Genomic DNA, 57,530 nt, shown 5'->3' with positions numbered 1-57,530 from the left:
ACATGGCCATAAATGTCGATGTCTCGCATCGAGACCCGGAAGGATGCTAAAGGCCTGTCGTCAATACTCATTCGATCACCCAAATTCGAAGGCGTGATCTAACCGGGAGTGTGTGGGGGATGCAATGCAATATCAGGCGGTCGTGCGAAAATTCGGGCCGGCTCAAGACGTCGTCGAGATCGAGCGGGCCGCACTGACGCCGCTGCGGCGCGACCAGGTCCGGGTGCGTCTGCTGGCGCGGTCGATCAATCCCTCCGATATCATCACCATATCAGGGGCCTATGCCGGACGCACGACATTGCCTTTCATTCCGGGCTTCGAGGCATTCGGGGTGGTCGAACAGTGCGGTGAAGAGGTTTACGGGCTTTCGCCCGGAACACGCGTGCTGCCGGTGCGCAGCGCCGGCGGATGGCAGGAATTCAAGGATACCGATCCCGGCTGGTGCCTTCGTGTTCCGGATGAACTCACCGATTTCGAAGCGGCGACCAGCTACGTCAACCCGATGACGGCCTGGCTGATGCTGCACGTCAAGATCGGGCTGAAGCCCGGCATGCGCATCGCCATCAATGCTGCCGCCTCTTCGATCGGATCGATCTTGATCGGGCTCGCCAATGCCGCGGGCGTGGAGCCGGTGGCGATCGTTCGCAGCGAAGCCTCGCTCTCGCGCCTGCGCGGCCGCCTCGAGACGGTCATCGTCGACAGGGCGGACAGCGACCTCGTTGCCGGTCTCACCGGTCGATACGGGCTCGACGCGGTGCTCGATTGCGTCGGCGGCGCGCGCGCCTCCCTCCTCGCCGATGCGCTGAGGCCGGGCGGGCATTTCGTGCATTACGGCCTGCTTTCGGGCCAGAGCATCCCAGCTTCCTTCTGGGCCTCCCATCCCGATATGGTCTTTTCCTATTGTCATCTGCGGGAATGGGTCCATTCCGAAGCGATGAGCGACGTCCAGCGCGCCTATTCCGAGATCGCGGCACAGATCGCCTCGAAGATCATCGCGACCGAGGTGCGGGAGGTGTTTCCTCTGGAAAAGGTCGGCCAGGCGCTGCAATCCGCCCTTCCGTTCCGGACCGGTGGCAAGGTTCTGCTCGCCTGACGGAGCAAGCGCGCGCCTCGTCCTTCGAGGTTCCTCAGTATGAGGCTTTCTTAAACGTTCGCGCTAAGGGGTTTCGTATCGCTGCCGCGCGCTCTTGATTGCCGTATGGTTCTGCTCAGCCCATCCGATCAGGGCTTTCATGGGGATGAGAAAGGATTGCCCCAGCTCCGTCAGCTCATATTCCACGCGCGGCGGCACCTCCGGATAGACGGTGCGCCTGATGAAGCCGTCCTGCTCCAGATGCCTCAACGTCTTGGAGAGCATCTGTTTCGAGATGTCCCCGATCTCATGCAGCAGCTGGTTGAAACGCTTCTTCTCGTCTTCCAACGCCTCGAGGGTGAGCAGGCTCCATTGATCGCCGATACGATCGAGCACGCCTCTGATCGGGCATCCCGCCCCAGGCCGCTGTTTCGGCTCGTCCGTTTCCCTGGGCATGCTGCCTCCTCGGTCACTATCGGCTGACCTTGCCACCAAAACCTGCCTCCTTGCTCGACATGTCGAGGTTTCATAGACCAGCTCTCATAGTCTGCTTTCTAGACCATATCGCCGATCCATACCAAGGAGCTTGATACATGACACTCGGGAAATCGCTTTTCGCACTCGTCATTCTGGCGGGCGTCGCCGCGCCGGCCGGCGCTTTTGCTGAATCGGCCTCGCGGGATTTGAAGGTCGAGGAAGCCAACCGGAAGCTGGTGGTGGAGTTCTACGACAGCTTCTTCAACAAACACGATCTGGAAGCCGCCTCGGTCGTCGCCGACGACTACCGGCAGCACAATCCGCAGGTTCCCGACGGCAAGAAACCTTTGATTTCCTTCTTCTCCGGCTTCTTCAAGGACAATGCCCAATCGAAGGCGGAGATCGTCCGCAGCGCCGCCGATGGCGATCTCGTCTGGCTGCATGTGCATGCGACGAACGGCGTCGACGACCGCGGCCAGGCCATCGTCGATATTTTCCGCGTCAAGGACGGCAAGATCGTCGAGCACTGGGACGTGATCCAGGCGGTTCCGAGCGAGGCTGCCAACAAGAACACGATGTTCTGAATTCTAGGGGGCCGGCTTGCGGCCGGCCCCGTCATTGGCGCCATGCGCCTGGTTCAGCCGTCTCATTGCTGCCGATTTCCGCTGCACTGCTGGGTCAACATTCGCCAATGGCCTAACGCCCATACGCCAAGATAACTGGCACCATCAATCGATCCCGATCAATCAATCCGGGGACGCTCCGATTTCGGCGTCGCCAGTCCGTGTTTGGCGAGTTCCAGTGTCAGGATACGTGTTTCGAGAAGGTTGAAGATGCGAAGCACCGCCTCGATCGCATCGAAGGGCTTCGTCAGAAAATCCTTCGCACCGAGCGAAAGCGCCCGTCTGCGCGTCGGCAGGGTCGCATCCGCAGTGAGCACCAGGATCGGCAGATAGCTGTTTTCGGGAATGAGCCTCGCAAAGGTCTCCAGCAGGGCGAAGCCGTCGAGATCGGGCATCATCAGATCGAGGAGAACGAGATCGACAGGATGTTCGCGGAAAAGCCGCAAGGCCTCGCGCGGTTCGGTGGTGCTGATCAGCGCGGTAAAGCCTTCGCGCTTGAGGATGCGCTCCAGCAGCGAGACATTGGCGGGCTCGTCGTCGACGATCAGGATTGTCGATCCTCGCACGATATCGGTGGAATCTGTCATGGACCCAATACTTCGTTGAAGCGATGCCGAACTGATATCAAGCAGCGCGACCAAATCAAAGGCGATACCATTAAGGTGGGCTTCGCATCGCAGCCTGCCTTGCCTCTACCGACGCCGGCACGCGCGGCAGATCGATATGGAACGTGGCGCCGCCTTCCCGGTTGCTGAAGCCGAGCGTTCCGCCCATGGCATCCGTCAGATGTTTCGACAACGCAAGTCCGAGACCGGTTCCCTCCTGGCTCATCCGTTCCGCTCCCAGCCGATCGAATGGCGTGAACAGCCGGGAGAGGCGTTCAGCCGGAATGCCGGGACCGGTATCGCTGACTTCGATGCGGATATGGCCGCCATCCATCGCGCGGTGGCTGACGGTCACGCTTCCTTGGGGGCGATTGTATTTCACCGCATTGGAGAGAAGGTTGAGGAACACCTGCAGCAGCCGCCGTCGGTCGGCGAGCACCGAAAGATCCGGCTCGGCCGGCTCGACGACCTCGATCGTGATCTGCTGCTTGCCGCAGAGCGGTCTTGCAAGCGACACGGCCTCATCGATCACCTCGGCGACGGGCTGTGCTTCGACCGCGAGATCCATGCGCCCGGCCTCGATCCTCGCCATGTCGAGAACCTCGTCGATGAGGCTGAGCAGATGCCGGCCGGCCCTCAAGATCTGCGCGACGCTTTCCCTGGACTCGGCATCGGTGACGTCCATTTCCAGAAGCTGCGCGAAACCGAGCACGGAATTCAGCGGCGTGCGCAGTTCGTGGCTCATGCGCGACAGGAATTCGCTCTTGGCATTGCTCGCGCGGATCGCATCCTCGCGCGCGGCAAGCAGGGCCTCTTCGATTTGCTTGCGCTCGGTAATGTCACGCGTGATCTTGGAAAAGCCGCGCAACCGGCCCGCCTCGTCATGGAGCGCGGTCACGACGACGTGCGACCAGAATTGCGCCCCGTCCTTGCGCACGCGCCAGCCTTCCGCTTCGGTGCGCCCATGACGGGTTGCTTTGGCAAGCTCTTCTGCCGGACATGTATCCCTGGTTTGAGAGGGATAGAAGCGGGAAAAATGCTGCCCGACGATCTCCTCGGCGCCATAACCGGTGATCCGCTCGGCGCCGGCATTCCAACTCACCACCCGCCCTGTCGTATCGAGCCCGAAGATGCCGTAGTCGCTGACACCTTCGACCAATTGCCGAAAGCGCTCCTCGCTCTCGGTCAGATCGGCCTCGCGTCTTTTCAGAAGGACGCTCGCATCTTCGAGCGCCTGTCCGAGGCTCCCCAGTTCATCGCGGAAGGGGTCCGCCACCGTCACGACCTCGCCTTGCGACAGCCGATGCGCCTCGGCTTTCAGCGCATGCACACGGCGCACGATGCTTGCCGAAAACAGGAAGACGGCGACGAGCGCGCCGGCAAAACCAAGAAAGCCGGCGGCGATCATCAGGCTTCGCGACAGAGTGCGAACCCGGTCCGCGGCCTCGGTTCTCGAGTGAAGCAGATCCGCCTCCCGCCGGCTCATCGCGTCGATCTCCTGTCTCAGCTCATCGAGGACCTGCTTGCCCTCGATGAGCTTGGCCGCAAGGTCCTCGCGTCCGCCGGCGCGCAGGGTATCGGCCTGTTTCAGGAGTTGGAGACGGTCGACTTTCGCGTCGACCAAGGCGCGGATGCGGTCGAGGCGCATCTTTTGCTCCCAATCCCGCAATCGGCGGCCGACCTCGTCGAGCACGACGGGCAGCCTATCCTCGGCGCGGTCGAAAGGATCGAGAAAATCACTTCTGCCGGTCAGCAGATAACCGCGCATCGCGGTGGCGGCTTCGGCGATCGAGGCGTGGATCTCCTGAATGCCCGATTGGATCTCCAGCGTCACCCGCACCTGATCCTCAGCAATCCGGCTTTGCCGGTCGGCCACGAAGACCGAGACAAGCGCCGCCAGCAGCAGCGCCAGCGGCACCGTGATGATGACGATGCCCTTTGCTCTGAGCGGAAGGTCGGCGAAGCGCCACGTCATCCCGTTCCCTGTCGTGGTCGCGGTCATTGCTGCTCTTTCGACGTTTCAACGAGCCCGCCGCGAACGGCCATGACCGCGGCCTGCGTTCGGTCCCCGGCATCCAGCTTGCTGATGATGCGCTCGACATGGATCTTCACGGTGCCAGGCGAAATCTTCAGCGCCCTGGCGATTTCCTTGTTGGTCAGGCCCTCGGCCACTTTCGCCAAGACTTCGCGCTCCCGGATCGTCAGCGTCTCCAGGGCGCTGCTGTTGGTCTGCGGCTTGGTGGCGGCGCGGCGCAGCAGCTTGGCGACCAGCGGACCGTCGAAGAAGGCGTCGCCCTGAAGGACGCGCCGGATCGTGCGGAGAATGTCTTCCCGGCTGGCATCCTTGAGCAGGTAGCCGGTGGCGCCGGCTTCGATCGCCGCTTCCAGATAATCCAGGCTGTCATGCATCGTGATGATCATGACGCGCGTGCCGGGCGACACGCGCCGGATCTCCCTCGTCGCGGCAAGGCCGTCCATACGCGGCATGCGGATGTCGAGGAGTGCCAGATCCGGCTTGTGCTGAGCTGCGGCCTCCACCGCCTCGACGCCGTCGCGCACGTCCCAGGCGACATGGAAATCGTCCTGGCCGCCGATCATGGCGATAAGGCCGGCGCGGGCGATGTCATGATCGTCGGCGACAAGGATCGATGCCGTCATTCTGATGGCGTCTCCTGCGCAAGAGGGGCTGCGGCGCGGAGATGCGTGCCGCCCGAAGATCCGGCCCCGATCTCGATGCGGCCGCCGAGCAGCGCCAGCCGTTCACGCATGCCGACGATGCCGAGCCGCCCGCCCCGCATCTGGGGATGGCGCAATTCGCCGATGCCTTTGCCATCGTCGATCACTTCGAGATGCGCTTCGCCCATGCCGTCCTCGAAGAGACGCACGACTAGCCGGCTTGCCTCGGCGTGCTTGATCACATTGGTGATCGCTTCCTGCGCGACGCGGTAGAAGATGATGCCGGTCGATGTCGGCCAGCGATCGGAGGCGGCATCGAGGTCGGCGATCACTTCGAGACCGTCGATCGCATCGAGACGCGTGCGCAGCGCCGCCGCGACACCGAGATCATCGAGTTCGGGCGGGCGAAGATCGGCTATAGCGGCCCTGAGATCGGCAACGGAATGGCGCGCCAATGCAGCGAGCTGGTCGATCTCCGGCTTCAGGGCATGCGCCTCGCCGATGCGGGCCGCAAGGTCTTGCAGGCGGTAGCTGAGGCCGGCGGCCAGTTGCGCCGAGCCGTCGTGAAGATCGAGCGCCACGCGCTGCCGCTCCTGTTCCTGCGCCTGGATCAACTGGGCCACAAGGGCCGCGAGTTCACTTCGCTGCCGCTGGAGATCGCCGAGAAGCGCCTGATTTTCCGCTGCCTGCCGATTGAGATTGTAGGCGTCGGCGAGCTGCCCGGCCACCACCTCCAATGTCTGCCGGTCGTCGGCATCGATGGCGCGGGCTTTCGACGAGCCGATGATCGTCAAACAGAGATCGGAGCCGTCCTGAGAGGCAAACAGGATGGTGTCGCTTTCCGGGCTCGTCGACTTACCCACCGTCAGCTGCACGGGCGCCTCTCCCTGCAATGAGGGGAAAACGAGCCTAGCGAGCGATGCTCCTGCGAAATCTGCAAGCCGGGACAGAACGTCCCGGGCAGCCGTTTCGAATGCCGCGGCATCGAGCAGGTTCTGCACTTCGATGATGAAACGCAGACGTGCCGCTCGCGCTTCCGCGGCCCGGTAAAGGGCTCGCAATTCCGCAACGTTTGGCGAATGCGTCGGACTTGTATCGTGCTCCATGCCCAACAGGACCGCTCCGAAGATGAATGACGCCGGCACGATAGTCATTCCGGCGGGAATGTCATCTATGCCGTTCGGCAGATCGGATCGAAGCCACCCGGCAGATGAGGCGGCAGCTCAGGATACTTAAATTGCTGGTCATGCGGTTGACCGATGCGATGTCCGCCGGAACCGCCACATAGGAAAGTCAAAATGCGTACCATCATTGCTGCCGCTCTCGTTCTCGGTTTCGTTCAGGTCCAGTCGGCCGCGGCGGCTGCCGAAACCGCAGCCTGTGCGCCGACAAGCGAGGCGGAAATCGCCAAGCTCTTCGATCGCTGGAATACCTCGCTTGCGACGCTGAGCCCTCAGGAGGTCGCCAAGAACTACAGCGAAGATTCCGTGCTTCTCGCGACGCTGTCGAACAAACCTCGCCTGACCCAGGCCGAACGGATCGATTATTTCGAACACTTCCTGGCGAATGAGCCCAAGGGCCATGTCGACAGTCGCGACATCAAGATCGGTTGCAACTGGGCCGTCGACCTCGGCACCTACACCTTCACCATGAAGGACGGCTCGAAGGTTCCCGCCCGCTACACCTATACCTATGAGTTCAAGGACGGGAACTGGCTGATCACCTCGCACCACTCCTCGATGATGCCGGAGAAGTAAGGCCTCATGGCTTGCCGGTCCGGCAGGGAGATACCCCATGCGGGGTCTCCTGAGCCTGGCCTGCCGGTCATCTCCCCCACAGCTGTGAGATCGGCCCGACGCACCAGTTTCCCCAAAACAATTGGCATCGCAGTGCGACGAAACGGCGGAGGGTGGCCACGGCACGCCCTCTCCTTATTCTTTGCAAAGCCTGAGTAATCCGCGCCCGAAGCTTTGACGGCTAAGCGGGATCGGGAGTAGCATCCACGCGGCAGCGGCAAGGTGGTCAAAGCGGCCGGCGGTGGAGATGCAATGATGAAACACAGACCTTTCCTCCTGACGTTCGCGGCGCTCGCATTTTGTTCCGCATGGCCGATTTCTGACGCCTTCGCTGCTGCGCAGCCTATCTTCTGGAGCGCTTTACGGCCGGCCGATCAGCCCAAGGCGACGGTGCCGCTGTCGGGTAAGCCGGTGAGCGGTCCGCAGGGCGAAACACTCGCCTGGCACGGCGAGGAACATCCGATCGAATTGACGGGCTTCGTTCTGCCGATCGACCAGGATGGCGATCTTGTCTACGAATTCATGCTGGTGCCTTGGGCCGGAGCCTGCAGCCACATGCCTTCCCCTCCGCCCAACCAACTGGTTCGGGTCGTTCCGCAAGCGCCTTTGCACCTTACAAGAATGTACGAGACCGTCACCGTGACGGGTGCCCTGCAGCCCGGCCTGGATGAGGCGCAATTCTTCATGATCGACGGTAACCGCGTCCTCACCTACGGTTACAGCATGAGCTATGCCCAGGTAGCGACGGCGACGGCCACGACCGATCCCGATCTGCTGTCACTCTCGCCTTTCGGCATTCTGCCTCGCTAAAACGCACATGTGGCGCCACCCCGCGTCTGCGCGGTGAATGACTCCAATCAAAGCAAGGACGTCTCGCGCGCCTAAGGACTTGGGCGCAGTGGATCTCCGTGACATCACTCGGGTCGAGCCCGAGCACAGAGATGAGGGAGAAGAAGGGCTGCAGTGGAAGCGCAAACCGACCCAAAAAAGAAATGCCTGGGCGCAGCCGAAACTGCGCCCGGGCAAAATGCTACCGATCAGACGAGGTCGAAGCGGTCGGCATTCATGACCTTGGTCCAAGCGGCGACGAAGTCCCTGACGAACTTCCCTTTGGCGTCGGCCTGGCCGTAGACTTCGGCGAAGGCGCGAAGCTGCGAGTGCGAGCCGAAGATCAGGTCGACGCGGGTGCCGGTCCACTTGGCAGCGCCGGTCTTGCGGTCGCGGCCTTCATAGACGCCTTCCTTGCCGGCGAGGGGAACCCACTGCGTGCCCATGTCGAGCAGGTTGACGAAGAAGTCGTTCGTCAGCGTCTCGGGACGCGAGGTGAAGACGCCGTGCTCGGGGCTGCCTGCCTTCAGGACGCGCAGACCGCCGACGAGGACGGTCATCTCAGGTCCGGTCAGCGTCAGGAGCTGGGCGCGGTCGACGAGTGCTTCTTCCGGCTTCATGAACTGATGGCGCTTGTCGTTCACGTAGTTGCGGAAGCCGTCGATACGCGGCTCGAGCGCTGCGAAGGAATGCGCGTCGGTCTGGGCTTCGGAGGCATCCATGCGGCCCGGCGTGAAGGGCACGCTGACGGCGTTGCCGCCGGCCGCTGCCGCCTTCTCGACACCTGCTGCACCGGCGAGAACGATCAGGTCGGCGAGCGAGATCTTCTTAGCCCCGGTCTGGGCGGCGTTGAAGTCCTTCTGGATGCCTTCGAGAACGCCGAGCACCTTGGCGAGCTGCGCCGGCTGGTTGGCGTCCCAGTCCTTCTGCGGGGCAAGGCGGATGCGCGCGCCATTGGCGCCGCCGCGCTTGTCGGAGCCGCGGAAGGTCGAGGCTGACGCCCAGGCGGTCGAGACCAGTTCCTGCACGGTGAGGCCGGTGGCGAGAACCTTTTCCTTGAGGTCGGCAATGTCCTTGTCGTCGACGAGCGGATGGTCGACGGCCGGGATCACATCCTGCCAGATCAGGTCTTCGGCCGGAACTTCCGGGCCGAGATAGCGTACCTTCGGTCCCATGTCGCGATGGGTCAGCTTGAACCAGGCGCGGGCGAAAGCGTCGGCAAACTGGTCTGGATTCTCGAGGAAGCGGCGCGAGATCTTCTCGTAGGCCGGATCGAAACGCAGTGCCAGATCGCTCGTCAGCATGGTCGGCAGGTGCCTCTTCGAGGCGTCGTAGGCATCCGGAATGGAGGCTTCGGCGTTCTTGGCCTGCCACTGCTTCGCGCCGGCCGGGCTCGTCGTCAGTTCCCATTCGAAGGCGAAGAGGTTTTCGAAGAAGTAGTTGCTCCACTTGGTTGGCGTCTGCGACCAGGTGACCTCGAGGCCGGCGGTGATGGCATCCTTGCCGACACCGGTGCCGAACGAGCTCTTCCAGCCGAGGCCCTGATCCTCGATCGCGCCGCCTTCCGGCTCGGGGCCGATCAGGGACGGGTCGCCGGCGCCATGCGTCTTGCCGAAGGTGTGGCCGCCGGCGATCAGCGCCACGGTCTCTTCGTCGTTCATCGCCATGCGGGCGAAGGTTTCGCGGATGTCGCGGGCGGAAGACAGCGGATCGGAATTGCCGCCCGGGCCTTCGGGGTTGACATAGATGAGGCCCATCTGCACGGCGCCGAGCGGTTCGGCCAGCTCGCGCTCGCCACTGTAGCGTTCGTCGCCGAGCCAGGTGCCTTCAGGACCCCAGTAGAGTTCTTCCGGCTCCCAGACGTCGGCGCGGCCGCCGGCGAAACCGAAGGTCTTGAAGCCCATGGATTCGAGCGCGACGTTGCCGGTGAGGATCAGAAGGTCGGCCCAGGAGATGCGGTTGCCGTATTTCTGCTTGATCGGCCAGAGCAGGCGGCGGGCCTTGTCGAGGTTGGCATTATCAGGCCAGCTGTTGAGCGGCGCGAAACGCTGCTGGCCCTGGCCGGCGCCACCGCGGCCGTCGGTGATGCGGTAGGTGCCCGCGCTGTGCCAGGCCATGCGGATGAAAAGACCGCCGTAGTGACCGAAATCAGCCGGCCACCAGTCCTGCGAATCCGTCATCAGTGCTTGAAGATCCTTCTTCAGGCCGTCGAGATCGAGCTTCTTGAACTCTTCGGCATAATCGAAGGCCTGGCCCAACGGATCGGCGCGGCCGGAATTGTGATGAAGAATCTGAACGTTCAGCTGGTTCGGCCACCAGTCACGATTCGTCCTGGCAGTCGGAGCCTTATGCGTATGTGCAACAGGACATTTGCCTGCGCTGTCAGTGGGGTTGTCCATGATCGTCTCCTTCATTGCTTGATTTGTCTGCCCGTCGAAAAAGATGAGCCGAGCCGGCGCCCGCTCTCTCCCCTGCAGTCTTCATATCGGAAGCGTTTAATAATTTTAAGTTGGATTTACTGATCGTTGCGATAAGCTGAGCTTATGAAGAATCTTACCCTGAAACAGCTGCGTTATTTTGAAGCCCTGGCAAGGGATGGCCGCTTCCGACGTGCTGCCGACGCCTGTGCCATCTCCCAGCCTGCGCTCTCAATGCAGATCAAAGAACTTGAGCAAGAGTTGGGCAACGAGCTCTTCGAGCGCAGTGCGCGCGAGGTGAAGCTCACTCCGTTCGGCCAGACCTTCGCGCTGCGGGTCCGCGATATCCTGCGCGCCGTCGACGAGCTTGGGGAGCTGGCGCGCGCCTCGCGCAATTCCTTCCTGACGCGGCTGCGCATCGGCATCATACCGACGATCGCACCTTATCTGCTGCCTGTCATCATCAACGACCTGAACAGGACCTTCGCCGGCATCCAGATCGAGGTGCGCGAGACGCAGACGGCGAAGCTGGTTCAGGAACTGGCGCAGGGTCAGCTGGATATGGCGATCGTTGCGCTGCCGGTGTCGGAACCCTCCCTCACGGAACTCGAGCTCTTCAAGGAAGAGTTCGTGCTGGTCAGGCGACATGAGGACGAGGGCAAACCGGTGCCGGAACGCGAGGCGCTGCGCGAAATGCGGTTGCTGCTGCTCGAGGAAGGCCACTGTTTCCGCGATCAGGCCCTGTCTTTCTGCAAGATAGGGGCGGCTCGGCCCCGCGAAGTCATGGAAGGCAGTTCGCTTTCCACTCTGGTGCAGATGGTCAGTGCCGGCATCGGCATCACCTTGATTCCGGAGATGGCCGTTCCGGTGGAAACACGCTCGGCGCGTGTGTCGATTTCCCGATTCCCGTCTCCGCAGCCGTCGCGCACGATTGGCATGGTCTGGCGCAATTCGACACCGATGGCCAAACAGCTGCTGCAGGTTTCCGAGGCGGTCCGCCGGTCGGCCGAGACGATGCGCGAACAGTCTATCGTCCGCTGATGGGCCGGGCGGCTCGCTTCAGGGCCGCCGCTTGAATGTATGCTCGGCTGCCGGAAACTGTCGCGACCGGACTTCGTCCGCATAAGCAGCGGCGGCCGCCGCGATCCTCTTGCCCAGTTCGTCGTAGCGCTTGACGAAACGCGGGGTGAAATCGTTGAAGAGCCCGAGAATGTCGTCGGAGACCAGAACCTGGCCGTCGCAGGCCGAAGAGGCGCCGATACCGATGCTCGGTATGTGCATGGCGGCCGTTACCTCGCGGGCGAGCGGCTCCACCGTGCCCTCGATGACGACTGCAAAGGCGCCCGAGCCGCCGATGGCGTGTGCGTCGCGCCGGATCTTCGACGTCTCGTGTTCGGAATGGCCGACGGAACGATAGCCACCTGCGGTCTGGACCTGCTGCGGCATCAGACCGATATGCCCCATGACCGGGACACCCCGCTTCGTCAGAAAGGCGATGGTCTCGGCCATCTCCTCGCCGCCCTCCAGCTTGACGGCATCGCAGCCGGTTTCCTGCAGGATTCGGACGGCATTGCGGAAGGCGACCTCTTTCGATTCCTGATAACTGCCGAACGGCATGTCGACGACGACGCAGGCCTTGCCGACGCCGCGCATCACCGCCTTGCCGTGCGCGATCATCATGTCGAGCGTGACGCCGATGGTGGTCTCCATGCCGTAGAGCACCATGCCGAGTGAATCCCCGACCAGCAGGAGATCGCAATGCTCATCGAGCAGCCGCGCCATCGGCGTCGTATAGGCGGTCAGGCAGACGATCGGCTTGCCGCCCTTCATCGCCAAGATCCGGGCTGGCGTAAGGCGCTTCTGAATTCCGGCGGCGCTCATCTGGCCACTCCCTTTCCCGGCAAGCTCCGCCCGCCGATAATGCGGTTGCCCCCGGCGACCCTGTTGCCCCCGGCAATCCTGTTGTCACCGATAACCCTGTTGTCGAGAAGCCGTGTCGAGCCGACCCGAACGAAGAGTGCGATGACGACGGGTTCCGCAATCGACGTGACCGGCTGCAGTGTCGAGGCATCCCTGACGGCGACGACCTCCGGCTTTGCCAGAGGCTCGCGATTGAGAAACGCCGTGAGCTTGGCCTCGAGCTTCCCCGGATCGGTAAGGCCGCCGGCGACCAGACGCTCCGCCTCGTCGAGGGTCTGAGGAACGATTACGGCGGCACGCCGCTCCGCTGCGCTGAGATAGACGTTGCGCGACGACAAGGCGAGGCCGTCGGCGTCCCTGACCGTCGGCACCGATATTACCCGCACCGGCACGGCCAGATCGTCCACCATGCGCTTGATGATGACGACTTGCTGGTAATCCTTCTCTCCGAAATAGGCGGTCTGCGGCTGCACGATGTTGAAAAGCTTGCAGACGACAGTGGCGACGCCGGCAAAATGCCCGGGGCGTACCGCCCCCTCGAGTTCGCAGCCGAGATCGGGAACGTCGACGACAGTCAGCATCGGGCGGGGATACATGTCCTCGACGCCAGGCGAAAAGAGGAAATTGACGCCGGCCTGTTTCAGCATGGCGGCATCGCGTTCCAGATCGCGCGGATATTTGCTGAGGTCTTCCGCCGGGGCGAACTGCAGTGGATTGACGAAAATCGAGACGACGACGATGTCGTTCTCAGCGCGCGCACGCGCGACGAGCTCCATATGACCGGCATGGAGATAGCCCATCGTCGGAACGAGGCCGACGGTTCGCCCCTGCCGCTTCAGTGCATCGAGCGTGTGGCGCAGCTCGTCAATACTCGAGAAAACCCGCATATATCCTCCCCGCGGCCGGTCACTCCATCTTGGGCGCGGATATGAAGTGTAATCGATGTGACAGGTCAATGCATATTTCTCGATAAAAACGATTAGATGCAACGGCAGCCGATGACACCAGGCGATATCGACCCCGGAAACGCCATTTCACCACACGGGCTCCCATACCGCTCCTCACCGGCTTGCAGTGGAACCGACGATGTGCGACTTCCGTTACTCGCCCTGTCCGTCAAGATACCATCACAGTCGGTCGCTATGGACGTTACATGGAGGACGCATGGACAAGCCCTGGAAGATCAGCCGCGGACCGATTGCGGCAACCGAGCTCGACGTGGAGAAGGCAAACGCGATCAACATGCTGTTGATCCGGCCGGTCGGCGTCCTTCCGGCCAAGTCGGGAGATCCGATCCGTCCCTTTGCCGTCGGTCTTTTCAACGAGCTCCGTCCGCTCCTGAAGCCCGATGCCGGCGTCACGACCCTGCGGCGAGCGACCGCGGCCTATGTCCACTGCCGGCGCTACTATTTCGCCAGCGCCCAGCCCGATTCCATGCGCCATAGCCTTGACGGCGAACCCGTCGAGCCACTGTCACCCGAAGACCGGCTGGTCGCGCAAAAACGTTTCCTGAGTCTCAAACAGATCAGCGGCAAAGCCGACGCACCAGAGCAGGCAGCACCGGTTCCCGCTCCCCTGTTGAGCAAAAGCGAACAGATCCGCGCGGCCCTCCTCGGCAAAAGGAACGCCGTCAGCTAGAGCACCCCATATCTGGCTGCAGTCATTGCGCGTTTTTGCGCAAGGCGATCCTACGAGATCGATAGAACAGTATCGTATTCCGCGGCGAATAATATCTGTGTGCGGCCGGCGGCCGCGGTTTCCTCCACCATCGCCGCGTTCTGTTGGGTTACCGAATTGGGCAGGGCGCAGGCCAACACGCGGACCTATCGCGACGCAGCTTGAGCGCATTCGGGGTCGGGGGCGCGGAAAACGCGCCCCCGACCGAAGCCCGGCCGAAGGGGAGGGGGCAATCGGCCGGGTCAGTTCAGCGCGGCTTCGCCTGACGTGATCCGCTGTTCGTCTGCGGCGAACAAGTGAACCGCATCGTGGATCGGCGCAATCCTCAGCACCTCGCCGGGTGCCGCCCTGATCCGTTCCCGGAAGACGCAGGTCAGCGTCTGCGTTCCCAGCCGGACGATGACCAGCGTCTCAGAACCCGTGGGCTCGACGACCACCGTCGTGACCGCGATCCCGCCAGGGTCCAACTGGATATGCTCGGGACGAATGCCGTAGGTCACGGCTGCGGGCGGACGTCGCTCGCTCGGCAGCAGCAGGCCGTCGGCAGTTCGAAACCCGTCTTCCGTCATCTTGCCCGCGATGAAATTCATCGCCGGGGAGCCGATGAAGCCGGCAACGAAAAGGTTGTTCGGACGATCGTACAATTCCAGCGGAGAGCCTGACTGCTCGATCAGCCCATCCTTCATGACGACGATCTTGTCGGCCATGGTCATGGCTTCGATCTGATCATGGGTGACATAGATGGTCGTCGTCTGCAGCCGTTGATGCAGTTCCTTGATCTCCGAGCGCATCTGCACCCTGAGTTTGGCGTCGAGGTTCGACAAAGGCTCGTCGAACAGGAAGACGGCCGGATCCCGCACGATTGCCCGCCCCATCGCCACCCGCTGCCTCTGGCCGCCGGACAGCTGTTTCGGATATCTTTCCAGAAGGCTCTCGAGACCGAGGATCTTGGCGGCATTGCCGACCCGCTGGTCGATCTCCGTCCTTGGCATTCGTTTCAGCCGCAACGAAAAGCCCATGTTCTTCGCGACGGTCATGTGCGGGTAGAGCGCGTAATTCTGGAACACCATGGCGATATCCCGATCCTTGGGCGCAAGCTCGTTGACGATATGCTTGCCGATCTGAATCTGCCCTGAAGTGATGCCCTCGAGACCTGCGATCATTCGCAGAAGCGTGGATTTGCCGCAGCCCGAGGGGCCGACCAGCACGACGAACTCGCCGTCGCCGATGTCGACCGATACGCCTTTGATGGCTTTGAACGCACCGTAGTCCTTGCGCGCATTGTTGACCGAAACATGGGCCATAACAGTCCTCCCGAAATTGCCGTCAAAGTCCGTTCAGGACATTTCTCAAATAATCGAGCCCGAAGCGCTCGCCCTCTTTTCGCGCGGCTAAGTCCTTGCCTGGCCAGCCATAGGCGGCATCCTCGTGTTCTATGGACAGCGTGCCATCGAAGCCGGAGCCACGCGCCTGGCGCAGGAACCTCGGCCAATCGATGAGGCCGAGCCCGGGCAGCTTGTATTGCCACCAGCCTTTGCCGTGATAGCCGACAGCCTGCAGTATCTCCGGATCGATGGCCGTGTCCTTGGCATGAAGGATGGCAATGCGATCCTTCACCGCCTCCATCGCCTGATAGGGATCGACGCCGATGCGGATGAGGTGCGAGGGATCGAATTCCAGGCCGAAGCGGGGATTGTCGATCCGCCGAAAAAGCTCCTGCCACCCTTTCGGTGTCGTGCCGATGAAATTGTCCTTCGGACCCGGCCAGTTCTCGATCGCGAAGGTGAGGCCGCTCGATTGCGTCTGCGCAATCAGCCGGTTTGCGAATTCGGCGAAGTCATCATAATTGGCTTCGTCGCTGGCCGTGTCGTCACGGCCCGGGAAGATCACGAAGATCGGAACGTCCGCTTCTCCAATCGCACTGGCAAATTCGGTGGTCTTTGCTCGAAGTTCCTGGCGTCTTGTCCGGTCGGCATCGAGCTGGTTGCCGAAATAGGTGATCGACGACACGAAGAGGCCGCGGCCGCGTGCAAGCGCGACGGCGCCCGTCACCTGGTCGGGTGTCTTGATATGGCCGCCGACATCGATCTCGATTGCGTCGAAACCGGCCGACGCGGCGAAATCCACGACTTCTTCCAGGGGACGATCACTGAATGTCGAGGTGTAAAAGCCGATCTTCACCAAAGTTCTCCGATCTTCACCAAAATCCCTGGGGCCTAGCTGGCCGTTTCAATTGTTCAGGCGATCCATATTCTTGAGTGGCGAACGTGTGCGTTGAGCAGCATCGGCCGATGCGAGCATCAGGGCCGCCGCCATCGGCATGACCGCCGCCCCCATGGCCGAAGCATCCTCTCCGAGCGAGGCACGGTGAAGCGAGGGAAGGTTGGTGTCCTCGGCGTCGAGATGCTCGTGCACATACCGCAGCAGCTCGTCGACGATACGGATCGGCAGCCGGCCGCCGACAAGGACGGCATCGGGATCGACGATCATGCCGATATGCTTGACGGCGACGGCCAGATGCGCGCTCATTTCCTTCAGCCACTGTGAAACCAGGCGCCTGCCCTGTGCATCCAGCGTCAGCAGATCGTGGGGAACGCTGACCTCGACGCCGTGCCGGGCAAGAAAATCATAGAGGAAAAACAGCGAGAATATCTCGCCGAGAAGCTGGACCTTGTGTGCCTTCTCGTCCCGGTCATCGGCAATTGGGAGCCAGCCGATCTCGCCGCTGAGGCCCATGGCGCCGCGATGACCGTTGCCGTCAAGCACCAGGCCTCCGCCCGGGCAGGCATTGATGGCGATGTAGAAGAAGCTGCTGCTTTCAGCACCCAATCCGTAATCGAGTTCGGCAAGGGCCGCGGCATTGGCTTCGTTTTCGATGAAGACAGGATGCTGCGTCAGGTTCTCCAAAGCAGCGCGCACATCGAATGAAGTCCATTCCTGATAGGTGTCGGGCTTGCCGAGGAGCGAAATCTCGCCGAGCCAATCCGGCATGGCGAGACCGATACCGGCCAGGCGCGCGTCGTCGATCAGGCGGCTGCGCTGGAAATGCGAAATCGCATCGGCGGTGAGCTGCAGGAATTCCGCCGGCAGGATGAAGCGCTTTTCGTGATGCACGCGGGCACGGACATTGCCGACGGCATCAACGGCCAAGATCGTCAGATGGTCGCGATCGATGTTGATGCCGATGGCAAAACAGGCATCCGGATTGATCTCGAGTTCGATTGCCGGCTGGCCGCGCAGGCCGTGTCGCCGGCGGGCTTCCATGATCAGGCCTTCGTCCAGCAGGCGATCGACGATCCGGGCGATCGCCGGTTTGGTAAAACCCGTCCGCCTGGCGATTTCGGCGCGCGAAATCGGCGCCTGGCGATGGATGCAGCGCAGGACGACCGCCCTGTTATGCTCGCCGGCATCTTCGACATTGGCGCCGGTCAGATCCGGGGACAGCCTGGCGCCGAGTGTCTGGTTCATCGGGTCAAATCCTTCATCGCGCATGGAGACAGAACCGACCCTCATCCCTTGACGGCGCCGCTGGTCATCGCGCCGAGGATCAGCCGCTGCAGCGACAGAAAGGCCACGATCGCCGGAACGACCGAGATCAGGCAGGCGGCGGCAAGCAGTTGAATGGACGAGTCGGTTTGCATGCCGCGGAAGTTAAAGATTCCGACGCCGATCGGCATCAGGTCATTTTTCGTGAGCAGCAGGAAAGGCACCAGGAATTGCGACCAGCCGGCAATTACCGTGATGATGAAGACCGAGGCGATGCCCGGCGCCGACAACGGCAGGATGATGCGCCAGAACACCGAAAACCTGTTGCAGCCGTCGATCATGGCGGCTTCGTCGAGGCTGCGCGGGATGCCGTCGACCGTGCTCTTCAAGAGCCATGTCGCCAGCGGAACGCCGAGCGCGATATAGACCATGACGACGGCAAAATGCGTATCCAGCAGGCCGAGCCGGTTCATGTAGCGGTAGAGTGGCACCATGATGACAAGCGGCGAGATCATCTGGAAGAGAAGCAGCGCCATCATCGACAGGCCTTTGCCGCGGAATTGAAACCGGGAAAAGGCGTAGGCTGCGGGCAATGCCACGATCAGCACGCCGAAGCCGCTCAAGGCTGCAAGCTTGAGGCCGTTCCAGAGATAGAGCGGAAAATAGCTGTTGTTCAGGACGGTGATGAAATTGTCGATGGTGGGATTGTTCGGAATATACCGCGCCACGCCGCGATAGATCTCGCGCTTGTCACGCATCGCCATCGACAAGAGATAGGTGAGGGGCCCGGCGAAGAATACGAACATCGCCAGCATGAACAGATAGCTGAAGAAATCGCCGAGCCGCGTTCCTGTCCGTCCGCTCATTGCTCTTCCTCCTTCGGCAGGAATGACGCGTAGACGAAGGCAAGTCCGAGGCTGATGATCAACATAAGCACGGAAAGCACGCTGCCGCCGGAGAGGTCGTAGTTTCTGAAGACGATATTGAAGACGTAGAGCGAGATCACCTCGGTCGCGCGCCCCGGTCCGCCGCCTGTCAGCGTGATGATCGCATCGAAAGTATTCACGGTCTGGATGGTGATGAGGATCATGTTGACGAGGATTGCGGCGCGCAGCTGCGGAAGCGTGACGAAGAAGAACTGCTGCGATGCGGTTGCGCCGTCCACCTCCGCCGCTTCGTAGAGCGAGGGATCGATCGCCTTCAGTGCCGCATACATGACGACCATCGAAAAGGCCGTGCCGCGCCAGATGTTCGATATCAGCGTCGACCATGGCGCCATGGCCGGATCGGAAAGCCAGGCGACAACAGGCAGATGCATCAGCCGCAATATGCTGTTCAGCGCGCCGTAAGGCGCTTCGGAAAAGAGCATCTGCCAGATGATGCCGCCGGCAATACCCGGCACGACCCAGGCGACGAGCGCTGTCGTCCTCAGGATGGTGGTGCCGAACAGGCCGCGCTTTTCGCCGCGAATGACCGTGACGGCGACCGCAAGGCCCAGGATCTGCTGGCCGATCACGCTGCCGCCGACGAAGATCAGGGTTGCCCAGAGAATGTCGGGCAGCTGCGGCGAGCTCAGCGCATTGGTGATCGACCCGAGCGTATATTCCTGATTGTCGCCGATCAGCGTCGCATTGGTGAAGGAGAGTCGGAAAACGTCGATGACGGGATAGAGGTAGAAGATGCCGATGACGACGATCACGGGCATGATCCAGGGCAGGGGCGCGCCGGCGAAACGACGCATGAACGTTCTGCTTTGAGGCGGGCTGTCAGCCTCGATGGCAATGGGGCTCATTGGGCCTCTCTGTCCGGGTTGGCAATGTCGACGGCGCCTGAGGGCAGGCGCCGTCGCGATTGGAAGCGTCACGGACGCCCGGCACTACAGCCGCTTGTAGGCCTCCAATGCGGCGTTGAAGGCGGCATTCAAAGCGTCTTCCGGCGTCTTGGTCCCCGAGAGCACGTCGCCCATCATGATCTGGATCTGGTTGGAGATCTCGGGATAGATCGGTACGCCGGGGCGCGCCTGGCCGTCGACCAGAGCCTTGGCGAAGGTCTTGTTGGCTTCGGTGGAGAAGACCTCATACTTGTCGAAGAGCGATTTTCTGGTCGGCAGCTGCTGCTGCAGCGCATTTGCCGGCCCCATATAGACCTCGCGTGCGAGGTTTGCGCACATCTCGATCTTGTCCTTGTCCTTGCTGAAGGAGGCGATCGTCCAGCCGCCCGTGCCGGTCGAGAGTTGATCGGCCGCGGGGCCGGGGATCGGTGAGAAGGTCCAATTCTTGAACTCGTCTTCTTCAAGCGTCGTCTTCAGCTGCGCATATTGCCAGTTGCCGCCGATGAAGAGCGCCGTCGTTCCCGCTGCCGCCGCAGCATTCATGTCGTCATAATTCGCGATCGTGGTGACGCGTTTGGGCGCGGCGCCGGAATCGACGAGATCCTTGAAATAATTCAGCGCCTTCAGGAATTTCTCCTTGTTCTCGCCTTCGCCGAACACAGGCTTGCCGCTATCGTCGACGAGCTTGCCGCCCAGCGCCCAATAGTTCGCCAGCCAGTCGAAGGTCGTACCTTCCCAGCGTCCGCCGTTGAAGAGAACGCCTTCCATGCCTTCCTTGGTGGAGGCGAGCGCAGCCTTTTTCAGGTCGTCCCAGGTCTGCGGCGCATCTGATACAATCGACTTGTTGCGGTAGAGCACACGAAGATCGGTATCCCACCACCATGCGCGGACCGTCTGGTCCTTATCGGTGATGCCGCTGCGGATGAAGGGGAAGAGGTCGTCCACTTCCTCCTTCGAAAAATACGGCGTGAAGTCCGCCAGCACGTGATTGACCATGAACTGCGAGAGCACGAAGGAGTCGACCGCGGCGCAGTCGGGCGCGTTGCCGGCCTTGGCCTGCTCCAGCATCTTGGCCTGTTCCGTGCCGATATCCGACGACATGAACTGCATCTGCAATTTCCAGTCGGGATGCTTCTTGATGAAATCGACGAAGAGCTTCTGATAGCCCTCGGCGATGGCCGGATCCGAATTGTTCGGACTATCGTTCGTCAGGCGGACGACGAGGGATTTTGGCGCATCGGCAAGGCCGATCCTGTCCTTGGTGGCAAGTTCCTGGGCAAATGACGTGGATGCTGAAAATAACATTGTGCTCAGCGCAAATGCGCTGACGGTGGCGCTCTTCATGATGGGTCTCCTCCCCATTTGAACGAATACAGCCTGGCGGTCGGTTGACCTCTCCTCAATTCCGTGCTGCATTAATTAGATTAAGTTACTTTGATTTGATGTCAAGCCACAGCTTGGAAGGCCAGAGCCTGGGAGGTTGAGATGCTGGCGACAATCAACAGCAGCTAGCGCATAATTTCCGAAAATCGAGATCGATTTCTGGAAAAGGATCCGCGCCATTAAAGCGATGGAGCGTGCTGTCGGGCGCATGGCGCATCGACCGAAATTTTCCTGAAGAAGAGGACGAGGCGATCGCGGATGGCCGCGATGGCAGGAGTGCGATTTTGCCCGGCCGCGCTGCCGGAATCAGCTCTGACACACCCGCGTCCGATAGGACGCGCCAAGGGAGGATAAGATGCGTTTACTCATTCTCGGTACCGGCGGCATGGCCAACCAGCATGCCGCCAACTTCAAGGCGATCGAAGGCGTCAGCGTCGTGGGCGGCGTCGACGTCGTCCCGGAAAGGCTCGCCGCCTTCTGCCCCGAACATGGCATCGCCAACCATTTCACGTCTCTCGAAGAGGCGCTCGCCTGGGGCGAGTTCGATGCGGTGGCGAACGTCACGCCTGATAGCATCCACCACCCGACGACGCTTGAGGCGATCGCCGCCGGCAAGCATGTCTTCTGCGAAAAGCCGCTCGCCACCGATGCGGTCAAGGCGATGGAGATGACCGAGGCGATCGAACGATCGGGCAAGGTCGGCATGGTCAATTTCACCTATCGCAACTCGCCCGCCCTCCAAAAAGGCCGGCAGATGGTGCTCGCCGGCGAAATAGGGGACGTGCGCCACGTCGAGGCGTCCCATCTGCAAAGCTGGCTGGTCGGCCGTCACTGGGGCGATTGGAAGAGCGAAAGCAAATGGCTGTGGCGGCTGAGCAAGAAGCATGGATCGAACGGCGCGCTCGGCGATATCGGCATCCATATCGTCGATTTCGCCTCCTACGGTTCCGGCCTCGACGTCGCCCATGTCTTCGCGCGACTGAAAACCTTCGACAAGGCGCCGGGGCACAAGATCGGCGAATATGATCTAGACGCCAATGATAGCTTCACGATGAATGTCGATTTCACCAATGGCGCGATCGGAACGATCCAGGCGACGCGCACGGCGGCCGGGCAGATGGATCAGCTGCGCCTCCGGGTCTATGGCGAAACCGGCTCGATCGAGATGATTTACGATACCGGAAAGTCGACGCTTCGCGCCTGCCTCGGCGAAGACGTGCACACGGCGACCTGGCGCGACGTGCCGTTCGATCCGGTCGAGACGAATTACCAGCGTTTCGTCCAAGCCGTGCGGGCGGGCAGGACGCAGGAACCGTCCTTCCGCCGCGCCGCCAATATCCAGAAAGTCCTGGATAAGGCGCTGGCCTCCGATCTTAGCCACACCGATGAAGCGCTCGGCTGAGCCGGCTCTCAAGCGGAAGCCGGCGGCAGCAGCAAAGTGTTGAGGAAGGGCAGGAGGGCAGCCCCCAGCGCAACGCCGCCGCCGCTGAAGCTCGCCGGTTTCATCGGCGAAATCCAGGGTGTCAGCAACGGTCTCGTGGAGGTGTCGCGGCGCTCGATCGAAAGCTGATGGATCAGCGCTTCGATCACGCCCTGCGGCAGATCGCTGCCGATCAAGACGACGCTCGGGGCAAGGAAGCCGGCCATGGCGATGATCGGATCGAGCAGATGGCCGGCGGCTTCCCGTATCCATTGCGACAGCGATGGCGAGGAGATTTCCTCGCCCTTCAGCAGGCGGGTGAAGTCCTGGTCGCCGATCCGCGATCGCAGTGACTCGAAACCGACGACGGTGTTCAGCTGAACATTGTCCGGGCCGGTCAACATTTCGCCGATGCTGCCCGCCCTGCCATGCACGCCGGAATAAGGAATGCCGCGAATGAGAAAACCGGCCTGAATGTCGTCATCGATGATGATCATCGCCAGTCCGCCTTCCCTGGCGGAGCTGCCGATCGTGCGTTCGGCGAGAAGGCTCGCCGTGCACTCGTTCTCGACATAGGGATGCGCGATCGTCGACATGGCGGCGATTTGATCGCTTTGTTCGTCCGTCCAGTCGTTGGCGGCGATGCCAAGGCCGATGATCGGCAATATCGCGTGGCGATCGACCATGTCCCTGACGGCCGCGTGCACCAGCTTGACCTTGTCTGCTGGATCCAGGCCGAAATAGACCCTGTCATGCACCTGGCCGCTAAGATCGATGAGGACGATCTCACCGCGCCTGTGGCGAAGCTTGACGCCGATCGAGAAAGCGCCTTCCGGGCGCAGGGCAAATTCGCTCGCAGTCGCTCCGCCGCCGGAACCGTGGCGGCGGTTGGAGGTGACCAGCTTCTCCTCGGCCAATCGGCGGAGAATATTGGTAATGCCCGGGCCGGTCAGGCCGCAATGCCGGCCAAGCTCCATCCGCGTCAGCGGACCATGGCGGCGGATGGCTTCCAGGATGACGCGAATGTTTCGATCGGCGATTTCACCGGATCGCAGACCGACTGTTTTGGCACGCGGGGCGCCCGTGTCCTGGGTTTGAAGCCGACGCGGCCCTGATCGAAGATACCGCATGGTCGCCGTCCTTAGAGCTACATGAAGCTTGTGTATCACTCCTGCGTCCACCGCAATGAATTTCTTACGGGCTTGACGGGAAATCAAAGTTACTTAATCTAAAGCTCTCGGAATTGCTTGGAGGAGGAGACCGGGCAAATCGCGATGCCGGTCGCACCATCTTCATCTCCCAAACTATGACCACGGATTGTCGCCGTCGATTTTCAACAGGATAAGCCATGCCTCTGACCATTGCCCAGCGTCTCGATCGCCTGAAAGTCCGCATTGCCGAGCTCGCTCATTGGCGGGATCGACACAGTGCTGCGATCGACGGCTGGACCTTCGAGGGCGAGCCGATCGCACATCACCAGGATTGGCCGCACCGCCAGGGGGTGGTGCATTTTGCTGCAACCGCCGAGGTACCCGAAGCGTGGCCTCTCGACGATATTCGCCTGCAGCTCGATCTCGGTGGCGAGAGCCTGATTACGCTGAGCTATCCCGACGGCGAGACGGAAACATTCGGTCTCGATCCCTATCATCAGGAATTCCCGCTGAAGGGCCGCCGCTTTTCAATCGCAACGGAAACCGTCGCCCGTTTTCCGTTCGGCGAGCCCAATCGCGCTCCGCGGCTCAACAAGGCCCGGTTTATTTGGCTCGACGGTCCCGCTCACCGTCTGCATCTTTTGTTGAAGCAGGTTGCCGAGGCGATCGAGGTGCTCGGCGAGCATGAAGTCGTGCCGCATCTGATGGATGCCGCCGAGGATGCGCTGCGCAGCCTCGACTGGCCGTCGGATACGGCGGCTTACATCTCCCGCACGTCAGGCGCGGTCATGCAGCAGAAAATCTGGGAACTGCCGGAGCTTGAAGCTAATCCGGCGGGCCTCACGGACGAGCAAAGCGCTTCGGCAGCCGTGGCCTTCGAGGCTCTGACGGCGCGGCTGAAGGAGCTGCAGAAGCGCTTTCCGCCGAATGGAGAACTGCTGCTCACGGGGCATGCGCATATCGATCTCGCCTGGCTCTGGCCCTATCGCGAGACGCGGCGGAAAATGCGACGCACTTTCAATACGGCGCTGTCGCTGATGGAGCGCTCCGATGATTTCCGTTTCAATCAATCGACCGCCCATTATTACGCGCAGATGGAAGAGGAAGACCCGGACCTTCTCGAGCGCATCAAGCAGAAGGTCGCCGAAGGTAAGTGGGAAACCGTCGGCGGCATGTGGGTGGAACCCGATACGAACATGCCGACCGGCGAAAGTCTCGCCCGTCAGGTTCTCTACGGCCAGCGTTATTTCGAGAAGACCTTCGGCACGCGCCATACGGTCTGCTGGCTGCCGGATTGCTTCGGCTTCTCCGGCGCCCTGCCGCAGATCCTGAGACAGGGCGGCATCGACAGCTTCTTCACGATCAAGGTCAATTGGAGCGAGACCAACCATATTCCCTCCGATCTCTTCTGGTGGAAGGGGCTCGACGGCAGCCGGGTGCTGACCCATACGTTCGACAATCCGATGCAGGGTTACAACGGCTTCGTTCAGCCCGATTGCTTCGTGCCGACATGGAAGAATTTCCGCGGCAAGACGCAGCACGATACGTCGCTTCTGGCCGTCGGCTACGGCGACGGCGGCGGCGGCGTCACGCCGGAAATGGTCGAGCGCGAAGTGCAGCTGCGCGATTTCCCAGCGATCCCGCAGGCACGCTGGGGCACCGTCAAAAGCTATTACGAGCAGGCGCACCGCACTGCCGGGGAAAAGACCCTTCCCGTGTGGGACGGTGAAATCTATCTCGAACTGCACCGCGCCACGCTGACGTCGCAAAGCGGCGTCAAGCGCAAGCATCGCCAGGCCGAACGTGCGCTGATCACCGCGGAAACCATCGCTTCACTGGCGCATATGCTCGGAGCAGGCCGGCCCCAAAGCCTCGAAGCCGATTGGCGCGTAGTGTTGAAGAACGAATTTCACGACATTCTGCCGGGCTCGAGCATCCGGGAAGTCTATCAGGATGCCGAGCAGGAACTGGGCGGGGTCATCGACCATGCCAAGGCCGAGCAGGCAAAGTCATTGCAGGCGCTGTCGGCCAATCTGCCGAAGGGCGGGGTTGGAGACGCCCTCGTCGTCGTCAATCCGTCTCTTGCGGCCAGGCCGCTCAGCACAACGCTCTCCGATGGCACGGTCGTCGCGGCCGCCGATCTCGTCGCCCCCTTGTCCGTCGCGGTCTTCGACAAGCGTGCGCTCAAGCCGGCGGGCGGGCTGAGGGCAGGCTCCGACCGTCTCGAAAACGACCACATCTCCGTCGCCATCGGCGGGGACGGCGCGGTTGTCAGTCTCATCCACAAGGCAACGGGCCGGGAAGCGATCGACGGCTCGGCAAATCAGCTCTGGGTCTATCCGGCCGACAAGCCGCGCAATTGGGACGCCTGGGACATCGATGCCGATTATGCCGAAAAGGCCATTCGCCTCGATGCGCCGGAGAGCATCGCCCTCGTCGAAGAAGGCCCGCACCGCGCAGCGATCCGCGTCATTTACCGCTACCGGAATTCAAGCGTCACGCAGACCTATGTGCTGACGGCCAACGCCCGGCGGCTCGATATCGAAATGACGATCGACTGGCACGACCGCCGCACCCTTCTGCGTACGCTGAACCCGGTCGCCGTCCAGGCCCGGAAGGCGACGTTCGAATGCGCTTTCGGCGTCGTCGAGCGGGCAACCCATACGAACACCTCCTGGGAACAGGCGATGTTCGAGGCTGTCGCCCATCGCTTCGTCGATATCAGCGAGCCGGGCTTCGGCGTCGCGCTGCTCAACAATGCCAAATATGGCCATAGCGCCCGCGGCAATGTGATCGGCATGAGCCTGGTGCGCGGGCCGATCTATCCGGATCCGCTGGCCGATGAAGGTGAGCAGAGCTTTACCTATGCGCTGATGCCGCATGAGGGTGCCTGGCATGAAGGCGGTGTTCTCGACGAGGCGATCGATCTCAATCAGCCGCTCGTCGCGGCCGAAGCCAGCGGCCTCTCCGCCGGCACTTTCGCGCCGCTTACCGTCAACGGCACACCCGTCGCTTTCTCGGGCCTGAAGCCGGCGGAAGAAGGCGATGGCCTCATCCTGCGCCTCTACGAACCGGCCGGCCGGCGCGGCCGGCTCTCCCTCGGCCTGCCTTCCGGATGGGCGGCATCGCAGCCGCTGAACATTCTCGAAGAGCCGATGGAGCGGATTGGACCTGCCGACATCATACCGTTCGAAGTCAGGACCTGGAGGCTGCAAAAAGCCTGACGCCGCTTGCCTGGGAGATCACGCTCCGCCGCTTCGTTTGCGGCGGAGCAGTTACCGGGCGCAGCCCGTACAACCGGGCTGGTCGCCAGCGATGTCCGCTTTCGGCATTCATTATCCCGATCGCGCAGACAAGTACCAAGCGCGGCGAAAATGGAACTTTTTATTAGTTTCTTATCGGCTGTTAGTCGGCTGTGGCCACGACAAAAAGACTCCCCTCGAAAGCGAAGGTGATCTCGGAACGTCGGTCGCATAGGTGGCGATCGAATGAAGTCGATCACCCATTCCGTAGCCGGCAGGGGATATGAGGACTCCTGTTTGCGCTAAGCAGGAACTGACACATGCCCGCAAGTATTTTTTCGCGCATCAGCACCAAACTGGCCATGCTTTCCGCCATCGGCATTTTGCTGGTTGCGGTTATGCTCCTTACCGTCTGGCAGGGAGGCCAGCATGTCGCTCAGCGCGCGAAATACCGGGACGAGCAGTTGATCGTCTCGCGCGATCTGGTCGATGCCAAGGCGTCGTTGCGCGGCCTGCAGGTCGGCGTGCGTGATCTGCGTCTCGCCACTTCCACGGATGAGATCGCCAAGGCAGCCGACTACATCGCCGCACGCCATCACTCCGTTATGAAATATCTGGACGATGCCATGGAGGGGTTGCGATTGCAGGTCAACAGGGACCGGATCGTGAAGCTCAAGGCGTTGGGCGACAGGCTTTATGCCGCCACCGACGATATGGCCGAAATCGTCAAGGCAAAGCTTGCCCTCAAGGCCGGCGATCCTTCGCTTAACGCAAAGGAGAAGGACGTTCAGGTAAAATTGTTGGCAATTTCAGACGAGACAGCCCAGCTGATCGATGAAGGGGTGGACGCCGCAAAGGCGATGGCGACAAAGGCTGAGGAAGAGGCGGATGCCGGCGCTCTTCTCGTTCTAAGCCTCAATCTTGGCATCGGCCTGCTGACCATCGCCACGCTGATCGGCGCTGCGGTCTTTGGCGCTCGCGTGATTGCAAAGCCGATCGGCCGGATTACCGCAAGCATGAGCAAGCTTGCAGAGGGCAATCTCGCTGCCGAAATCCCCTTCTCCAATCGGCGCGACGAAATCGGCCAGATGGCCCGCGCCGTCGAGATCTTCAAGCAAAACGGCATCAAGGTGCGTGAGTTGGACGCTGCCGGTGCGGATAAGCGGGCGAAGGTCATTGAAATGCAGATGAACATCGACGCGGTCATCACCGCAGCGGTTGCCGGAGACTTCACGCGTCGCGCCGTCGTGGAATATGGCTATCAGGACCTGAACCAATTCGCATCGGGCGTGAATGACCTCGTTGCGGCAGTCAACCGCGGAATCGCCGAGACCTGTCGCGTGGTTGCTGCGCTCGCCGACGGCGACCTGACCGAGAACATGAGGGGCGAATTCCAGGGCGCCTTTGGCGAGCTCAAGGAAAACGTCAACGCGACGATGGTCAGCCTGCGCTCCGTTCTCGGCGAGGTGCGCGCCGCTGTCGACATCATCAACGGCGGCGCCGGCGAAATGCGGATTGCCTCTGGAGATCTGTCGAAACGCACCGAGCAGCAGGCGGCGTCGCTGGAGGAAACCTCCTCTGCCCTGGAGGAGATCACCGTCGCAGTGAAGAACTCGACCGAGCGGGCACTGGAAGCCAGCCACATGGTGGATGAGGCGAAGAAAAACGCCGGGCAGTCGAGCGCCGTCGTGAGCCAGGCCGTTTCGGCCATGGGGCGGATCGAGCAGGCCTCCGGCGAAATCGTCCAGATTATCAACGTTATCGACGAGATCGCCTTCCAGACCAATCTTCTGGCGCTCAATGCGGGGGTCGAGGCGGCACGCGCCGGTGAGGCCGGCAAGGGCTTTGCCGTCGTCGCACAAGAGGTGCGCGAACTGGCGCAACGCTCGGCCAATGCGGCCAAGGACATCAAGGTGCTGATCAACCGCTCCAGCAGCGAAGTCCATTCCGGGGTGAAGCTGGTGACGGCGACGGGTGAGGCGCTTGGCGATATCCAGGGCCAGGTGGTCAAGATCGACGAGCATGTGCGCTCGATCGCCACGGCGGCAAGGGAGCAGTCGACCGGCCTCTCCGAGGTCAGTACTGCCGTCAATCAGATGGATCAGGTGACGCAACAGAATGCGGCGATGGTGGAGGAATCGACCGCAGCCACGAACCGGCTGGCGGACGAGGCGGCGAATCTCGCCCGATTGATCGCCCGCTTCAAACTGGATGCCGCTCAAGTAGCCCCACGCGCCGTCACGTCGGAAAGCAGACCGGCGATCTCTCCTGCGCGCGCGCTCGGTCAGAGGCTGGCAGGCGCATTTGGCAGATAAGTTGCCGTGGCGGCTGCCGTGATTGCCGCCGGTCGAAAAGCGTCAGGGCGGGCGGCAAAGTTCGCAACCACAAAATCCACGAAAGCGCGGACTTTTGGTGAAAGCTGACGATTGGATGGCCAGACGAGCGAGAGCGAACCGTACGGCACCATGAAGGAGGTGAGGACGGGGACCAAATTTCCGGTTCGCATATCGGGCTCTGCGACGTAGACGGGCAGATGCGCAAGGCCCAAACCGTCCCGTGCTGCTCGCAGACCTGCATCCGTGTTGTTGAATGTCAGGCTTCTCGGCAAAAGCAGCCGCTCGTATGGTGGGCGGAATGCCCACGGCGCGACACGACCGCTGGACGGGTATTTGAAGTGAATGCAGGCATGTCGGGAGAGATCATCCGGGGTCTCCGGTCGCCCATGGCGCTTGAGATAATCGGGACTTCCGCAAACGACGAAATGTTGATCGCCGAGATGGCGGGCAATCAATCGTGCATCGGCAAGCTCACCGCTGCGCACGACGACATCCAGGCCCTCTGCGACCAGGTCTATGACCCTGTCTTCGAAATCGATGTCCAGCTCGATCTCGGGAAATCGCTCGGCAAAGATCGGCAGGATCGGCATAAGAAGGTGATGTCCGACGATATGCGGCACGCTGACACGCAGGCGTCCCCTTGGGCGTTCCCGGCTTCGTGAGACTGTAGCCTCTGCGTCATCCATGTCGTCGAGGATGCGTTTGTAGCGCTCGTAGAGAACGGCTCCTTCCTCGGTCAGGCTGATACTGCGCGTCGTCCGGTTGAAGAGCCGCACGTCCAGCCGGCTTTCGAGGCGCGCCACGGCTTTTCCGATCGCCGACGGCGAAACTCCGGCAACCCTGGCGGCTGCGACATAGCTCTGTTGTTGTTCGGCGGCGTAAACGAAGGCGACAACGCCTGCGAGACTCTCCACATCAACACCCAATTGAAGACATTTTGTCCTTTATGTAAGTCCAGGAGCGGTAATTGATCAATATTGCATAGGAAATATCCTCTGTCTGAATGCGCGGCCAGCCAATATCAAAGGAGTGAGCGATATGCGGGACTATGCAAAAGAACGACCCGAGCACACGGAAAAATACATCGGAGAGAATGACTTATTTCTGGAAATATTTCATGGGCGCGGTGATTCAAGGCAGTCCGTTCGGCCGCCTTTGCTCTTCGTCCACGGCGCCTTTACCGGGAGCTGGATGTGGAGCAAGTACATTCCGCATTTCATATCGGCGGGATGGAACTCTTATTGCATCAACCTGCGAGGCCACTACAAAAGCAGGTCGGCGGATTTCACAAAAATCCTGTTTGAAGATTACCTGGAAGACATCCGGCTGGTGATCTCCGAAATCGTCGAAGAATGTGGAACTCCTCCCATCGTGATCGGATTCAGCATGGGAGGAATCCTGAGCCAAAAGCTGGCGGAAAGCGTGGGGATTGCCGGACTGGCGCTGATCGATTCCAGCATTTGCAGGGAAGTGCATGCCGAAGTTCCCTATCGCGATCTCGCGTTAAGAATGCCCGGCCTCGTGGTCTCCGCGCCCGCACGCGACGAGCAAATCAGTATCGATGAAACATTCGAGGATATCGCATTCCAGCGGAAGTACCTGTCCATGGAATCTGCAAAGGCATTCGGCGCATTTTCCTTTCATTTCGGCGCGGAGGGGATTTCCGTCGAAGGCGAGAGGATCACCTGTCCCAGCCTCGTCATTTGCGCCGTCAACGATGAATCCGATGATCATCGAGGCCGGGCGACGGCTCGCCACATCGGCGGCGAGTACCTGGGGCTCCGGGGTACGACACATACGGGTCTGCTTGTCGGACAGAGGTATTCCGAAGCGGTAAGCCGAATTATCGACTGGTTGGCGCGCTTTGATGGATGATAGATCTGCCGATCGGGCGTCATCCTCGATCGGCTCCCGAGCACAGAGCCGCAAGCCAAAGCTCAATCCTCCAGACCAAGGCTCGCCAGCAGGCGGCTGACATAGGCTTCCAACCCGCCGACCATATCGAAACGCGCGGGATCGCGCAGCCAGAGCATTTGCAGGCCATCCATCACCGCAATCAACTCGGCCGCTATCGCCTTGCCATCGATCCTGCCGTCTATCGAGCCATCGGCGACAGCCCGGTCGACGGTCGCGGCGATATCGTTCTGCAACTGGGTGGCGCGATTGAGAAACCATGCCTTGGCCGGGTGGTCCTTCATCAGGCTCTCGGCATTCAGGATAGCGAAGGCCCTGATGACCTCGACCATTTCGGCGTTACGGCGGAAGACCTCGACCATACCTTTGAGAAGGCCACGCAGGTCGGCACGATGGATGCCGATGAAGCTTTCGCTTTCGAGATCGCGCTTGTCCAGAATGGCGAGCAGCAGATCGACTTTGGTCGGGAAGTGGTGCAGCAGGCCGGGCAGCGACAGGCCGACGTCGCGGGCCACATCGCCGATGGCGGCATTCTGGTAGCCGTCTTCGGCGAAGCGCCGCATCGCGGCCGTCAGGATCTCCGCGCGGCGCGCCTCGCCCTTGCGGGATCTGCGTCGTCGCTTTTCCTCCTGTCCAGACTTCAATTCGGCAAACTCTGCCATCGTCTCTCCTCTTCGGCACTCTCAATCCATACATCAGGCTTAGGCGGTTGACATCTTAAAAATACCGAGTAATCGGTAGGTTTAAGAATTGCATGGCGCGGAGCAGTCGCGCACACCTGGCGCCGCCGCGCAGCGCCCGAATTCCAGTTCAAGGGGAGGTTTGCATGATCGATTCCATTCTCGACAAGATGACGCTCGAGGAGCAAGTCTCGCTGTTATCAGGCGCCGATTTCTGGACGACGGTTCCCGTCGAGCGTCTTGGTGTGCCGAAAATCAAGGTGACGGACGGACCGAATGGCGCGCGCGGCGCGGGTTCGCTGGTCGGCGGCGTCAAGGCGACCTGCTTTCCCACTGCCATCGCGCTCGGCGCCACCTGGAATCCCGATCTCGTCGGGCGCATGGGCGTGGCGCTTGCCCATCAGGCAAAGAGCAAGGGGGCCGCGGTGCTGCTAGCGCCCACGGTGAATATCCATCGTTCCGGTCTCAACGGGCGGAATTTCGAATGTTATTCCGAGGATCCGATGCTGACCGCGGAACTCGCCGTTGCCTACATCAAGGGCGTGCAGAGCCAGGGGATCGCGGCGACGATCAAGCACTTCGCCGGCAACGAATCCGAGATCGAGCGGCAGACCATGTCTTCCGATATCGACGAGCGGGCGCTGCGCGAAATCTACTTTCCGCCCTTCGAACAGGCTGTCAGGCGCGCCGGCGTGATGGCCGTCATGTCCTCCTATAACCGCCTCAACGGCACCTATACGAGTGAGCACGAGTGGCTGTTGACCAAGGTGCTGCGCCAGGAATGGGGCTTCGACGGTATCGTCATGTCCGACTGGTTCGGTTCGCATTCGACGGCCGAGACGATCAATGCCGGTCTTGATCTCGAAATGCCGGGTCCGGCGCGTGATCGCGGCGAGAAACTGGTTGCGGCCGTGCGCGAGGGGAAGGTCGAAGCGGCCACCGTGCGGGCGGCGGCGCGGCGTATCCTGCATCTGCTCGAGCGGGTGGGCGCCTTCGAGACGACGCCCGATCTCACGGAGCAGGCGGTTGACCTGCCGGAGGACCGGGCGCTGATCCGGCGCATCGGCGCAGAAGGCGCAGTCCTTCTGAAGAACGACGGCATCCTGCCACTTGCCAAGACTTCGCTCGACCGGCTTGCCGTCATCGGACCCAACGCTGCGAGCGCGCGCGTCATGGGCGGCGGCAGCGCGCAGATCGCGGCGCATTATACGATCAGTCCGCTCGAAGGAATCCGCGCGGCCCTTGCCAACGCCAATAGCGTCAGCCACGCCGTCGGTTGCCGCCATAACCGTCTGGTCGAAGTGTTCAAGGGAAAGATCACCGTCGAATATTTCAAGGGGCGCGGCTGCCAGGGCACGCCCATTCACGTCGAGACCGTCGACAAGGGCGAGTTCTTCTGGTTCGAGCTGCCTTCGGGCGAACTCGACCCCACCGATTTCTCGGCCCGGATGACGATGCAATTCGTGCCGGAGGAGAGTGGCGATCATGTCTTCGGCATGACCAATGCCGGACTGGCGCGGCTCTTCGTCGATGGCAGGCTGACGGTTGACGGCCATGACGGCTGGACCCGCGGCGAGAATTATTTCGGCACGGCCAATGACGAACAGCGCAGCATGGCTACGCTCGACGCGGGCCGAGCCCATGCCGTGACCGTCGAATATGACCCGCCGCTGGCGAACGGGCAGGGGATCAATCTCACGGCCATTCGGTTCGGCGTCGAAAAGCCCTTGGGTGAGGCCGATATCCAGGAAGCTGTCGAGATGGCGCTGAACGCCGATGTCGCGCTCCTCTTCGTCGGCCGCGACGGCGAATGGGATACCGAAGGTCTGGACCTGCCCGACATGCGGCTTCCGGGTCGGCAGGAGGAACTGATCGCGCGGGTTGCGGCTGCCAATGCCAACACCGTCGTCGTGCTGCAGACGGGCGGTCCGGTGGAAATGCCCTGGCTCGGCAAGGTCCGCGCCGTGCTGCAGATCTGGTATCCCGGTCAGGAGCTGGGCAACGCCGTCGCCGATGTCCTGTTCGGCGATGCCGAGCCCGGCGGACGCCTGCCGCAGACATTCCCCAGGGCGCTTGCCGACAATTCCGCAATCACAGGCGATCCAGCCGTCTATCCGGGTAAGGATGGCCACGTGCGCTACGCCGAAGGCGTCTTCGTCGGTTATCGTCATCATGATACACGCGCTGTCGAACCGCTCTTCCCCTTCGGTTTCGGCCTTGGCTATACCCGCTTCAACTGGGGCGAGCCGCGGCTCTCGGCCAACGAAATGGGTCCCGAAGGCCTGACTGTCAGCATCGATGTGACCAATGTCGGCGACCGCGCCGGATCGGAACTGATCCAAGTCTATGTGCGCTCGCCAAAGTCCAAGGTGGAGCGGCCGGACAAAGAGCTGCGCGCTTTCGCAAAGCTTTCGTTGCTCCCTGGTGAGACTGGCACGGCCGACCTGAAGATCCTGCCGCGCGACCTCGCCTATTTCGACGTCGAGGCCGGCGTCTTCCGCGCCGAAGCGGGCGGCTACCAACTGGTCGTGGCGGCGAATGCCGCGGATATTAGGTTCGTCATCGACCTGCCGTCACCACTCGAGTATCGGCTGCCGGCTTCGTATTAACGGCAGGCTGGCGGCCGATGTCGTATTTGAGCTGGGCCTAGCCGATACGGTCGATAGCGGTGGACGCCTCCGCGCCAGGCGTTGAGTGGCTGGAGCTGGATCAGGCCGCGTCGGGCTGAGTGCGCAGATTGGTGACGACGCGCCGGTTCTGCACCCTGCAGGAGCGCTCCGTGCAGTCGCGGACTTCGCGGTCGTTGCCGTAGCCCTTGGCCCACATGCGCCTGGCGTCCACGCCCTTCGAGACGAGATAGGCCATCGCCGCATCGGCGCGCTTCTGCGACAGCGTCTGCATTTTCGATGCGGAGCCGGAATCGTCGGCAAATCCCTGCAGCTTGAGCAGCCAGGTCGGGTTCTTGTTGAGCCAGATGGCCTGGTTATCCAACGTTGCCATGGCGACGGAATCGAGCGTGGCGGAATCTTGCGTGAAGTAGATCCGTCGGCCGACATTGAGGATGAAATCCTCCTCGCTGCCAGCCGCGACATTTTCGAAACCGGGCGCGGGATCGTTGGTCTGGCCGGTCATCGGCGCAGCCGTTGGTTCTTCCAGGGAGGCGATCTTGGTGGTGGAGCAGGCGGCAAGCGCCAGGAGCATGGCCGCGGCGAGAAGGCGCCTCGTATATCCGGTCATCGCAGACATCAGGGGATATTCCTTATTGGACCGGAGTTGCTTGACTGACCTGAGCTGCACTTTCAGCCTGATCGGCAATATGCGGCAGAACCTGTACAGCGGTGCCGATGGGGCAACGCTGGTAAAGATCGATGGCGTCTTCGTTGAACATGCGGATACATCCGCTGGAGGCATCCTTGCCGATGCTCCACGGCTCCAATGTGCCATGGAAGCGATAGCCGGTGTCAACGCCGTCGCGATGCAGGTACATGGCGCGGGGCCCAAGTGGGTTCTTTGGCGAGCCTCCGGCCACGAATTCCGGCAGTTCGGGATGGCGCTTGCGCATCTCCGGCGGCGGCGTCCAGCGCGGCCAAAGCGATTTAGCATCGATGGTGGCCCGGCCAAACCATTTGAAGCCCTCGCGGCCGACGCCGACGCCGTAGCGAATGGCGGTCTTGTTCTCCATGATGACGTAGAGAAAATGGTGCCGTGTATCGACGACGACGGTGCCGATCGGCTCGCTGCTGAAATATTTGACGACTTGGCGGTGCCACTTCCTGTCGATCTTGGCGAAGTTGGTCTTTTGGAAGGTCACGCCATTGTCGACGGCGGTGCCGGCAAAATTGGAAGACGCGACGGCAAAGGCGGGTTTCTGGATCGCACCCACGCCAAGTAACGCCAAACCACCAAGCAAAATATCCCTGCGGGTCCCCACCATCGGCAATATCCCCCTTAAAGCCAGCAGCGGAATATTAGTAAATCAGATTTTTCATTTGCGACAACAGAAAATTCTTCTCTTCCATAAAGACCGAGATCGCCTTTCCGGTTTCATGGGTCTGTATTGCTATGGTCGTTACCCCGGACGATCGTACGCCAGACAAACATACGGATCCCTCAAACGGACAGACAGTTGACAGTCGCCCGGGCCCCCCCCACTCCAGGCGCCCCGCACAACAGAACCGATTCCGATGGCAATTCACCTCTGCGCGAGCGTGCTGGCCCGATATCTGCGTGCAACCTCTTCGGGAGTGTCGAAGGCGTAGATTTTATCGATTAAAAGGTGACTAAAATAATCATCTTATGTTGACAAGGTCTCTTTCGCTCCATAGTTTCCGCCCGCATCCGAGAGGTAGGGACCAAGCAATGGCGCGTGTTTTTTTGAATGTTTCTAATAACGTATCGAGAATTTATAGAGATAGCCTATTTGTCACGACAGCGATCGTCCTGATCGGCATTGCAGCATCGCCGGCCGCAGCCCAGAGCGCCTCCACCGATGCCAATGCGACAGCGCTGGATCCGATCGTCATCGAAGGCGGCGCATCCTCTGATAGCAAGACCGACCGGACGTCCGTTGCTGCCAAGAACAGCTCGGCTGCGACCAAAATCAACACGCCGCTCATCGAAACGCCGCGTTCGGTCTCGGTGACCACCGAGAAGGAAATCGAGCAGCGCGGCGCGCAGAGCATCATCGAGGCCGTGCGTTATTCGGCCGGCGTGACGACCGGACCGAACGGCTTCGATCCGCGCTTCGATCAGATCTTCATTCGCGGCTTCAACATCACGACGGTCGGTGACTATCGCGACAGCTTGCGCCAGCCTTATATCAATTACGGTATGTTCCGCACCGATCCATATCAACTGCAGCGCGTCGAGGTGATCAAGGGGCCGGTATCCGTTCTCTACGGATCGGGATCGCCGGGCGGTTTGGTGAACAAGATATCGAAGCTTCCAACCGAAGAGCCGATCCACGAAGTCGGTATCTCCTACAGCACCAAGGATCGGGCTCAGGCGATGTTCGATTTCGGTGGGCCGATCAGCGAAGGGAACGACGATTTTCTCTATCGCATCGTCGGCCTTGCACGCCACGGCGACAACAATTTCGATATTGCCGACGACCGGTATTTCCTGGCGCCGTCCTTCACCTGGAAGCCCGACGAAGGCACGTCCTTCACGCTGTACGGCCTGGCGCAGTCCGACGAGACCGATGCCAATGTCGGCGCGATCACGACTGTCGACGGCAAGATTCTCGACATAAGGCAGAGCGATCCCGATTACGACTACCAGAAGGTCAAGCAGCAGCAGGTCGGTTATCAGTTCGAGCACGAATTCGACAACGGCCTGACGTTCCGCCAGAACCTGCGCTATTCGCATCTCGATCTTAGGGCTCGTTACCTCGGCGTTTCCAGCTGGACCGGTACTGTCGCCCATCGTAACGCCAGTTCGATCCGGGACGAGATGAACGTCTTCCAGGTCGACAACCAGCTCGAGGCAAAGTTCGATACGGGTCCCCTTGCGCATACGATGCTGTTCGGGCTCGACTACACCAATCTCCAGTCGAACTGGGGCTACGGCATCGGGGCGGTGAACTCGGCATTCGATTTCGATATTGCCAACCCGACCTATGGTGTTTCGGGCGCTACACCGGACTATAACTTCATTGTTGCCGATGCCGATATGCGCCAAGTCGGCATTTACGCCCTGGACCAGATCGAGGCTGGAAACTGGCGCTTCAACCTCGGCGGCCGCCAGACCTGGGTGAACCAGACGCGCGACACGACCTACCCCTCTTTCGGCTTGAACGACTCGGAAGACGTCAACAAGAATGCCTTCTCCTGGCAGGCCGGTGCGCTTTACCTCTTCGACAACGGCATTGCGCCCTTCGTTTCCTACGCGACCTCGTTCGATCCGGTGACCAACCGGTCGACATCCGGCAAGATCCTGGAGCCGACGGAGGGCGAACAGTACGAGGTCGGCGTGAAGTACCAGCCGCCCGGCACCGACATCCTGCTGTCGGCGGTCGCCTATCACATCGTCGAAAAAAACAAGCCTGTGCTGGTCAATCCGCTGACCCTTGCCTATGATTCGCTCGGCGAAGTGACGGGAAAAGGCATCGAGCTTGAAGCGCGTGCGGCAGTTGCCGACGGCCTCGACATCATTGCGGCCTACACCTACAACCATTCCGAGGTGACCGGAGGCGACAATGAGGGCAACACGCCGGCCTTCACGCCCGCGCATGTCGCAAGCCTCTGGGCCAACTATACTTTCCAGGAAACCAATCCCTTCAACGGCCTCTCGCTCGGCGCAGGTGTCCGCTACATCAGCAACAACTGGACGGACACGGCCAACACGTCCAAGAACCCGTCGAGCTTCTATGTCGATGCATCCGCCGCCTATGATTTCGGAGCGGTCGACAAGAAATACGAGGGCCTGACGGCTGCCTTCAATATCCGCAACATTGCCGACCACCGCGACACGGTCTGCAACGAGGGCTTCTGCTATCTCGGCCAGGGCCGCAACATGACAGCCACCTTGAAGTATCGGTGGTAGGCGTGGCGGCAGCGACGAACGGGGCATCTCGGCGCCGGAATTCGATCGCCGGTCATTCTGTCGCCCACCAGGCCGTCGACCTCGATGGCCTGGTGGGCGACAGTCCGTTCTCCTATTGCCGCGGTAAGTTGCTCAGCGCGCCACCGCAGACAGGCATCGTCGTTCCCTGCAGGGATCTTTGCGACCGGGCGATCTTTGACGAGGTCATTGGCCGTTATGCGCAAAAGTTTCTCGGCAGCGACCGCCGCGCGATCGTCTCCATGTGGACGCTCTACTATTTCAGCATGCTGACGATCGCTCCCAGCGTCCACATGTTCGTGCATCGGATCGGGCTGCCGCTGGAGATCGATCGGCTTTCCCTCGTCTGCAACGAACATACGGGCGAGCCGGAGGCATTCGTGATGTCCGAAAGGCCTGAGGCGACCACCGATCCGGCCGCTGAGCTTCACTGGCTGATGCGCGGCCATGTCGAGCCGGTAATCGCGGCGATCGCCGCCAATGCCGCCGTCGCTCCGAAGCTTCTCTGGAACAATGTTGCGGCTTATCTCTCCTGGATTCTCAAGGAGATCGCCCATCGCCACGAGCCCGGCCTCGTCGAAGGCGGGATGGCCCTGATGGAAGAGGCTACATGGCCGTGCGGTGGGCGCAATCCGATGTTCGGCATGATCCGCATCGCACGACAGCAATGCGGCCTCGAATTCGCCCGCCGGAAAGTCTGCTGCCTGCGCTATAACCTCCCGGGAGTCGGTGGCTGCGGTGAAGCCTGCCCGCTGCCGGACGGGCGCCATTAGAGCGCCGCGCGCACTTTTGGGCGCATAAAGGACGCTCTAACACTTTCAATCCTCCTATTGTGCTTGATCAGCCGCATCGGGGCTCCGACCAGGGCAGGCAGAAAAGCCTTTGCCTCCTTCGGCCGCCCTCGTCGTCTCAACGCATAGCCGCACCTTCCGGGACGTCGGCGAGCGGTTTGACCATGAACAGGCACGGATGGTCCTCGTGCCAGAGCTTTGCAAAGATCTCCGCGCGCACGAAGCCGTTCCGGTCATAGAAGCGCCGCGTCGCCTCGAATTGCGGCTCGTCGCCGCCGCGCGGGGCGAGCGTCTTGACCGTCAGCAGCCGGGCGCCCGATTCATGGCCGAAGCGTTCGGCCGCATCGATGAGATGACGCCCGGCGCCGCGACCGTGATGTTCGGGTCGTGTCGCAATCAGCGCGATCTCGACGGCGCCGGGCGGGTGCGGCTTAAGCGCCATCAACGCCGTCACGACATCTCCTTCGATATAGCCGAACACCGGCAGGTCTTCGACCGCCCGGGCGCTCGCTTCGATGACCTCCGGTTCTGAAAACCAGTCCGGCAAAGCCCCCATGATCGATCGGCAGAGCTCCGCCTTGCCCGTCAGGATCTCCACTGTCCTTCCCATTTTTTCTCGCTTTCATCAGGTCGATTTAAACTTGACTCTTGTTATCACCTTAAAATAGACACTGCAATCAAATCGTGTAGTTTCTCTCGAAGAGGCCCGCCAAGACCGCACCCGACCAGCAACGACAGAGCCTGATTTTCCATTTGTAAAAGGGTACAGGACAATGCAAGCATTGCATCGTGATGTGAACGGAAATGCCGTTGTCAACGCCATGATCGAAAACAAGGACAAGCTCCTTAAAACGATTGAAAGTGTTGTCAAATCAAAGTCATATTCGGAGGATATCTTTCAGGACGGAGTCATCAAAGCCTACGGGGTCAAGACCGACGGCATTCGCTGCCCGATCGGTTACGCCTTCCGGATGGTTTATAACCTTGCACTCGACGAGAGCCGCCGACGACGCCAGCAGATGAACAACTATAGGTCGATAGACCAGGTTCAGGAGATGACGGCTCCCATCCCCACTGTGCTCGACCAACTGGTCGCCGCCGAGACCTTGCGCTATGTGCTTGCCTCGCTCGAGGCGCTGCCGAAGCGAACCAATGACGCCTTCATTCGTCATCGCCTCAACGGCGTGCCGCAGAAGGACATCGCAGCCGAACTCGGCGTCTCAAGGACCCTCGTCAACTTCATGATCAAGGCGGCGGAGGAACATTGCCATCTGGCAATCATAGAACCTGCCTCCCGCCCTGATCATGCGAGCCGACAGGATCCTACCGTTTCGCTGCGTGCAGCGCCTGCTGCAAATCGCTCCACAGCAGTTCCGGCTCTTCCAGGCCAACGGCGAAACGAACCGTCTGCTCGCTCACGCCGAACCGGATAAAAGAAGTCATCCGGTCGGGGATCTGCAGCGCGACCTTGGCAGGGACCACCAGCGTTTCCGGTCCCCCCCAGCTGACGCCGAGGCGGATGTCGCGAAGGCTGTTTACGAAGCGTGCAACATCGATATCGGGATTGAGATCGAAGGCGAACAGCCCCGCATAACCCGTTAGCGTTGCCCGGCCGGGATGGTCCTGGAACACTGGATGACGAACGCGTGCGATCGCGGAATGCTCATTCAGCCGCCCGGCCAGCAAAAGCCCGCTGCGCTCGTGCTCTTTGAGACGCACGCGCAGCGTGCGCATGCCGCGCAGCAGCAGCCAGGCCTCGAACGGTGAAAGCTTGGCGCCGACATAGGGGTAGGACGTGGCATTGATCCTGGCGATGGCCTCCTTCGAGCCGACGACGACGCCGGCGACCGTATCGCTGTGACCGCCGAGATATTTCGAGGCGGCGTGAATGACGATGTCGACGCCATGCTGGATCGGTTTCTGAAACAGCGGCGTTGCCCAGGAATTGTCGATGACGGTGGTAACGCCGGCCTCCTTTGCCATGGCCGACAGCGCCGCAATGTCCTGAAGCTCGAAGACGAAGGATGTGGGGTTTTCGAGGTAGAGCAGCTTGGCGCCCGACAGCGCCTTGCGGACCTCGTCGTGGTCGGCAGGATCCACGAAGTCCACCGCGACCCCGAGCCTGCCGAGCAGCTTCACCAGAAGGCGGTAAACATCGTTGTAGAGGTGACGGACCGCAACGACCCGGTCGCCCGCCTGCACGAGGCTCAGAATTGTCGATGTGATGGCGGCCGTTCCGCTCGAGAAGGCACGTCCGTCCTCTGCGCCCTCGAGGCGGGCGACCAGGAGTTCGAATTCGCGGACCGTCGGATTGTCGCCGCGCGAATAGATATAGTTGCGGGTACGACCGGCGAAGACATCCTCCATCGCCTCGTAACTGTCGTAGGTGAAGAGGGACGTCTGGAAGATCGGCGGAGACACGGCGTTGAATGCTGCCGGATCGACAGGCGTAAAGAGATCGTCGGCGGTCGCATGGGCGCCAAGGTCGTGCGGGTTGATCGACTGGTTCATGGTCATCCTCTCATGGACAAAAGCTGGGATATGGACGGATGGAGGTCAGATGGTCGTCGGAGCGCTGCCGCAGCGCGCGAAGTGCGCTCATCAGGCAGATGGCCGACAGCAAGCCGGTCAGGGCCGAGGCCAGGGACATGGCTGCCAGCAAACCCGAAAAGCCGAAAAAGGGCGGCAGGAGCGCCATCAGCGGAAAAAGCAGATACCCATTCTGCGCCAGACCAATCGCAACCGCCGCTTTCGGTCTGCCCTGAGCCTGGAAGAGGATCAGTACCGTTTGCCGCAGGCCGAACAGCAGAAGCGGGAGATGGGTTGCGATGATCGCTTGCCCCGCAATACCAATCACCGTGGGATCGTCGGTGAAGAAGGAGGCAAGCTGTTCGGAGAAGGCGAGTGCGGTGAGCCCATAGGCGCCACTCACTGCACTGGTGACCACTGTCAGGATGCGGGTTGCCGACAGCACCCGGGCCATATCGCCTCGACCCCAGGCAAAGCTCAGGATCGACTGGGCCCCGAGCGAAATGCCGATGACGGGGAGTGTTCCCACAGCAAGCAGCCGCAAGGCAATGCCAACGCCGGCGATGCCGGCTTCTCCGTGATAGGTGCCGGCGAGCGACACCATTGCCGCAATCGCGCCTGCGGTTGCGAGACTCGTCAGCGTCGTCGGCGCGCCCACGGCAAGGACAGGCCTGAGAGAGCCGATATCCCTCCACCGCCAGCCAAATGTCAGCCGGATCGTCCCAAGCCGCCTGGCGTGGTAGGCGCCATAGATGCAAAGCGCGACGAGCTGGGACAGGATGGTTGCGATTGCAACGCCCTGCAGGCCGAGACCGAAGCCGAAGATCATGATCGGGTCGAGGATCATATTCAGCGCAAAGCAGGCGACCAGCGTCCACATGCTGAAGCGGGCATTACCTTCCGCGATCGCCAGGAAATCGAGAATGATCTGCGCCATCGTCAGCGGCACCGAGATCGCGATGATCATCAGATAATGCTGCGCGAGCGGCTGAAGGGCAGGCGTGGCGCCGACCAGCAGCAAATCCGGAAATGCGACGATCGCGATAGCGCTGGCCGCGCCGAAGGCAACACCGGCCGCAAGGCTGATCGAGGCGATGGCGCCGGCCCGGGATCGGTTGCCGGCGCCGAGCATCCGCCCGACCTCTGTTGCGACACCGACGCCGATCCCTTCGCCGAAGGCGGCGATGAGCATCAGGATCGGCAGGACGATCATGATCGCCGCGATCTGGTCTTCCCCGATCATTCCCACGAAGACCATGTTGATGGTGTGATGGGCGGCATTGATCGACAGGCCGAACATGGCCGGCAGTCCGAGCCGAAGCAGCAGCCTGAAAAGCTGGGGACTGGCAAGGTCCTCCGGTGCGAGGCGCCGCCGTCTCCGGAAGCTGCCGCTTGCGTCGCTCATGTCGTTCATGATGCAGGCACCCAGAGACGGTCACCGAAGAAACGCTCGCGGCCGAGCATCACGAGCAGCGCCCGCTTGTGCGGAAAATCGAAATGCTTGACCTTGGCAAAACCGGAGCGATCGAGGTTGCGGATCTGCTGCTCGTGACTGGCGCGCGGCTCGCCGACGATGCGCTTGGTGCGCGGATCGTCGAGGAAGATGAAATGCATCAGCGAGGGAAGCCAGGCGCTGATCCATTTCTTGCCGCGATAATCGGGCTCGCCGATCGCGACATGCCAACCGCGATCATAGTCGTCGGCATCGTAAAAGGGACCGAGCCGGTTCTCCTTGGCCCAGTAGACTTCGAAATAGCCGAAGGGGATATCTGCGAAACTGCCGATCAGCGGCAGGACATGCGGATCGGCGATCCTTTCCTCCAGGATCTCCCGATGTTTGTCGATCGAGCCGGCATCCTCCCAGATCGTGTTAACCTGTTCGTCGTTCATCCAGCGATGAAAGACGGCAAGATCGGTCTCGGGATCGGCCACCGTGAAGGTGATATCCCGCTCCAGCCAGGGGATGAACCGCCTGTAGATGGTGCCCTTCGGCTTTGCCGGCCGGCGCGGATGATAGCGGCCCGCAGTCATCTCCTGCACGGGCGGCAGCGGATAGGACAGCCGCGGCAGCCAGAGCGAGGGCCACTGCCACAGGATCGCCGAATCGAGCCCTCCGCCTGCGTCCGCAATGTGTCCGGGAAGGCTTGTCTGATGCCCTTCGAAGACGACTGAGGTGATCGAGCGATCTTCTGCCGTCACCGCTTCGGCCGCCGCCATCAGAAGCTCCGGCGATTGAACCGGATCCCCATGGTAGAAGGTCACCGACGCTACGCCGGCCTCCACCTCGAATGCGGCTTCGTGGTGGCCATAGGCGGTCTTGAGGTGAATGAGATTGGGCGCGAGACTGACGTAGCTGCGCCACTGCAGAGCGCGCCTTTGTTTGGCGGCGTCGAAATCCATGATGTTCTCCTTGCCGAGTCGGGCCTTTGGCGCGGTGAGCATGAAGCGAGCTCTTGCGCCGATTTGGTAGAATGACGATCCATCTCCCGCCGAATTTAGGGATAAGCGAAGAAAAAAATTCTCATCAATTTTCTAAACTGCGGCCTGCCGGATCCGTCATTTGCGCATGACCATCATCACCGCAGGAGCTGCGAATGAATAATCTTGAGCCCCATGACGATCTCTGGATCGCCGTCATCGACGCCGAGCGTCGCTACTCGGTCTGGCCGCAGGACAAGCGGATTCCCATCGGCTGGGAGCCTGCGGGTTTTGCCGGTTCGCGCCAGCAATGCCTGGCGCATATCCGTGAGGTCTGGGCGGATCCGCGTCCGCTCTCCTTGCGCTTGGCGATATCAGCAGATGCGCGTCTCTGAAACGGCTGGATGGCACGGATGAACAAGCAGATCACAAACTTTGCAGATGCCCACCCGACCGATGCGGCAACGGACGCGGTCTTCGAGAGCTTTCCACTGACGATCGCACAGAAGCGTATCTGGTCACTGGAGCAGATCGGTAACTACACGGTCTTTCCCGATCAGGTCATTGGGCTGCGATTGAGCCCTGCGGTCGACGTCAAGACGATTGCCGGCGCTTGCCGGGCGCTCGCGGCGCAACATCCGTCTCTCGCCATCCGATTCCGGCGGCTTGCGGGCGGCCGCGTCGAGCAGTACCGCGGCACACCAAATGCTGTGCCGATCGAGATTGTCGGCGAAGGTGCTGTTCTTGACGGGCCGGATGCACTGGCCGCACAGAAAGCCTTTCGCGACAGACGCTTCGATCTTCTTGCCGGTCCGCCGGCGCGTGTTCAGATTGCCCTGCTGGCCGGCGGCCAATCGCTTCTGACGATCGTGCTTCATCCGATTATCGCAGACGACCGCGAGAAGTCGGTTCTTGCCGGCTCCCTGACGCGAATTCTCGATGGCAGGCCCGCCGGTGAGACGCAGCCGGCAGAAATCTTGGCCGGAACGCGGGAGGCTGAGTGGCTGCAGACGGAAGAGGCGCAGCAGTCCCTCTCCTATTGGCGGAACACGATCGGTCTCGACTACGCAGCCTCGACCTTTCCCACCCGCTTCAACAGTGGTGGACTGGCAGGCGTGGCACGTGCTCAGCACCCATTTTCGATCGCGCCGGATCTCTGGGAAAAGCTCGGGCGACATGCGCAGCAAAAAGGGTATCCGGTCGAGCGCGTGCTTCATGCCGCCTTTTGCGCGCTGCTGGCACGCTATAGCGGCAACTATGCCTTGCTGACCGGGCTGCTCGTCGCGCGGCCGCAGAAGGAGCACCTTGCGAACCTCGGCCGTGCCGAACAGGTCCTTCCCCTCATCCTGTCGCTGACGTCGGGAAATTCTCTCGACGATGTCATTGCTGCGATCTCATCGGCGATCGAGCAGGGGCTTCGACGGCTCGTGCCGCTGGAGCGCATCACCCAGGAACTGGTGGTCGATGAAGCGGCTGCCCAGGAAGCCGTGGTCAAGGCCCTGTTCGAATTCCGCGAGCCGTATCCGATCCCCGCGCACGCAACAAATCTGGAGCCACTGGGTGCGCGCGCCGACAGCGAGCTTTCCCTGGTGATCGAGGCAGATCTGAATGGGGCCGCATCCGGGCTGATCGATTATGCGCAGGATCTCTATGACAGCTCGCTGATTGCCCGTGTCTCCCGGCATTTCGGCCTTGTGCTCGAGCAGATCGTCGCGCGGGACAATGTGCGGATCAAGAATATCGAACTCGTCGGCAGCGGCGAGCTCGACTGGTTGTCTGCGCCCTACGAAGACGACGTCATCAACGATGACAGGCCGGTCCACGAGTTGATCGCAGCCCATTCGCGCAAGACGCCTGACAAGACGGCGATCGTCTACGGCGACGAGGAATGGAGCCATGGCTGGCTGGAAGCCAGCACCAACCGTCTCGCACATCGGCTGCGGCATCTCGGCGTTCGAGCCGAGGTGACGGTCGCCATCTTCATCAAACGCTCGCCGGAGGCCATCGTCGGGATTCTCGCGACGCTGAAGGCGGGCGGCGCCTATATCCCGGTCGAGCCCGACCACCCGCCGGTGCGCAACCATCACATTCTGCGCGACGGCGGCGTCAAGATCGTTCTGACCCACAGCTGGCTTCGCCATCGGCTGCCGGAAGAGCTCGACACCATTATCCTCGAACTCGACAAGATCGATCTCGACGGCGAGCCGGATACACCGCTTGATGTGCCGATCCACAAGGATCAACTCGCCTATGTCATGTACACCTCCGGATCGACGGGATTGCCGAAGGGCGTGGCCGTCGAGCACGGGCCGTTGACGCACCATCTGCAAAACACCTCGCGTGTCTATGGCATGAGCTCGGCGTCCCGCGAGCTGCCGTTCCTGCCTTTCAGTTCGGATGGCGGGCACGAGCGATGGATGAACCCGCTGATGGAAGGCGGCAGTATCATTCTTCCCGATCAGCCGTTGTGGACGCCGGAAGAGACGTTGACGGCCATGCGCAAGCATGGCGCCAACAATGCCAGCATTCCCACAACCTATCTGCAGCAGCTGGCGGAGTGGGCCGATATAACAGATGGGGCGCCGCCGATGCGGCTTTACTCCTTCGGCGGCGAGGGGCTGGCGCAGCCAACCTTCGATCTATTGTCGCGGGCGCTGAAATCGGAATGGCTGATCAACGGCTACGGGCCGACCGAAACGATCATGACGCCGATGGTCTGGAAGGTGAGGGCCGGCACGAAATTCCAGGGGGTCTATGCTCCGCTCGGCCGTGCCGTCGGGCTAAGGCGGGTCTATGTGCTCGACCCCGACCTCAATCCGTGCCCGATCGGCGTCACCGGCGAGCTCTATATCGGCGGCGAGGGCGTCGCCCGCGGTTATCTCGGCAAGCCGGACACGACGGCGGACCGTTTCATTCCCGACCCGTTCTCCGCGGAGGGCGGCAGGCTTTATCGTTCCGGCGATCTGACGCGTTGGCGTGATGACGGAACCGTCGAATTCGTCGGTCGCGTCGACCATCAGGTCAAGCTTCGCGGCTACCGGATCGAGCTCGGCGAGATCGAAGCGGCGCTCCTGCAGCAACCCGGCGTCGGCGAGGCCCTTGTGGTTCTGCGCGATGACGATGCCGGCGGCGAAAAGGCGCTCGTTGCCTACGTCGTCCCGAAGAAGGACGAGACGCTTGACGTCGAGATGGTCCGCGCCGGCCTCGAACGCAGCCTGCCCTCCTATATGGTGCCGGCCGCGGTGGTCGAACTGGAAAAAATGCCGACCAATCCGAACAGCAAGCTCGACCGCTTTGCGCTGCCGGCGCCGCAACCGATCAAGCGCGCCATCGTGGAACCGGCATCGGCTCTCGAAGAGGAGGTGCTGGATGTGTGGCGTCAGGTTCTCAAGCTGGAAGCGATCAGCGTCGAGGACAATTTTTTCGCGATCGGCGGCAATTCGCTCGGGGCGATCCGCATCCTTTCGCTGCTCCGGCAGCGCCGGCCGAAAACCCCGCTCATCGTCGCCGATATCTTCAACAACCCGACCATTCGCTCCTTTGCCGGCGTGATGGAGCAGGGGGATCAGCGGGATCTGTCTGAGGTGATCGTGCTGCGCGCTTCCGGCGCCAAGCCGCGGCTTTATTGCTTCCCGGGGCTTCTCGTCAGCACCCGCGAATATGTGAAGCTCGTCGATTATCTCGGCGCCGATCAACCGGCGACCGGCTTCATTTGCCACTCGTTGTCCGAGAAGAAGGAAGTCGGCGCTCCGATCGAAGAGATTATCGAGAGCTACGTCGATTATATCAGGACGCATAACAAAGGCGCGCCCTGCTATTTCCTCGGCTGGTCGTGGGGCGGGCTTCTGGCCTACGAGGCCGCCCGCACCCTCGGCAACGAGGTCGACGTCAGGATGATGGCGATGGTCGACGTTTGCGACCTCGGATCGGAATTTGCGATCGGCGCCAAGCCGCGCTTCCGGCCGGGCGAGCGCGACGCGCTTCATAAAGATGTGCAGGCGTGGCTTGGACGAACCGCGATGCGTCCCGAATGGGACCGGCTGCTGTCGACGATGGATGCGGATACCTACGATCAGTTCCTGCGCTTCGTCGGCGACGAAAAGGATCCGCTTCCGAACGACGGGCCTGACATCAGTAGCCGCGAACATACGTTCTGGGTGCTGATCGACAATGCCCTGATCTTCCGCAAGCACCGGCTCGTTCCCCACGATGTGCCGATCTATCCTTGGGCTGCCGACGACAGCCTCAACCGCGGCCTCAACCTGATCGACTGGCGCCGCCTGTCGCCACGGGCGCGTGCCGCCGAAATCATTACCGGCACCAACCATCTGCATATGATCGGGTCTCCCGCCTTCCACTCAAGGCTTGCCCTGCGTCTCAAGGAAACAGAGAAGGATATCGCATGACCGTCGCTTTTGCCCGCAGGGATGCCATAAATGAGCCGCTCGATATCGCCGGCATTGGCATCGGCCCTTCCAATCTGAGCCTCGCCTGCCTGTTCGAGGCGGTGCCGGAGATCAGGAGCCGCTTCTTCGAACGGCGCGACTCCTTCGACTGGCATCCCGGCATGATGATGCCGGGCGTCGAGCTGCAATCGTCCTTTCTGAAGGACCTCGTCACCCCGGTCCTGCCGACCAGCCGCTGGTCGTTCGTCTCCTATCTGGTGGCGCACAAGAGGCTCTACGCCTTCCTGAACGCCAATTATGACGCCGTTCCCCGGCAGGAATTTGCACGTTATCTCGCCTGGGTCGCCAACGGCCTGGACGGACTGCGCTTTGGAACGGAGATTCGCGACGTCGAGCACCGCGACGACCGCTTCTTCCTGCGGTTCGACAATGGGCAGGAAGAAGCCCGCAATCTCGTGATCGGCACCGGATCTTCGCCCTTCGTGCCCGACTGGGCAAAACCGTTTCTGGGCGCCGATTGCTTTCACAACAGCGAGGCCAAATCGCGTCTCAGTGGTCTCGGTGCTGCCCGTATCGTCGTGGTCGGCGGCGGTCAAAGCGGCGGCGAGGTCGTCGAAGCCTTGCTTGCCGATCCCGGTTCCATGAATGAGCTGACATGGATCAGCCGGCGTCATAATTTCGAGCCGATCAACGACACCCCGTTTTCGAACCAGGTTTTCTCGCCGGAATACGTGCAGGCCTATCTGAAGCTCGGCGGCGAGCAGAAGCAGGCAGCCTTGAAGAACTCGATCCTGACCAGCGATGGCCTGTCGATTTCGACGATTCATTCGATCTACCGCCGCCTCTATGCGTTGCGCTATCTCGAGCCGGGTACGCTCAACGCATCTCTGGCGCCCAATCGCGATGTGATCCAGATGGAGAGGAACGGCAATGCCTACCGGCTCATCGTCCGGAACCAATTCGACGGCGGAATCGAGGTGCTGCATGCAGATGCAGTGGTTCTGGCAACCGGCTACCGGTTCCGATTGCCGGATGCTCTCGGTTCGCTGGGTGAACGGATAACGCTCGACAGAAACGGCTATCCCATTCTCAACGACGACTACACGATGCAGTGGACGGGTCCGAGGGCCAACCGGCTGTTTGCGCAGAATGCGGGCCGGTACTCGCACGGCATCGCCGACTCCCAGCTCAGCCTCATGGCCTGGCGCAGCGCAATGATCGTCAATACGCTTCTCGGCCGGCAGCATTTCGATGCGGAGCCCGACGATGCGCAACTGGCCTGGGCGACGGAGACCGCTTCCGCAATGCCTCATCAGTTCCGGGCAGGTTATTCGGATGGCTTGCTATCGTCCTGAAATAGCCGTGTAGAAATGCCGGGGAAGCCGGATTGAGAGCAGGCAGCCAACGCGACGACGTGCTGGCTGCCGCTTTCGACCAGACGGTGATGCCATCGCCGATCGCGATTGCCGCTTGTTATGACAGGGATGCGATCCTGCCAGGAAAAGTCAAAATTGCGGGGATCCTCGCGCAGCCCGATGCCGAGTGCCTTCAGATGGCTCTCCTTGAGCGTCCACAGTGCAATGGCCTCCCGCGCGCGTTCGTGTTCGGGCAATTGCGCCAGCCAACGCCGTTCGTCTGCGCTGCAATAGCTATCCCATGCCGCCTCTTCGATCTCGGCGTCGGCGCGCTCGCAGTCTATTCCGACGCAATCACATCCTGACGCGACAGCGACCGTCACCAGCCCGTCGGCATTGGCAAGGCTGAATTGCGGGCCATCACGCCCCTCAATTCTCAGCTTGCCGTGTTTGTCCGGAGACAATGCGACCTTGCCCGGCGCTGTCCCGGTATGCACGCTCAACAGCCGCCGCAAGAGATAGCGGCCGGCAATGAACGAGGCCCGATCCCGCTCGAACCGGTAGGTCGCGGCGCGCTCCCGTTCATCTTGCGAAAGCGACTGCAGCCAGCGGTTCCAGTCGCCTTCATTCCTGGAATACGGCCAGAGCGTGATTTCGATGCCGGCAGGTTGGTTTTCTGGTTGCTGCATGGATCCAGTATCTGTCCCCCGGACCGATTGGCAAGCAGGCAGGTGCTTGCCGGCGTTGTCCAACGGTTCGCTCCATCAAGTGCCGGAACTGATGACTTTAGCGCAGCTTCTCAACGGCGATGGCAAGACATGTCTTGAACGCGGCAAGGTCCGTATAGAGTGCATCCGGCGGCGCGTCTCCGATGACGAGGACACCGCCGCGCCGCTCAATTCCGGCATGCAGCATCAGATTGTCGGCCAGGCCGAAATCCTCGATCGCAATCCCGTTCGGGTCTCGCAATCGGCCTTCCGCATCATAGGCGACGGCGCCGCCATAAAGATCGCTCACGCGTCCGCTGTGGTCGCGGGCCACATTCGTGTAGGCGAAGACCGGCTTACCGCTTGCGCACATAAAGCCGAGTTCGAAGGCCGTCCCCGTATCGGCGGCAACGCCGCGAAAGGGCGTCAGATTGGCGATGATCGCATCAGCCTGCATCATCATCTTCTCGTCCACCGCGTTGATCGCCGCGGCCCGCTCGCGCTTCGAGTTCGTCTGCGGGATTTCCAGATCGCCGGGCGAGAGCGGGAGAAGTCCCGCCTCACGGGCAAGTGCCGCTTTGCGGTCGAGGATTTCACGGGCATTGGGAAGGAAGACTTCCGGACCGGCGAGATAGACTTTTTTTGTCATGAAATTGCACCTGAAAGGGATGGGCTCGTCAACCAAAATATCTTCCCCGCTGTAGCGCGAAGAAGGATTGCAATCCAGTGGGCGAAACCGTCCATGCCCGGTTGCTTAAGCACACTCAGCGGAAAAGATCGGGAAGTTCCGAGCGTGCAATGTCCCGCAACCTGATCGCTTCAGGCATGTCTATCGAGCGATAAGGAGACCGTAGACGGGTGCCCACGGGTCCCCAATTGCCGATGGCGCTCAACAGTTTGTCGAGAGCGGCGTTCGAATAGCCGAATTCCCGGCGGAAGGGGACGATATGCGCGTCCATGAACGCGCAGATGCGTCGCTCCAGATCGAGTGCGGCATCGATATCGCTTCGCATCGATGTCGTCCAGCTCTGCGCACCGCGGGGGCTAAGGCAGGCGACATTGGAAAAGGAACCTGCCGCGACCCGCTCTTTGATGCCGGTTGCGAGATGATGACCGGGAACGAAAAGCGACAGACCGGAAAGATGCCGGCGCGCCTCTGCGTACCAGAGGCCGTCGCCGTCGGCGAGCTTGATGCCGATCACGTCAGGGGCGGCCGCACAGACCGCGCCGAGTTCCTTTGGCGTCAGCACGCGTTTCGCATGCGGCGGATTGTAGAGGATGAGCGGAATTCCGTCGGCAGCATTGGCAGCGCCATTCAAGAAGTCGATCGCTTCGGCATTGGTGAGCGGCCACCAGTCCGGCAATATGACCTGAATGGCGCGGGGGGCGAGCGAGGCGGCACGGCGGACGCGGTTGAGCATGATCGATGGGTCCGGTTGGCAGGCCCCGATCACGAAGGGGGTTGAGGATGCTTTGCAGCGTCCAGCCAGCATCTCCTGGATCCTGTCGAATTCCTCCTCCGTCTGATTGTGGAATTCTCCTGCCGTGCCGTTGGAATAGATGCCGTCGACGCCGGCCTCGATGAGGATGTCGATCTCCGCGGCGAGCTTGTCGAATTCGATGCTGTCGTCGGCCGCAATCGGCAGAAGCAGGCTCGCCCAGTTTCCGCCGATGGCGGCACGCGGCATCTTTGCGTTCATCTGTTTTCCCCGATGAATGACGGATCAATTGAGGTCGTCGCGGATGCAGGCCTTGAAGTGCCCGGGCGCGACTTCACGCAATTGCGGAACGGCGCCGGCGCAAGCCTCGAGCGCACTCGGACAGCGCGTGCGAAAGACGCACCCGCTCGGCGGATTGGCCGGACTTGGAATATCGCCTTTCAGGATCTGCCTGTCGCGACGGGCATCTGGATCGGGCGAAGGGATCGCCGAGAGCAGGGCGCGCGTATAGGGATGCTGTGGTCTCGCATAGAGATCGGCACTCGGCGCGATCTCCATGATGCGGCCGAGATAGAGCACGATCACCCGGTCACAGATATATTCGACGACGGCGAGGTCATGCGAGATGAACAGCATTGTAAGGCCGAGCCGCTGCTGCAGGTCGCGCAGCAGGTTGATCACCTGCGCCTGGATCGACACGTCGAGCGCCGAAACCGGCTCGTCGGCAACAATGAATTCGGGCGACAAGGTCAAAGCCCGGGCGATCCCGATGCGCTGGCGCTGACCACCGGAAAATTCATGCGCGTACCGATTGATCGCCTCGGCAGGCAAGTCGACCTGGGCCAAGGCCGACAGCGCCCGATCGAGCCTGTCGCCGACGCTGCCGATCCCCTGGATTTTCAGTCCCTCCGTCAGGATTTCGCCGATCGTCATGCGCGGCGACAGGCTGGCGAAGGGGTCCTGGAAAATATACTGCATGCGCGGCCTTTGCCGTCTGAGCGCCGAGGCCGAAAGCGTGGTGAGTTCCGTTCCGTCAAAGCGGACGCTGCCGGAAGACGGTTCGACGAGCCGCAGGACGGAACGCCCGATCGTGGTCTTTCCGCTGCCGGATTCGCCGACAAGTCCGACGACTTCACCCTTGCCGATGTCGAAGGAAATCCCCTGAAGAATGTTCAGTCGCGTGCCGCGGGAGGTATAGTGTTTCGAAAGGTCGCGGACGGAGAGCAGCGGTGCGCTCATCTAGATCTCCTGCCATCTGATGCAGCGGCTGCGGTGCTGCGGATTGACCTGTTCGAGCCCAGGCACGACGGCGCGACAGGCGTCGATCGCGAATGTGCAGCGCGGGGAAAAGGCGCAGCCGCTCGGCATGTTCATCAGGCTCGGGACCATGCCAGGAATGGCGGCGAGCTTTTCGCCGGCCTGTTTCATCCGCGCGGCGTCGCCGAGGCGAGGCATGGAGGCGAGAAGACCCATGGTATAGGGATGCTTCGGATTGCCGAAAACCTCGCCGACCGGCCCTTCTTCGACGATGCGGCCGGCGTACATCACCGCGACGCGATGGGCGATTTCGGCGACGACGCCGAGATTGTGGGTGACGAAGAGCATGGCCATGCCGCGCTCACGCTGCAATTTGAGAAGCAGATCGAGAATCTGCGCCTGGATCGTCACGTCGAGCGCCGTGGTCGGCTCATCGGCGATCAGCAGCGCCGGATCGCAGGCGAGCGCCATGGCGATGGTGGCGCGTTGCCGCATGCCGCCCGAGAGTTCGTGCGGATATTGGCCGGCACGGCGTCGCGCGTCCGGAATGCCGACGCTTTCAAGGAGCGCGACGGCTGCGTCCATCGCCTTCTTGCGGTCCGCCCCGCGATGGACGCGGAGCGGCTCGGCGATCTGGTCGCCGATCGTGAAAACGGGATTGAGGCTCGACATCGGCTCCTGGAACACCATGCCGATGTCGTCGCCCCTGATCCTGCGCATGCTCTCTTCGTCGAGGCCAACAAGATCCTGGGCCGCGCCGCCGCGCATCGTCAGGCGGATACTGCCTGCGGCGATCACCCCGATGCCGCGGGTGAGCAGCCGCATGACCGACAGGCTGGTGACAGACTTGCCGGAGCCGGATTCTCCAACGAGCGCGAGTGTCTCGCCGGCGGCAATGCTGAGGTCAATATCGTTGACCGCCGTGATCTCGCCGCCGCGGACGCGGAAGATCGTTCGCAATCCCCTGATGTCGAGTACGGGTTCGGCGGTCTGTACCATCAGGCGTCTCAGTTCAGCAGGCCGGTCGCACGCAGGATCTCGTCGATCCGCGCCGTTTCGGCATCGTTCAGGGAGGCGCGCGGCCGCGGCATGACGGCGGTGTCGATGATGCCGAGGCTCCGCATGGCAGCCTTGAAGGCGCCGATGCCGGCGGCACCGCCGCTGACGCGGCTCTGTGCAACCCAAACGATTTCGAAGAGGCGGCAGAGACGCTCCTGCTCCTTCCTCGCGGCGACCCAGTCGCCGCGCTGCGCGGCATCCCAAAGGCGGACATAGCCGTGCGGATCGACATTGGCGATGCCGGGAACGACGCCGTGGGCGCCCATCAGCAGGGCGTTGTCGACGACGATCTCGGAACCGGTCATCAGGAAGACGTCCTTGTGTTCGGCAAGGTCGAGAAGCGCATAGCGGAAGTTGCCGTCGTCGCCGCTGGAATCCTTGAGGCCGACGATGGCGCCTTCCCTGGCAAGCGTGACGACGGTCTGGCGCTGCAGCTTGACGTGAACGCAAACGGGAATGTCGTAGGCGACCAGCGGAACGTCCACCGCGTCTCTGACATAACGAAAATGATCGACGATCTCGGACTGGCTGGTGACGGTATAAAATGGTGCCGTCACCACCACCGCGTCGGCGCCGGCGGCCTTTGCGACTTTCGCATGGGCGATGACGCGATCCGTGGTCGGATCGATGACGCCGACGATGAGCGGCACGCGGCCATTCACCACCTTGGCCGAATGTTCGATGATTTCGCGCCGGGTCTTCTCGTCATGGAAGATCACCTCGCTCGTCGAGCCGAGCACGAATACGCCATGGCAGCCGGCATCGATCAGATGTTCGAGCACACGCGTATAGGAAGGATAGTCGACGGTGAAATCCGGATTGAGCGGTGTTACGACGGGGGGAACGACACCCTTGAATTTGGTCATTTTCGATTCTTTCGATTGTCAGTTCAGTTCGGCACGCGGGTCGAAGGCGTCTCTGAGGCCATCGCCAATGAAGTTGATCGCAAGCACGGCAAGGATCAGTGCGGCGCCGGGGAAGAGCCATTGCCACGGATATTGTTCGAGCACGGCCGTTGATCGGGCCGCGTTCAGCATGTTGCCCCAGCTAGCCGCCGGCGGAGCGATGCCGAGGCCGAGGAAGGACAGGCCCGCCTCTAGCAGGATGGCATTGGCGATCTGCAGCGTCGCATAGACCACGAGGATATCGATCGAGTTCGGCAGGCCGTGGCGGAAGAGCAGATGTCCGATGCCGGCGCCCATGCCGCGGGCGGCCAAGACGAAGTCGCGCTCACGCAATTCCAGCAGCCGGGAGCGGATCATGCGCGCAAGCAGCGGCCAGGAGAGCAGCGAGATGACGAGGACGGTCGGCCAGATGCCGGTGCCGGCAATCGAGGCGAGCACAAGCAGGAAGATGACGGGCGGCAGCGTCATCACCAGATCGACGAAGCGCATCGAGACGGCATCCGCCCAACGCCCTGCAAGCGCCGAGATGGCCCCGAAGAGAAAGCCGATGATCGCGGAAAGCGTGGTCGATGCGACGGCGACCAGAAGCGAAATCCGACCGCCTTCGAGCACGCGCGCAAAGACATCGCGGCCGACGCCGTCGGTTCCGAACCAGTGCTTTGCCGTCGGGCCGCTGTTCATCGCCAGAAGATCGATGTCGTTCGGGCGGAAAGCCCACCACAGCGGATAGGAAAGGATCAACAGCAGCATCGGAAGAGCAATGCCGACGCCGGCAACGGCGGCGCGGTTGAGCAGAAAGCGGTCGAAAGCGCGGGCAAGCGGCCCCGGGCTGCGGCGTTGCGGAGAGCGTGCCAGCATGCTCAGCCCACCTTGATGCGCGGATCGACGACCGCATAGGTGATGTCGGTCAGAAGATTGACGACGATAACGCAAGTGCCGATGACGAGCGTCGCCCCCATGATGACGGGGTAGTCGCGGGTCTGCACGGCATCGACGAGCAAAAGACCCATGCCCGGCCAGTTGAAGACGCTCTCGATGAAGATGGCGCCGCCGATGGCAAGCCCGATGGTGGAGCCGATCAGGGTGACGATCGGAAGCAGCGCATTGCGCAACGCGTGTTTGGTGATGACCCAGAATTCGCGCACGCCCTTGGCGCGGGCCGTGCGCACGTAATCCTGGTTCAGGACTTCGAGCAGCGAAGCGCGCATGTAGCGCATGATCAATGCAGCTTGCGCGACGGATAGAAGTGCCGCCGGCAGGATCAGATGGTGGAGGAGATCGCCCACCGAGAACGTCTCGCCCGGCGTCAGCATGCCGCCAGACGGCATCCAGTGCAGGCGGACCGAGAAAAGATAAAGGCCGAGCAGTGCGCTGAGGAATGCCGGGCTCGAAATGCCGGCAAGCGCAGCCACCGATAGGGAGAGATCGGCGAGTGAATTGCGGCGAACGGCGCCGATCACCCCGCAGGCGATGCCGACGACGATGGCGAAGACAAGGGCTGTGCCCATCAACAGCACTGTCGGCCCGATCCGCGATAGCACTAGGCCCAGAACCGGCTGGTCGAGACGCTTGATCGAATAGCCGAGATTGCCCGTCACCGCCTGCTGCAGCCAGCCCAGATACTGGACGGGCAAGGGCTGATCGAGCCCGAGGCTTCTGCGCAAATCGGCAAGATCCGACGGTGACATCGGCAGGTTCGGATCGATATAGGCATCGATCGGATCGCCTGGCGTCAGGCGCAGCAGCAGGAAGATCAGCATGCTCAGGGCGACGAGCATGCCCATTCCCATGATCAGGCGTCTGAGACTGTATCGGAGCATCGGCAATCCGTATTGTCAGGCCGTCTTGTCAGGGTGGCCGAAGCCACCCTCAAGGCTTTGCGGAAAACGCCTATTCGGCGATCGACCATTTCTGCGGGTCGGCCTGGTAGGGGCCGCCGCCCGGAGCCGGCGTCCAGACGAAATCCTTCACCTTGGTCGAGACGATGCCGTAGCGGTTTGCCACCCAGAGCGTCGCCCAGGGAAGGTTCGTGTTCATCACCTTGCAGACGTCCTGGTAGGCCGTATTCCGCTTGGCGCTGTCAGGCTCGGCAAGCGCGCTATCGAGTGCTTTGGTGAGGTCGGGCATGCGAACCCTGGCAACGTTCGGTCCGGCCGGAGGGATCTGCTTCTCGTTGAGGCCGACGTTGATGCTGCCGGCATCCGGCCCGTTCTGCAGCCCGGCATAGACCATCTGGAACTGGGCGATATCCGGCGTCGCATTGAGCACGATGCTGTTATAGGTCGGGGCATCGACGGCGCGCGGGACGATGTTGATGCCGACCTGGGCAAGCATTGCCTGGACTGCCGCAAGGACGTTGGTCGCCAGCGGGGTGGTGTAATAGGTCAGAAGCGTGATCGGCTTGGCACCGTTGATCTGATCCCAGCCGGCGTCCGTCAGCAGCTGCTTGGCCTTCTCCGGATCATAGGCGTAGGTGTCGATATCAGGCGGTATCAGCTGTTCGGCGACATAGGCGCAGTTGGCGGGCTTTGCCGCGCCGCCGTAGAGGCTCTGGATGATGGCATCGCGA

50 protein-coding genes (2 of these 50 only partly in view) are annotated in these 57,530 nt (G+C 61.6%); 17 read left to right on the top strand and 33 right to left on the bottom strand.

Translation table 11 applies throughout. The features are described 5' to 3' along the window. Positions 1-71, bottom strand: partial view of a thioesterase family protein gene (locus tag FHT79_RS25615; RefSeq protein WP_183904425.1) — the start only. Its footprint begins 346 nt before the window's first position; the window shows 71 of its 417 coding nt (coding positions 1-71); it begins with the start codon at positions 69-71; the stop codon falls past the left edge of the window. Positions 72-124: 53 nt separating this feature from the next. Between FHT79_RS25615 and FHT79_RS25610 the strand changes: the two genes are divergently transcribed. Then, a complete protein-coding gene (locus FHT79_RS25610; RefSeq protein ID WP_183904424.1) occupies positions 125-1,093 on the top strand; it encodes a zinc-dependent alcohol dehydrogenase family protein in 969 nt (322 codons plus the stop codon). A 63-nt stretch (positions 1,094-1,156) separates the two neighbouring features. Here the strand turns inward: FHT79_RS25610 and FHT79_RS25605 are convergent, their stop codons facing one another. Further along, entirely contained in the window at positions 1,157-1,528 is a 372-nt protein-coding gene (locus tag FHT79_RS25605; RefSeq protein ID WP_183904423.1) for a helix-turn-helix domain-containing protein, read from the bottom strand. A 137-nt stretch (positions 1,529-1,665) separates the two neighbouring features. Here FHT79_RS25605 and FHT79_RS25600 point away from each other — a divergent pair, with 137 nt between their 5' ends. Beyond that, the gene (locus tag FHT79_RS25600) at positions 1,666-2,133 is read left to right on the top strand and encodes a nuclear transport factor 2 family protein (protein ID WP_183904422.1); all 468 of its coding nucleotides are present in this window, start codon (positions 1,666-1,668) and stop codon (positions 2,131-2,133) included. Between the two features lie 158 nt (positions 2,134-2,291). On the opposite strand, the gene FHT79_RS25595 is transcribed toward FHT79_RS25600, so the two are convergent. The 4 genes from FHT79_RS25595 to FHT79_RS25580 all read right to left on the bottom strand — a co-directional run bounded on the left by FHT79_RS25595 (position 2,292) and on the right by FHT79_RS25580 (position 6,607). Further along, on the bottom strand, positions 2,292-2,759 hold the full coding sequence (locus tag FHT79_RS25595) for a response regulator (protein ID WP_047616656.1): 468 nt from the start codon (positions 2,757-2,759) through the stop codon (positions 2,292-2,294). A 70-nt stretch (positions 2,760-2,829) separates the two neighbouring features. Next, complete coding sequence (locus FHT79_RS25590) at positions 2,830-4,752, bottom strand: ATP-binding protein (protein WP_246714054.1); 1,923 nt, start codon at positions 4,750-4,752, stop codon at positions 2,830-2,832. 23 nt (positions 4,753-4,775) lie between these two features. Further along, entirely contained in the window at positions 4,776-5,435 is a 660-nt protein-coding gene (locus FHT79_RS25585) for a response regulator transcription factor (protein ID WP_183904420.1), read from the bottom strand. Then, positions 5,432-6,607 (bottom strand): sensor histidine kinase, encoded by a 1,176-nt coding sequence (locus FHT79_RS25580; protein ID WP_246714053.1) that lies wholly within the window; start codon positions 6,605-6,607, stop codon positions 5,432-5,434. Before FHT79_RS25580 ends, FHT79_RS25585 begins: the two co-directional genes overlap by 4 nt. A gap of 144 nt (positions 6,608-6,751) precedes the next feature. Here FHT79_RS25580 and FHT79_RS25575 point away from each other — a divergent pair, with 144 nt between their 5' ends. After that, positions 6,752-7,210: an SgcJ/EcaC family oxidoreductase gene (locus FHT79_RS25575; protein ID WP_063474031.1), complete on the top strand. Its 459-nt coding sequence runs from the start codon at positions 6,752-6,754 to the stop codon at positions 7,208-7,210. A gap of 291 nt (positions 7,211-7,501) precedes the next feature. Further along, positions 7,502-8,059 carry a DUF3299 domain-containing protein gene (locus tag FHT79_RS25570; protein WP_063474032.1) on the top strand — a complete coding sequence of 186 codons (558 nt, stop codon included), beginning with the start codon at positions 7,502-7,504 and terminating at the stop codon, positions 8,057-8,059. Positions 8,060-8,286: 227 nt separating this feature from the next. On the opposite strand, the gene katG is transcribed toward FHT79_RS25570, so the two are convergent. After that, positions 8,287-10,476: a catalase/peroxidase HPI gene (katG, locus tag FHT79_RS25565; protein WP_183904419.1), complete on the bottom strand. Its 2,190-nt coding sequence runs from the start codon at positions 10,474-10,476 to the stop codon at positions 8,287-8,289. Between the two features lie 144 nt (positions 10,477-10,620). Between katG and FHT79_RS25560 the strand changes: the two genes are divergently transcribed. Next, a complete protein-coding gene (locus FHT79_RS25560; protein WP_047616668.1) occupies positions 10,621-11,535 on the top strand; it encodes a hydrogen peroxide-inducible genes activator in 915 nt (304 codons plus the stop codon). A gap of 18 nt (positions 11,536-11,553) precedes the next feature. Here FHT79_RS25560 and panB read toward each other — a convergent pair whose 3' ends face one another. Then, positions 11,554-12,375 carry a 3-methyl-2-oxobutanoate hydroxymethyltransferase gene (gene panB / locus FHT79_RS25555; RefSeq protein ID WP_047616670.1) on the bottom strand — a complete coding sequence of 274 codons (822 nt, stop codon included), beginning with the start codon at positions 12,373-12,375 and terminating at the stop codon, positions 11,554-11,556. Beyond that, positions 12,372-13,301 carry a pantoate--beta-alanine ligase gene (gene panC, locus FHT79_RS25550; protein WP_063474035.1) on the bottom strand — a complete coding sequence of 310 codons (930 nt, stop codon included), beginning with the start codon at positions 13,299-13,301 and terminating at the stop codon, positions 12,372-12,374. Before panC ends, panB begins: the two co-directional genes overlap by 4 nt. 277 nt (positions 13,302-13,578) lie before the next feature. On the opposite strand from panC, the gene FHT79_RS25545 reads away from it, so the two are divergent. After that, a complete protein-coding gene (locus tag FHT79_RS25545) occupies positions 13,579-14,052 on the top strand; it encodes a ProQ/FINO family protein (protein WP_097543303.1) in 474 nt (157 codons plus the stop codon). A gap of 281 nt (positions 14,053-14,333) precedes the next feature. Here FHT79_RS25545 and ugpC read toward each other — a convergent pair whose 3' ends face one another. The 6 genes from ugpC to FHT79_RS25515 all read right to left on the bottom strand — a co-directional run bounded on the left by ugpC (position 14,334) and on the right by FHT79_RS25515 (position 20,752). Then, positions 14,334-15,395 carry a sn-glycerol-3-phosphate ABC transporter ATP-binding protein UgpC gene (gene ugpC / locus FHT79_RS25540; RefSeq protein ID WP_097543304.1) on the bottom strand — a complete coding sequence of 354 codons (1,062 nt, stop codon included), beginning with the start codon at positions 15,393-15,395 and terminating at the stop codon, positions 14,334-14,336. A gap of 22 nt (positions 15,396-15,417) precedes the next feature. Further along, a complete protein-coding gene (locus FHT79_RS25535) occupies positions 15,418-16,272 on the bottom strand; it encodes a sugar phosphate isomerase/epimerase (RefSeq protein WP_097543305.1) in 855 nt (284 codons plus the stop codon). A gap of 48 nt (positions 16,273-16,320) precedes the next feature. After that, positions 16,321-17,559 (bottom strand): ROK family transcriptional regulator, encoded by a 1,239-nt coding sequence (locus FHT79_RS25530; protein ID WP_047616977.1) that lies wholly within the window; start codon positions 17,557-17,559, stop codon positions 16,321-16,323. A 41-nt stretch (positions 17,560-17,600) separates the two neighbouring features. Further along, positions 17,601-18,443, bottom strand: a complete 843-nt coding sequence (locus FHT79_RS25525; RefSeq protein ID WP_063474038.1) for a carbohydrate ABC transporter permease — start codon at positions 18,441-18,443, stop codon at positions 17,601-17,603. Beyond that, the gene (locus FHT79_RS25520; protein WP_047616681.1) at positions 18,440-19,369 is read right to left on the bottom strand and encodes a sugar ABC transporter permease; all 930 of its coding nucleotides are present in this window, start codon (positions 19,367-19,369) and stop codon (positions 18,440-18,442) included. Before FHT79_RS25520 ends, FHT79_RS25525 begins: the two co-directional genes overlap by 4 nt. Positions 19,370-19,453: 84 nt before the next feature. Beyond that, positions 19,454-20,752: an extracellular solute-binding protein gene (locus tag FHT79_RS25515; protein WP_047616940.1), complete on the bottom strand. Its 1,299-nt coding sequence runs from the start codon at positions 20,750-20,752 to the stop codon at positions 19,454-19,456. 394 nt (positions 20,753-21,146) lie between these two features. Between FHT79_RS25515 and FHT79_RS25510 the strand changes: the two genes are divergently transcribed. Next, on the top strand, positions 21,147-22,193 hold the full coding sequence (locus FHT79_RS25510; protein WP_183904418.1) for a Gfo/Idh/MocA family oxidoreductase: 1,047 nt from the start codon (positions 21,147-21,149) through the stop codon (positions 22,191-22,193). 8 nt (positions 22,194-22,201) lie between these two features. On the opposite strand, the gene FHT79_RS25505 is transcribed toward FHT79_RS25510, so the two are convergent. Then, positions 22,202-23,341: an ROK family transcriptional regulator gene (locus tag FHT79_RS25505; RefSeq protein WP_183904417.1), complete on the bottom strand. Its 1,140-nt coding sequence runs from the start codon at positions 23,339-23,341 to the stop codon at positions 22,202-22,204. 218 nt (positions 23,342-23,559) lie between these two features. On the opposite strand from FHT79_RS25505, the gene FHT79_RS25500 reads away from it, so the two are divergent. Both FHT79_RS25500 and FHT79_RS25495 read left to right on the top strand, forming a co-directional pair. Further along, positions 23,560-26,586, top strand: coding sequence for a glycoside hydrolase family 38 C-terminal domain-containing protein (locus tag FHT79_RS25500; RefSeq protein ID WP_183904416.1), 3,027 nt, complete (start codon positions 23,560-23,562; stop codon positions 26,584-26,586). Between the two features lie 338 nt (positions 26,587-26,924). After that, positions 26,925-28,919, top strand: a complete 1,995-nt coding sequence (locus FHT79_RS25495) for a methyl-accepting chemotaxis protein (RefSeq protein WP_183904415.1) — start codon at positions 26,925-26,927, stop codon at positions 28,917-28,919. Here the strand turns inward: FHT79_RS25495 and FHT79_RS25490 are convergent. Continuing rightward, positions 28,889-29,854, bottom strand: coding sequence for a LysR family transcriptional regulator (locus FHT79_RS25490; RefSeq protein ID WP_183904414.1), 966 nt, complete (start codon positions 29,852-29,854; stop codon positions 28,889-28,891). The genes FHT79_RS25495 and FHT79_RS25490 overlap by 31 nt on opposite strands. A 124-nt stretch (positions 29,855-29,978) precedes the next feature. Between FHT79_RS25490 and FHT79_RS25485 the strand changes: the two genes are divergently transcribed. Then, positions 29,979-30,815, top strand: a complete 837-nt coding sequence (locus tag FHT79_RS25485; RefSeq protein ID WP_183904413.1) for an alpha/beta hydrolase — start codon at positions 29,979-29,981, stop codon at positions 30,813-30,815. Positions 30,816-30,877: 62 nt separating this feature from the next. Here the strand turns inward: FHT79_RS25485 and FHT79_RS25480 are convergent, their stop codons facing one another. Then, the gene (locus FHT79_RS25480; protein ID WP_028759227.1) at positions 30,878-31,516 is read right to left on the bottom strand and encodes a TetR/AcrR family transcriptional regulator; all 639 of its coding nucleotides are present in this window, start codon (positions 31,514-31,516) and stop codon (positions 30,878-30,880) included. 164 nt (positions 31,517-31,680) lie between these two features. Between FHT79_RS25480 and FHT79_RS25475 the strand changes: the two genes are divergently transcribed. Continuing rightward, entirely contained in the window at positions 31,681-34,143 is a 2,463-nt protein-coding gene (locus FHT79_RS25475; protein WP_183904412.1) for a glycoside hydrolase family 3 C-terminal domain-containing protein, read from the top strand. 100 nt (positions 34,144-34,243) lie between these two features. Here the strand turns inward: FHT79_RS25475 and FHT79_RS25470 are convergent, their stop codons facing one another. After that, a complete protein-coding gene (locus FHT79_RS25470; RefSeq protein ID WP_063474043.1) occupies positions 34,244-34,780 on the bottom strand; it encodes an OmpA family protein in 537 nt (178 codons plus the stop codon). A gap of 13 nt (positions 34,781-34,793) precedes the next feature. Then, entirely contained in the window at positions 34,794-35,468 is a 675-nt protein-coding gene (locus FHT79_RS25465; RefSeq protein ID WP_047616699.1) for a L,D-transpeptidase, read from the bottom strand. Between the two features lie 425 nt (positions 35,469-35,893). Here FHT79_RS25465 and FHT79_RS25460 point away from each other — a divergent pair, with 425 nt between their 5' ends. Further along, positions 35,894-38,077, top strand: a complete 2,184-nt coding sequence (locus tag FHT79_RS25460; RefSeq protein WP_183904411.1) for a TonB-dependent siderophore receptor — start codon at positions 35,894-35,896, stop codon at positions 38,075-38,077. A 2-nt stretch (positions 38,078-38,079) separates the two neighbouring features. Beyond that, positions 38,080-38,868, top strand: coding sequence for a siderophore-iron reductase FhuF (gene fhuF / locus FHT79_RS25455; protein WP_183904410.1), 789 nt, complete (start codon positions 38,080-38,082; stop codon positions 38,866-38,868). Positions 38,869-39,004: 136 nt separating this feature from the next. Here the strand turns inward: fhuF and FHT79_RS25450 are convergent, their stop codons facing one another. Further along, positions 39,005-39,496, bottom strand: a complete 492-nt coding sequence (locus FHT79_RS25450; RefSeq protein ID WP_183904409.1) for a GNAT family N-acetyltransferase — start codon at positions 39,494-39,496, stop codon at positions 39,005-39,007. Between the two features lie 163 nt (positions 39,497-39,659). On the opposite strand from FHT79_RS25450, the gene FHT79_RS25445 reads away from it, so the two are divergent. Then, on the top strand, positions 39,660-40,319 hold the full coding sequence (locus FHT79_RS25445) for a sigma-70 family RNA polymerase sigma factor (RefSeq protein WP_183904408.1): 660 nt from the start codon (positions 39,660-39,662) through the stop codon (positions 40,317-40,319). Here FHT79_RS25445 and FHT79_RS25440 read toward each other — a convergent pair. From FHT79_RS25440 to FHT79_RS25430, 3 genes are read right to left on the bottom strand one after another with little or no spacing between them, the layout of a single operon-like run. Beyond that, positions 40,210-41,397, bottom strand: a complete 1,188-nt coding sequence (locus FHT79_RS25440) for a PLP-dependent transferase (protein ID WP_183904407.1) — start codon at positions 41,395-41,397, stop codon at positions 40,210-40,212. The genes FHT79_RS25445 and FHT79_RS25440 overlap by 110 nt on opposite strands. A gap of 10 nt (positions 41,398-41,407) precedes the next feature. After that, entirely contained in the window at positions 41,408-42,829 is a 1,422-nt protein-coding gene (locus FHT79_RS25435; RefSeq protein ID WP_183904406.1) for an MATE family efflux transporter, read from the bottom strand. Further along, positions 42,826-43,815 (bottom strand): GNAT family N-acetyltransferase, encoded by a 990-nt coding sequence (locus FHT79_RS25430; RefSeq protein WP_183904405.1) that lies wholly within the window; start codon positions 43,813-43,815, stop codon positions 42,826-42,828. Before FHT79_RS25430 ends, FHT79_RS25435 begins: the two co-directional genes overlap by 4 nt. Before the next feature lie 194 nt (positions 43,816-44,009). On the opposite strand from FHT79_RS25430, the gene FHT79_RS25425 reads away from it, so the two are divergent. From FHT79_RS25425 to FHT79_RS25415, 3 genes are read left to right on the top strand one after another with little or no spacing between them, the layout of a single operon-like run. After that, positions 44,010-44,228, top strand: a complete 219-nt coding sequence (locus FHT79_RS25425) for an MbtH family NRPS accessory protein (RefSeq protein ID WP_183904404.1) — start codon at positions 44,010-44,012, stop codon at positions 44,226-44,228. Between the two features lie 18 nt (positions 44,229-44,246). Next, positions 44,247-48,239, top strand: coding sequence for a non-ribosomal peptide synthetase (locus tag FHT79_RS25420; RefSeq protein WP_183904403.1), 3,993 nt, complete (start codon positions 44,247-44,249; stop codon positions 48,237-48,239). Next, positions 48,236-49,594, top strand: coding sequence for a SidA/IucD/PvdA family monooxygenase (locus FHT79_RS25415; RefSeq protein WP_183904402.1), 1,359 nt, complete (start codon positions 48,236-48,238; stop codon positions 49,592-49,594). The genes FHT79_RS25420 and FHT79_RS25415 overlap by 4 nt, the downstream gene beginning before the upstream one ends. Here FHT79_RS25415 and FHT79_RS25410 read toward each other — a convergent pair. From FHT79_RS25410 to FHT79_RS25370, 9 genes are all read right to left on the bottom strand, one after another. After that, on the bottom strand, positions 49,567-50,283 hold the full coding sequence (locus FHT79_RS25410) for a 4'-phosphopantetheinyl transferase superfamily protein (RefSeq protein ID WP_183904449.1): 717 nt from the start codon (positions 50,281-50,283) through the stop codon (positions 49,567-49,569). The genes FHT79_RS25415 and FHT79_RS25410 overlap by 28 nt on opposite strands. A 97-nt stretch (positions 50,284-50,380) precedes the next feature. Continuing rightward, positions 50,381-50,950 carry a nucleoside 2-deoxyribosyltransferase gene (locus FHT79_RS25405; RefSeq protein WP_047616932.1) on the bottom strand — a complete coding sequence of 190 codons (570 nt, stop codon included), beginning with the start codon at positions 50,948-50,950 and terminating at the stop codon, positions 50,381-50,383. Between the two features lie 115 nt (positions 50,951-51,065). Continuing rightward, complete coding sequence (locus tag FHT79_RS25400) at positions 51,066-52,001, bottom strand: dihydrodipicolinate synthase family protein (protein WP_183904401.1); 936 nt, start codon at positions 51,999-52,001, stop codon at positions 51,066-51,068. Positions 52,002-52,025: 24 nt separating this feature from the next. Beyond that, the gene (locus FHT79_RS25395) at positions 52,026-52,979 is read right to left on the bottom strand and encodes an ABC transporter ATP-binding protein (RefSeq protein ID WP_047616713.1); all 954 of its coding nucleotides are present in this window, start codon (positions 52,977-52,979) and stop codon (positions 52,026-52,028) included. After that, positions 52,980-53,996 carry an ABC transporter ATP-binding protein gene (locus FHT79_RS25390; protein WP_183904400.1) on the bottom strand — a complete coding sequence of 339 codons (1,017 nt, stop codon included), beginning with the start codon at positions 53,994-53,996 and terminating at the stop codon, positions 52,980-52,982. A gap of 8 nt (positions 53,997-54,004) precedes the next feature. Continuing rightward, complete coding sequence (locus tag FHT79_RS25385; RefSeq protein WP_183904399.1) at positions 54,005-54,922, bottom strand: dihydrodipicolinate synthase family protein; 918 nt, start codon at positions 54,920-54,922, stop codon at positions 54,005-54,007. An 18-nt stretch (positions 54,923-54,940) separates the two neighbouring features. Further along, positions 54,941-55,819, bottom strand: coding sequence for an ABC transporter permease (locus tag FHT79_RS25380; RefSeq protein WP_063474058.1), 879 nt, complete (start codon positions 55,817-55,819; stop codon positions 54,941-54,943). A gap of 2 nt (positions 55,820-55,821) precedes the next feature. Continuing rightward, positions 55,822-56,781 carry an ABC transporter permease gene (locus tag FHT79_RS25375; protein WP_183904398.1) on the bottom strand — a complete coding sequence of 320 codons (960 nt, stop codon included), beginning with the start codon at positions 56,779-56,781 and terminating at the stop codon, positions 55,822-55,824. 70 nt (positions 56,782-56,851) lie between these two features. Further along, positions 56,852-57,530 carry the end of an ABC transporter substrate-binding protein gene (locus FHT79_RS25370; protein ID WP_183904397.1) on the bottom strand. It continues 920 nt past the right edge of the window, so 679 of the gene's 1,599 nt are visible here — the last part of the coding sequence; the start codon falls outside the window, past its right edge — the gene reads right to left on this strand; its stop codon occupies positions 56,852-56,854.

This window comes from Rhizobium sp. BK212 (assembly GCF_014197475.1).
GTDB lineage: Bacteria > Pseudomonadota > Alphaproteobacteria > Rhizobiales > Rhizobiaceae > Rhizobium > Rhizobium anhuiense.
The sequence above is the reverse complement of the archived record's forward strand: the minus strand, read 5'-3'. Positions and strand labels throughout refer to the sequence as shown.

Coding starts and splice junctions, on each gene's coding strand:
- FHT79_RS25410 (WP_183904449.1), bottom strand. CDS start 50,283: ATGCAGCAACCAGAAAACCAACCTGCCGGCATCGAAATCACGCTCTGG.
- FHT79_RS25605 (WP_183904423.1), bottom strand. CDS start 1,528: ATGCCCAGGGAAACGGACGAGCCGAAACAGCGGCCTGGGGCGGGATGC.
- panB (WP_047616670.1), bottom strand. CDS start 12,375: ATGAGCGCCGCCGGAATTCAGAAGCGCCTTACGCCAGCCCGGATCTTG.
- FHT79_RS25375 (WP_183904398.1), bottom strand. CDS start 56,781: ATGCTCCGATACAGTCTCAGACGCCTGATCATGGGAATGGGCATGCTC.
- FHT79_RS25500 (WP_183904416.1), top strand. CDS start 23,560: ATGCCTCTGACCATTGCCCAGCGTCTCGATCGCCTGAAAGTCCGCATT.
- FHT79_RS25390 (WP_183904400.1), bottom strand. CDS start 53,996: ATGGTACAGACCGCCGAACCCGTACTCGACATCAGGGGATTGCGAACG.
- FHT79_RS25385 (WP_183904399.1), bottom strand. CDS start 54,922: ATGACCAAATTCAAGGGTGTCGTTCCCCCCGTCGTAACACCGCTCAAT.
- FHT79_RS25380 (WP_063474058.1), bottom strand. CDS start 55,819: ATGCTGGCACGCTCTCCGCAACGCCGCAGCCCGGGGCCGCTTGCCCGC.
- FHT79_RS25515 (WP_047616940.1), bottom strand. CDS start 20,752: ATGAAGAGCGCCACCGTCAGCGCATTTGCGCTGAGCACAATGTTATTT.
- FHT79_RS25420 (WP_183904403.1), top strand. CDS start 44,247: ATGAACAAGCAGATCACAAACTTTGCAGATGCCCACCCGACCGATGCG.
- FHT79_RS25395 (WP_047616713.1), bottom strand. CDS start 52,979: ATGAGCGCACCGCTGCTCTCCGTCCGCGACCTTTCGAAACACTATACC.
- FHT79_RS25610 (WP_183904424.1), top strand. CDS start 125: ATGCAATATCAGGCGGTCGTGCGAAAATTCGGGCCGGCTCAAGACGTC.
- katG (WP_183904419.1), bottom strand. CDS start 10,476: ATGGACAACCCCACTGACAGCGCAGGCAAATGTCCTGTTGCACATACG.
- FHT79_RS25470 (WP_063474043.1), bottom strand. CDS start 34,780: ATGTCTGCGATGACCGGATATACGAGGCGCCTTCTCGCCGCGGCCATG.
- FHT79_RS25460 (WP_183904411.1), top strand. CDS start 35,894: ATGGCGCGTGTTTTTTTGAATGTTTCTAATAACGTATCGAGAATTTAT.
- FHT79_RS25595 (WP_047616656.1), bottom strand. CDS start 2,759: ATGACAGATTCCACCGATATCGTGCGAGGATCGACAATCCTGATCGTC.
- FHT79_RS25430 (WP_183904405.1), bottom strand. CDS start 43,815: ATGGATTTCGACGCCGCCAAACAAAGGCGCGCTCTGCAGTGGCGCAGC.
- FHT79_RS25485 (WP_183904413.1), top strand. CDS start 29,979: ATGCGGGACTATGCAAAAGAACGACCCGAGCACACGGAAAAATACATC.
- FHT79_RS25465 (WP_047616699.1), bottom strand. CDS start 35,468: ATGGTGGGGACCCGCAGGGATATTTTGCTTGGTGGTTTGGCGTTACTT.
- FHT79_RS25585 (WP_183904420.1), bottom strand. CDS start 5,435: ATGACGGCATCGATCCTTGTCGCCGACGATCATGACATCGCCCGCGCC.
- FHT79_RS25450 (WP_183904409.1), bottom strand. CDS start 39,496: ATGGGAAGGACAGTGGAGATCCTGACGGGCAAGGCGGAGCTCTGCCGA.
- FHT79_RS25440 (WP_183904407.1), bottom strand. CDS start 41,397: ATGAACCAGTCGATCAACCCGCACGACCTTGGCGCCCATGCGACCGCC.
- FHT79_RS25545 (WP_097543303.1), top strand. CDS start 13,579: ATGGACAAGCCCTGGAAGATCAGCCGCGGACCGATTGCGGCAACCGAG.
- ugpC (WP_097543304.1), bottom strand. CDS start 15,395: ATGGCCCATGTTTCGGTCAACAATGCGCGCAAGGACTACGGTGCGTTC.
- FHT79_RS25495 (WP_183904415.1), top strand. CDS start 26,925: ATGCCCGCAAGTATTTTTTCGCGCATCAGCACCAAACTGGCCATGCTT.
- FHT79_RS25475 (WP_183904412.1), top strand. CDS start 31,681: ATGATCGATTCCATTCTCGACAAGATGACGCTCGAGGAGCAAGTCTCG.
- FHT79_RS25520 (WP_047616681.1), bottom strand. CDS start 19,369: ATGAGCCCCATTGCCATCGAGGCTGACAGCCCGCCTCAAAGCAGAACG.
- FHT79_RS25525 (WP_063474038.1), bottom strand. CDS start 18,443: ATGAGCGGACGGACAGGAACGCGGCTCGGCGATTTCTTCAGCTATCTG.
- FHT79_RS25600 (WP_183904422.1), top strand. CDS start 1,666: ATGACACTCGGGAAATCGCTTTTCGCACTCGTCATTCTGGCGGGCGTC.
- FHT79_RS25435 (WP_183904406.1), bottom strand. CDS start 42,829: ATGAACGACATGAGCGACGCAAGCGGCAGCTTCCGGAGACGGCGGCGC.
- FHT79_RS25570 (WP_063474032.1), top strand. CDS start 7,502: ATGATGAAACACAGACCTTTCCTCCTGACGTTCGCGGCGCTCGCATTT.
- FHT79_RS25580 (WP_246714053.1), bottom strand. CDS start 6,607: ATGACTATCGTGCCGGCGTCATTCATCTTCGGAGCGGTCCTGTTGGGC.
- FHT79_RS25400 (WP_183904401.1), bottom strand. CDS start 52,001: ATGAACGCAAAGATGCCGCGTGCCGCCATCGGCGGAAACTGGGCGAGC.
- FHT79_RS25510 (WP_183904418.1), top strand. CDS start 21,147: ATGCGTTTACTCATTCTCGGTACCGGCGGCATGGCCAACCAGCATGCC.
- FHT79_RS25405 (WP_047616932.1), bottom strand. CDS start 50,950: ATGACAAAAAAAGTCTATCTCGCCGGTCCGGAAGTCTTCCTTCCCAAT.
- FHT79_RS25590 (WP_246714054.1), bottom strand. CDS start 4,752: ATGACGTGGCGCTTCGCCGACCTTCCGCTCAGAGCAAAGGGCATCGTC.
- FHT79_RS25575 (WP_063474031.1), top strand. CDS start 6,752: ATGCGTACCATCATTGCTGCCGCTCTCGTTCTCGGTTTCGTTCAGGTC.
- FHT79_RS25445 (WP_183904408.1), top strand. CDS start 39,660: ATGCAAGCATTGCATCGTGATGTGAACGGAAATGCCGTTGTCAACGCC.
- FHT79_RS25505 (WP_183904417.1), bottom strand. CDS start 23,341: ATGCGGTATCTTCGATCAGGGCCGCGTCGGCTTCAAACCCAGGACACG.
- FHT79_RS25560 (WP_047616668.1), top strand. CDS start 10,621: ATGAAGAATCTTACCCTGAAACAGCTGCGTTATTTTGAAGCCCTGGCA.
- FHT79_RS25480 (WP_028759227.1), bottom strand. CDS start 31,516: ATGGCAGAGTTTGCCGAATTGAAGTCTGGACAGGAGGAAAAGCGACGA.
- FHT79_RS25425 (WP_183904404.1), top strand. CDS start 44,010: ATGAATAATCTTGAGCCCCATGACGATCTCTGGATCGCCGTCATCGAC.
- FHT79_RS25530 (WP_047616977.1), bottom strand. CDS start 17,559: ATGAACCAGACACTCGGCGCCAGGCTGTCCCCGGATCTGACCGGCGCC.
- FHT79_RS25415 (WP_183904402.1), top strand. CDS start 48,236: ATGACCGTCGCTTTTGCCCGCAGGGATGCCATAAATGAGCCGCTCGAT.
- panC (WP_063474035.1), bottom strand. CDS start 13,301: ATGCGGGTTTTCTCGAGTATTGACGAGCTGCGCCACACGCTCGATGCA.